Below are 52,166 nucleotides of genomic sequence, written 5' to 3'. Positions count from 1 at the left end.
CATCGCCTGTGAATATTAATATCGAGTTATCCAACTTGGCTGAATATCATTAAACATGGCGTCGCCCAAGCCCAATTGATGGGCGCCTACATCGACGCCGGCAAGCTGCGGTTTGTCCGGCATCGTGGTACAAGTTGCCGATGCCCCGCTGGCTCCAATTCGCCCTCGGCCTCGTCACGCTGATCGCGCTCGCCGCGGGGATCGTGCGCACGCTCGTACGTCACATGCCGGACGAGGTCGCATCCTGGCTTGGGCAGTGGGCCTACGAGGCGTTGATCCTGCTGCTGGTCATCAGCTTCGTGGCGATCATCGTGCGGGCTGCTCAGGGCTATCGCCCCCCTCGATCTGACAAGGTGCGATGATGCTCCGCCGGCTCGCGATTCTCCCGCTCTTGCTCGTCTCCGCGGTTGCACATGCTACAGGCCCAGGAGCCAAGGCAACGGGCACCTTCGAGCACAAAGAAGACGGCTACGAGCAGGGCGTCGAGGTAAAGGTAGCCGGCGCAGCCGGCTTCACGGCCGAGTTCTCAACGGGAATCAAGGGCTGCGGCGGTGGGGTGACCATGAAGGGGCGGCCGACTGGACCCGACACGATCGTCTTCAGCAAAACTGAAGGTGGTCAAACCTGCCGGATCACCGCTCGCTACACCTCGGGTTTCCGGTCGGTCGTATTGGAGGAGCAGGGCTGCATGATGTGGCACGGCGCCTCGTGTGAGTTCCAAGGGACCTTGAAGCGTACACAACCGTGACGTGCTAGGCATGCCGCCATGCCCCGCTGGCTCCAGATCCTGCTTAACGTGACGGTGTGCGTAGGCTTTGTGCTGGCTGTGTGGGCGATCGTCTGAGCCGATCCACAATGTGGCGGTCTGTAACAGTGCCGATAAGGCTAGTCAGACCGAAGATTGGCACTAGCACAACCAGAGAGCGTACTTGTTGCATAGCCGATATAACATTAAACTGTGCCGTCCATGACGACGTGACGGAGCATCGGTTCAATGGCGCTCGATCAATCTTTGTTGACAGCTCTTGCCTATCTAGGCGCCGCCGTATGTGGAGTGATATTGGGCGGAATATTGGGTTTTATCGTTGGAAATTTGTATATTGATCTGATGAAAATCAGCCCAATGGAGGGAACGGCTAGCTATATGGTCGTTTTTTTATTCATGCCAGGAGGCGCATTTTTGGGTATGGTGACTGCTCTGATCGGGTTGGCTGTTTGCCGTCACTATTATTGGTGATGTCAATTGATTGCTATTTTGGGCCAAAGCGCGCTCTGGCTGACCCGACACGCGCTGACAGGTGTTCCGCAGAACACCTGTGCTATGCTCGCCCCATGCCGACCCGCACCGACGTCATCCTCTGCTGGGCGCTCTTCACCGGAGCGATGGCCGCACTGTCGTGGGTGCTGCACGCCATCGTGCCGCCGATCATGACCGCGCTGCAGGGTGCGATCGGCGTCGGGACGCTCGGCATCCTGATGCTGGCCGGCTGGCTCGTTCTGGCCTTCTACGTCTACCCGCCCCTACTGCGGAGTTGGCTCGCGCGCCGGCGCCAGTCCCGCATTCGCCAGGGATAGCAGCCGGGTCGTGAACAGCTCGGCGTTCTTGCTGCCGGGCGGGGACTTCGCCAGAGCCCGCAGGTCCGGGAGCGCCTTCGGGTCGAACATCAGCCGCGCCACGGCTTCGCCGCTACGAGCCATCTGAGCCTTGGTCATCTCCTCGCTGACGCCGTGCTTGAGTCCGACCACGAGCCCGGCGAGACTGCCCTTCGGGCCACCGGCCATCATGCCGGCGCCAGCCCCGGTCACCGCGTTCGCCATGACCTGCCCGACGTGCGTCCGACCCGAGGCCATCTCTTTCTGGATCGCTTGGTTGAACGCGGTGTCCGACCCCTTCGCCGGCCGGTAGCCGGTCGCCTCCAGGGTCGTCAGGAGGCGGTCGAGGCCGCCCCAGCGAATTTCCCCCTCGGGCAGAGCACGGATCACCGCTTCGAGGTTGTGGCGCTGCTGGGCGTTTCCTCGGATCGCTGAGGCGAACCCAGCGCCACCGTAGGGCGAGGCAAGCCCCTTCGCATTCTGCGTCGCTTCGTTGAACACCGTCTCCAGATAGGTCCGGGCCAGGCTCTGGGCGGCCGGGGCATCGTTGCGGACCAGGGCCTGCATCGCGCTCGCCACCTCGCGGTGGCTGCCGGGACCGGGGTTCGGCTCGAACAGAGCTTGAATGGCCCCCTTCACGTCCGGACGCTGGGCGATCTGGCCTAGCGGCGAGGCCTCGATCCTGTCCATGCCCTCGCGGGCCATCGTGAGGCGTGAGAGGCGGTCGCGAACCTCGGGAAGCGCGTCGAGAACGTCGGCATGCTCACGCATTCCTGCACGCAGTGAGTTCGCGGTAAGGCCTCCCTCCGCACCAGACGCCTTGTCGATAATCCCCGTCTCGATATGCCGACCGAGGGCCTGGCGCGAGTTGGGCGCCGGCTGGGCCAGCATCTCTCGCGCGGCGGACGGTTGGCCGACGATGCCCGGCACCTGCTCGGCTGGCGTCGCCATGCGGCCGGTGAGATCGTCTCGCCGGACCACGCGGCCGAGCGGGTTATCGCCGGTGAAGGGCTCCAGCGGCGCCGAGTTGGCGGCGAAGTTCGCGTCGGCGGCTGCCACCTCCGGCACGCTCTTCAGCTGCGCGTCGAGCGCCGAGCGGGTGGCCTGGAGGTCCCGGACCTTCGTCGCGTCGCCGATGGCCTGCGCGGCGCGGATGCTGAAGTCGAGCCGCTCGCGAGCGTGCAGGAGGCCGGCGACGCTCATGTCGAGGTCACCGCCGGGCTCGCGCAGGTCGCGGCTGGCCGCCGACAGGGCGCCTCGCACATCACCCTTGGCGGTGCGACCCTGCTCCGATACGGCGGCCAGCGCTGGCCGCGGGTCGACCTGCCCGAACCGAACGTCGGGGATCTCCTCCGTCACGGTCGGCGTCTTCACGAGCGGCGCGGGCTGCTCGCGCATCGCGTTCACGGTGCGCTCGAACGCGTCGAGGGGCTCGGCGGTCTCGCCGCGCATCAGGGCGCCGAGGGTCCGCGACCGGACGTCGGGGTGCACGCTGGCCGGGTCGATACCGACCGTGCGCAGGTCACCATTCAGCCGGGTTTCCGCCTGCGAGAGGGCGGCGGCATACTCATCGCCGAGCTGCCCCGCGGTCGGGCCGCCCCCCATCGCCCGGCTGGAGCCGAGCGGGTATGAAGGCACGCCGCGCTGCTCGTTCTGGAGCTTGCGCAGCAGCTCGGACGAGATGTCCCGCGCCATGCCGCCGTCGGCGTCGGGTCGGAAGTACCCCTCCTCGATAAGCCGCTCGCGCCAGAAGTTGTCGATCGACTTCCCGCCCGGGCGCGCGACGTTGCCGAGGCCCGGGATGCCGAACCGGTGCAGGTCGGTGGCCAGCACGTCGCCCTCGAGCGGCAGGCCGCCGTTCTGGGCGATGAACCGCCCGAGGCTGACCGGGCCGGCCTCCTGAATGGCGCCGTCGGCGCGCCCCGGGGGCGGCCCGAGCGGGGCCGGCGCGCCATCCGCGAACTGCGGGCGGCTATACTGCTGCGGCGTCACGATGGGCTCGCCGGGACGCTCCACCGTGGTCGTGCGCTCGATACCGACCGTCTCCGGCGCGGCGCGGGCGGCGCGATAGTCGATATCCGCCTGCGCGGCTCGGCGCGCCTCAAGCGCATCGGCAACGCCGCGCATCTCGTCCTGGATAGTGCGGCCAGCCTGCTCCGGCGTGATCCTGGGGCCGGTCGCCGCGCGCGCCTGCGATAGCGCCGTTCCCTCCGGCGTCTGCATCACGCCCTGGCGCGCCGCGGTCTGAACATCGAACCCAAGCCCGGTCGGGCTCGTGGGCTCGGCGCCGATGCGGTCGAACAGGGCGCGGCCGGCGTTGTCGACCTGCGCCGGGCGCGCGGCGTAGAACTCGCCCGCGATCCGGCTGCCCTCGCCGCCCGAGTTGGCCGCCACGCGGGCGAGCTGCGACGCGCGCACAGCCTTGCCGCCGGTGGCCGCGTTCAGCGCCTCGTCCACCGACAAAGCGACCGGGCCGCCCGGGCTGTTCATCGCGCCATCGCGCAGCGACTGCGCCGCGGCCAGCTCGGATTCCGTGAGACCGTGGGTCGCCTCGCGCAGGAGGTGCTCGCCCGGATTGCCGCCCTTGATCGCGCGCACGACCTTGCCGACGCCGACACCGATCGCGGGACCAGCCGCACCGAGACCGCCGCCGATCGCGGCGCCCTGCTCAATCGCACCGAGGTCACCGCCGGAACGGACGGCAGCGTCCGCGCCACCGAGACCGGCTCCCGACAGCCCGGAGGCCGCCATGCGCACGGGCAGCGCAGCGCCCGAGATACCGAACGCCGCGGGTGCCGCTGCCATCAGGGGCAGGGCGCCGACACCACCACCACCGATCTCGCCGGCACCGGACGCGATCGGATGCTCGGCGGCCGTGCGCTCGCCGAAGCGCTCGACGTTCGCCAGCTCGTCCGAGAAGCGCGTGTCGTTCTTCAGCGCCCGGATGCCGGCAGCGGCGCGGTTCGCGCCCGCGAGCAGGTACGGGCCGACGACCGGCACCCCCTCGATCAGCCCGCGTCCGACCGCAGCCGACGCGTCGCCCGGCGCGGCTGCGGCCGGCGCATCGCTGAAGCCGCGGTGCAGCTTGAGCAGATCTGCGTCCGACATGCCGGCGAGATCTGCCTTCGGCGCGGCGCCGGCCGTCACCTGGGGCGCGGGCGCGCTCTGGTAGAGGCGCTGCAGCTCGTCGTCGGAGATCTTCGAGAGATCCATCAGCGCATCATCCCGCGGCGGCGCATCTCGGCCTCGACCGCGGCCCGATCAGGGGCGGCCGGGCGGTACTGGTAGATCTCGGGCTGCTCCACCTTGAAGAAGCCAGCCCGCTGCGCTGTCTCCGGCGTCGCGAACCGATCCACGCTCGCGTTGTGATGCGCGATCGTGTTCTTGGCGAGGATCTCCTGCGCCTCGATGCCGGCGCGAAGGGCGGCCTCGACGCTGGACCGGTCGCCCGACGAGATCGTCTTGCCGAGCTGGAGGTCCATGTTGGTCGTGTGGCCGGACTGGCTGATCGCCTTCGCGAGCTCGGCGCTCTTCTGCGTCGCGGACTGATCGAACAGCTGCGAGTTTTTCACGTAATCGTCGTTGATGCCGAGGATCTGGGCGGTGATCGCGCGGGCCTGCGTGCGCCAGTCCGCGCCAGCGCCGGTGATGATCCCCTTGTCGAGCGCTTCCTTCTGGCGATTGATCGCCGCGATGGTGCCGATCGCGCCCTCGGCCTTCGCCCGGCTCTCGGTGATCGCCTTCACGGCCGCCTGATCCAGCTCGGCGTTGGCCTTCTGCGGGAGCTGGTTCGTGCCCTGCGTCAGGGCGACGTGCGGCATGCCCTTCTCGTCGTACGCGCCGGGCGTGCCCGCCGGGGTGCCGGGCGGCGGCTCGATCACGCGGCCGTCGGCGCCGACCGTGCCCCACACCCGGGCGCCGCCCGTCGCCGGGGCGACCGGGGTCAACGCGGACGGGCCATCGGTCTCGCCGATCCGGGACTTGTTCACGCCGACGATGGACCCGTCTGGGCGAGTGATGACCTGCACGTCGTCCTTCGCGCCGGCCGCGGTGCCCTCGGCCTGCGCCTGCGCGCGAGCCTTCAGCGTTCCCAGGTCCTGCGGGCCGCCCGCCACCGGCACGAGGCCGGTCGACGTCCGGACGTAGCCCTCCGGCGCGCCGTAGTTCCCGGAGAGGAAGCTCTTCACGAAGTCGGGGTTGCCGGCGAGCGCAACGGCGTCCTCGGCCGACGTGCCGGGCAGCTTCGTCATGATGGCGCGGGCGGTCAGGTTCTGGACACCCTGCTCCTGCTGCGCCTTCCGTGCCTTCAGACCGAACTCAGCCTGCGCCAGCGCGGAGGCGGCCCGCTTCCCTTCGTTGTCCTGGTAGTTCTTGAGGCCGACCGCAGCGCCGCGGCCGAACCCCGGCGTCGACATCAGCCCCATGCCGAGCGACATCAGCAGATCATCGCCGCCGTTCGTACGCAGGCTGCGCAAGCCATCGCCGATCCGGTCGAGCAGCGACGGCTCCGCGGCGGGCATGGCCGCTGTCGGGGCCGCGGCGGCGGGAGCCGCCGTCGAACCGGTTGTCGCCGGAGCAGCGGGAGCCGGCAGACTGCCAAAAGTCAGCGGGCGCGCGGGCGTGGCGGCCGCCGGAGCCTCACCACCACTACGCGGCGCGGCCGGCGCGTCGACCGGCATGGTGGGCGCGCGCGAACCGACGAGGCTCGGCAGCTGCGAGCGCTCCGGCTCCGCGGCGACGGGCGACGAGACCTGCGGGGGTAGGGCGCCGAACATGCGCAGCGGCGCACGCGCGGGCGCCTCGGGCTCGACCGCCGGGGCGGCGGCGGTGACCTGCGGCTGCATGGTCGGCGCGGTCGGCGGCACGAAGCCGGTGAAGCCCGGCGGGATCGCAGCCGGCACGTCGTCTGCCGAGACGTCGACCTGCGGTCGCGCCTGCTGCATCAGGCGGGCGATGTCGGCCGGGGAGAGAGAGCCGAACGGCATGAGACCAGCGGACACGGCGCGCTCCTACTTCATGAACTTCGAGGCGGTACCGGCGATGGCCAGCCCACCACCGAGCAGCTGCTGGAGTACGCCCGGCTGCGGGATCTTCTGCACCGACGTTCCGCTCGAGGAGCCGCCGAGCCCCGCGATCGGATTGACGATGCCGGAGTAGAGGCCGAGCTGCTTCCAGGGCGACGCCTGCTGCTCGTCGAAGACCTGCTGGGCCGTGTCGAGCTGCTGCTGGCGGTCGGCGTCGAGGGCGGCACCGACACCGGCCAGGGTCAGGCCCGGGCGTTGGAGGTTGTCGATGTTCGTCCCAACCATGCCGAGACCCTGGAGCGCCGCAGCCCGGTCCGCCTGCGCGGCCGACAGCTTGAGGCTCGACTTGGACATCTCATTCTGGATGTTCTGATTGTCGACGCCGGCCAGGGCCGTCGCGCCGCCGAGCGCCGTCGTGTTGGTGTCGTTGTAGAGCCCGGCCCCTGACAGGGCGAGGCCGGCGTTCACCTGCTCGGCGTTGTTGATCGACCCGTAGAGGCCCTGCTGGAGGCTGGTCCGGGCGTTGCGCGAGCTGTCGATCGCCGTGGCCGCCTGCGCCTGCCGGGTGCGCTCGTTGTCATAGTCGGTGTAGCGGGCCTGCGTGCCGATCGCGCCGAGGGAGTCGGCGATCGTCGCGGCGTAGCGCCCCGAGCCGGTCCGGCCCGCCGCGCCCATCTGCTGGGCGATCTTCGAGGCCGCCTCGCCCTGGCTCCGGCCGATCACCGCGTCGAGGTACGGGTTCGCCCCGCCCAGGAACTTGCCGTCGGCGGCATCCTGCAGCGACTTCTCCGTCTGCGTCTGGCCTGACAGACCGTTGAGCAAGCCGGTGTAGCCGTCGGTCGAGAGGTTATAGTCGCCCCGGGTCAGCGCCCGCGCCGTCGAGTAGGCGAGGTTGTTCGGGTCGGCCATCTGGTCGGCCAGCGACGACACCCGCGACGTGTCGATCTTCCCGATGCTGTCCAGGCCGGAGAGCGCGGACTGGATGCCCGAGGTGGTGCCGCCGTTCTTGAGCAGGCCGGTCAGGTAGCTGTCGCCGGCCTTGGCCGCGCCCTGGCCCGCGCTGGCGCTGCCGGCGATGCTGTCGAGTGCGGCGAGCGAGGTGTCCCCGAGACCGGCATAGCGCTGGCCGCCGTAGACCTGCGAGCCGACGCCCGAGTTGTACGCCGCGGTCGCGCCGGAGAGCACGCCCTGAAGCGCGGGCTGCGCCGGCGCCCACGGGTCGTTGTTCTGCTGCTGGACCGTGGTCTGGGTCTTGGTACCGCCGCCCATGTCAGGCCCCGATGCGCTTCGTGAAGTGGTGGCCGAGCTCGCACGGCGCGGCGGCGTAGTCCGGCAGCACGCGGGCCCAGCCGCGGCGGCCGACGAACTCGACGGTGGTGCAGCCCAGCCGGGCCGCCCCGCGCTCGACGGCGGCGATGACGGCGCCCCAGGGGCCCGCCGCGCGGCCGCCGAGGGACAGGACCCAGCAGGACAGCCGGCCGCCGCGGTGCTGGCGGACCTGCGTCACGCCCGCCGCAACGAAGCGGTCGCCCTCGAAGATCCCGACGAGCTGCGCCTGCCCGGCCGCGCACGACGCGAGCAGGCCAGTCACGGTCAGGTCGCATCGGGGCAGGGCGCAGGCGGCCCCCAGGCACGCCTCGACGCGTTCGGCGAGGTCAGGCGCGAGCGGCATCGACAGGGGCTGTAGGCGCATCAGGCCCGGCGCATCTCGTAGCGGAAGGTGCGGTCGGTCGCCGGGTTCAGATCGTGCCCGACCGTGAAGCTGCCGCGGTCGGCAGAGACCAGCCACACCGTCGCCTTCGACGCGGATTCCGTGACCGGGACCCAGCGCGGCAGGGCGCCGAGGCTACAGTTCTCGCAGGGCACCTTCGTGCGCGAGACGCCGTTGGCCAGGGTGAAGGTGTCCGCCGAGATCGCGTTGGTGGCGCCGCGCGCGAGGTCGTCGATCGCGCGGCTGAAGAGCGACAAGTCCTTCTCGTTCCGGCCAGGGACGTTCACCGCGAGCCCTCCGCCGTCGCGTCCGGCTCGATCGCCGAGACGTAGGACCAGGTCGTGCCGGCCGGGATCCGCACCCGGGCGCGGTGGTAGCGGCCCGAGGCGCGGGTCGGCGCGATCCGCTCCACGGTCGGCGCGGTCTCCGGCAGCCAGCGCGGCGGCGCGGATGCGGCGAGGCTCTCGCGTACGCCGACGGCCACGCGCCAGTCGTCGGCATCCGTGTCCACGCGGGCACCGCGCAGGAAGGCCCGGTTCGGTCGCGCCAGCATGGCGTCGGGGGTCTGCACCACCGCTTCGAGGGCGGGCCCGTCGAGCACGGCGAGGCGGTTGTCGGTCGTCATCACCGCGAGCAGCGTCGCGCCGCCCTGGTACATCGGGTCGTCGAGCGAGGGCTGGGCCGGGTCGTCGATCGACCCCTCGATGCTGTCGATCGACACGTCGGGCGTCGCCGCCGACATGCCGAAGCGGAGCGGTGTGTTGAGGAACGACCAGCGGTCGAGCAGCCAGTCGTACAGCAGCGCCTCGCCCAGCAGGGACGGGTCCGCCGCGTCGGTGCCGGCGAGCCGGTAGGCGAACAGGATCCGCTCGCCGGTCGGGTCGCGGAACGCCACCGTCATGCCGACGCGCTCCGGGTCGACGCGGCCCTGGAAGAACCGGTTCACCCGCTCGGCGCCGATCGGCGTGGACGGGCCGCCGCCGATCACCAGGGCATAGAACCCGTCGCGGTCGAGGAAGAAGATGCGCGGCCCGACCTTGGCGATGCACCAGGGCGCCACCGCGCCGCGGTTCTCCTCGAGCACCGAGCAGTCGAACACGTTCCCGGAATCCGGGCTCAGCGTCATCCGCCGGATCGCCCGCTCCTGGAAGATCACGCCATACTCGCCACCCGCGAAGCCGGTGATGGCGCCGCCGTCGGGGAGTTGCTGCTCATCGCCGGTCTGGTCGAGCTGCCCGAGGGGCCACTGCTCGATGTTGCCGCTGTTCGACCAGCGCACCGTCTGCGGCGTGTCGGGCAGGCCGGCTAGCACGAGGAAGTCGCCGACGACGCCCATGTGCCGGGCCCGGGGCGGCTTGCCGCCGAGGTCCGCGAACGGCTGCGTGCCGGCCTGGAGCACGTCGATGGTGGCCTTCTGCACCGGGGTGCCGGCCGAGCAGGCGAGCAGCAGGGTGCCGTAGACGACGAAGGACCAGTAGTCCCCCGGCGGCACGCTGTAGGACGTGCTCGGGTTCGTCACCTCGTGCCACGCCTGGTCCGTCGTCTTGTAGACGAACAGCCCCTTCGACGTGCCGGCCACGTAGATCGGGAAGTTGTAGGTCGGCGAGAACACCGCGATGGCGCCGCGGCACTCCGCCGGCAGGGCGAGCGACAGCGGCACCGGCGCCAGCACCGGGCCGTACCCGTCCGAGCGCGGCACCACGTTCGTCGCGACCGCCGACACCGAGGCGTCGACCGAGGCCCTGTCGGGCGCGAACGGCGCCAGCTTGATCGGGTCCATGCTACTCGGGCCGCGCCACGGCCTGCGACGAGGCCTGGATCTCGGCCGGGCGGCCGGTGCGCTTGGCGACCTTAGCCGTGTCGGCCTTGATCCCGAGCGCGGCCAGGACCTGGAGCATCAGGCCGGTGTGCGCCTGGACCGCGGCCGGATCCTTCTGGAACAGGTAGGCCTCCGCCAGGACGGCGTAGAGGTAGGCGTCCGGCGCCTTGGCCAGGAGCCAGTTCTTCGGCGCGTCGGAGGTCAGCGGCGGGATCGCGGCGTAATAGGCCAGCGTCACCACGCCGGGCTTCTCCGGCACCATGCGCACCTTGCCGGCGCGGATCGTGAAGTACTGCGGGTCGCCGCCGGGCCGGTGCCGGAACCGCGCCTCGGGGCTGTCCGCCTCGGCGAAGGTCGGGCGCGCCGTGCGCCCGGAGCCGGCCCAGGACACCGCCAGCCACTCGATGAAGTCGGCCGGCAGGTCCATCGCGGCTACCGGCGCCGCGGCGCTGCCGCCGCTGGCTTCCACTTCCATCTCGCGCGCGCGCAGGATCGCGTTGAAGTGGCTCTCGGCCAGCGCGATGAAGCCGGGCACCGCGTCCGCGAGATCCGGGCGGGCGATGTAGTCCAGCACGGCGGCCTGGAGGCTCGCCAGATCGGTGATCGGTGCGGCCACGGCTGCCTCAGAGATAATAGGCCTGCACCTGGCCGGTGGAGGCGATGACGTTCGAGCGACCGCGCAGCGCGTTCAGCTCCTCGGCGATGATGTCGCCCTGCTCCTTCGCCATCGCTGGGCTGCGCAGGACGTTGCGGGCGAGGTGCCGCTTCGCCCAGGCCGCGATCAGGCTGGAGGCTTCGTCGGTCCAGGCGTTCGCCTCGTCGGGACCCGGCGCCGGCAGCCGGTAATGCGCCATGAGCCGCACCGTCCAGGCGTCGGACGGCATCGGCCACAGGCGGATGGACCGGTCGAAGTACGCGTAGGCGCAGGGCCGCGACTGGCTGGTGGGCTCGTCGCCCTTCTCGATCCACGCCTCATCGACACGCTGCAGGACGGTCGGGGTCTCGCCGTCGAGCATGACGACGCTGTCGATCGCCATCAGGTCTGGGATCGCTCCCGCATCGCCGGCCGAGTAGACGTCCGACCCGGCGATGGTCTGGAACGTGACATAGCCCTCGTTGAAGAAGAACCGGTCCGGCTGGAAGAACCGGATCGCCCGGTCAACGGCCGTCGCGATCTGCGGGCCGAGGTCCGCGCGCTCGATGTCGTCCGCGATCTCCGCGTACAGATCGGCGAGCGTCGGCCGCCCGTCCTGTGTCGGCATCGGGCACCGTCTCCGTCTTCGAGGGCGACGGCGGGGCGCTGGGCTCCGCCGCCAGGACCGCCGCGCCGAGGTGCAGCAGCATCCACGCCGACATCAGGCGTCGTTGTCCGGGGTGTAGTGGACCACGATCGTGGCCACGCCCGCGGCCGGGGCGCCGGCGATCGTGCCGTAGACCGTGGTGTCGGCAGCGAGGCGGCCCTTCAGGGTCGCGGTGTCGATGCGCTTCACACCGGCCGCTGTCGCGGCGGTGTCGGCCGCGGCGGCGAGATCGTTGCCGCCCACGGACGAACCGAGGGTGAGTGAGGAGCCGGCCGAGAAGGCGGTCTCGACGAGCACGAGCAGCGAGGTGATGAGCGCGCCGGCCGGCAGGGACGCCGGCATGACGAAGGCGCCGTTGGCGAAGTTCACGGTCTTGCGGATCGTGTGCGAGGTCTGCTCGCGCAGCTCGCGCGCGGGCGGCTGCACGGGGGCGACGTTGGTGGGCACGGTGGCCTCCAGGTTCGGATCAGGCAGGGAGGAGCGGCGGGCCGGAGCGTGAGGCCCCGGCCCGGGTCAGCCGTCGGGCTGGGTCAGCGATCAGGCGTCGACCGGCTTGGCGTAGGTCGGGATCACGATCGTGCCGAAGTCGTCGCCGTTGAAGGTCGTCTTCTTCATGCCCCAGATCGCCCAGGCCGAGACCTCGAGGTTCCGCTTGTGGTCGAGCAGCTCCTCGTTCCAGCGGTACCGGGTGTCGCCGCCGTCCTTGCCGTAGGCGATGGTCGCCGCCTGGGCGCCGAGCAGCACCGCGCGGCGGGTGTTCGGCACCGCGGACATGCCGTCGGGCGAGACGCCAGCCGTCACGTCCTGCGCCTCGCGGAGCACGACGCCGTTGTACTCGCCGAGCGCGCCCGAGAAGATCGGGCTCTTGCTCGACTGCATGCCGGCCATCGCGGCCTTCTGGATGTCGAGCCACTGGCCGGCGTTCGTGTTGGTGCGCAGAGACGTGATCTGCTCGGAGGCGAGGTACATCACGTAGAGCTTGCGCCCGCCGACCACGACCGGGCGGATCATGACCTTGCGGTTCTTGCCGCCGGTCTTGGCCAGCTCGACCGCCTTGTCGATCAGGTCCAGGGTGAAGAAGTCCGCGTTGGTCAGCGCGCCGTCGTCGGCCCGGCCGTTCGGGCGGAAGATGCGGCCCGCCGACGGCGCGGTGACGACGTTGTTGGCGGTGAACTTCTTGGCGCCGTTGAGCTGGTTGGCCGGGGTGAAGCCGCAGACGTGATTGAAGAAGCAGACCGTGCGGCGGGTCTGGAACCAGTCGGCGATGCCGGCGCGGGCGGTCTCGCGCAGGTTGAACGGCACGCGCTGCTGGTCGATCGTGTGCCCAGACTTCACGCCGACGACCTCGCCGAGCTCGTCGATGGTGACCTTGTCGGAGTTGACGCCGATCTGCTCGCCGTTGCCCTCGGCCACGTCGGACGAGGAGAAGCCCGGGCCGCGGAGCTGCATGCGCAGGCCGAAGGTGACCTGGTCGCCGTTGCCCTTCTTGGTCTCGGTCTTCTCCTGGATGATGGCGTCGTCGCCGGTGCCGACCAGGGGATCGATGTCGATGGACTTGTTGGCTTCGGCTGCGAGCTTCTTGCTCCACAGCTTGACGGCCATCGGGTCGTTCTGCCCGAACGCGGTGTAGGACATGGGGGTGCCTCTGAAGGCTGGATTCCGTGGGATGGGGTTCGTGCGGGCCGTGCGTCGGCGCGCGGACGGAAGCCGGGCCCCAGAATGACCGTCGGGGACGGGGTCGGACGGGCGCCGTGCGTGGCGCGGACGAAGGCACTGACGCGGCCGGGCGGATCCTGACGTGGATCAGACGAACGACCGGACACGCGAGAGCATCCCGCCTTGCAGCAGGGTGCGGCTCGGAGTCGGACGGAAACTGGGGAAGCGCAGAGACGGGGCAAGGCCCGCACGTCTCGCGACAGATAATCCTTTGAGCGGGTTCGCCCGTCGGGTCAATCGGAAAATCGAGCCGAGCTTGGTGTGGCCCTTACCTGTTCGACCGCTTCGATAAGGCAGACACAGCCCCGGCATAGCAAGCTGCCTTGCTGCAGTGGATATCCGGACACGATCAAACCCTGGAAGTCCTGTCATGTTGCTCAGGGCGCCGCCGGATCAATGTGCCAATATGCTCAAAAGCTGGCGAATATGCATATCCTCATTTCAGAGATATCGTTCGACTAAAAAGCGATCCGCCGAAGGCCGGTTTAATTCTCACATGCAACTAACTTCGCATCAGATTTCGCATTAATGATAATTTAAGCACTCAAGTGCACTTTTCGGTCGGATAAACAGGATTCCGGGTGCCGATATGCTGCGTAGTTCAAAAATACTAGTCAAGGCAATTATTCCGCTGCTTATCATGGCAGTGGTGGCTGCGGGGTTGGTGTCCTATGCCATAAGCGGCCTCAATCAACTCGCAGGCCAGACGCGCGAGATCGTCGACCTACAGGCTGTTCGCCTCGAACGCATCCTGGCGGTACAAGTCAACACCAACGATGCCGCCGTCCTGGCACGCAACCTCATCTTGGAAACCCGCGATGAAGAGATGGCCGGCTACAAAGCCCGCTATGACGCGGCCGTTAAGACCTCACTCGATGCTGTAAACACCCTGATCGAGATGGCCGATACGCCTGATCGGAAAGCCACCAATCAGACGCTGCAGGGTATACTAAAAGATTTCTATGCTGCCTTGGACAAGTCAAATGCTCTCGGTCTCAAGAACAACAATGACGCGGCTGCAAAGGTCCTCCTGACCGAAGCCTCTAGCGCGCGCACGAAGATGCGAGATTTTGTCCAACGTCGCGTCGAACGGCTGAATGCCGAGCTGCGCCAAGCCCGTGATGATGCGGAGCAGGCCGTGACCACAGCTAAGACCGTGCTGATTGGCGCCTCCGTGGCCGGCCTGATCGGCGCAATCGCGCTCTCGGCCCTGATCGTGATCTTCGGCATTACCCGCCCGCTGGGCAGCCTGGTGGGCGTTCTGCAGCGGATGGCCCGCGGCGAGGTCGACGCCGAGATCCGCGAGGCCGCCCGCGGCGACGAGATCGGCGCCGTCGGCAAGGCGGTCGAGGGCATCAAGGCCATGGTCGCCCGCAAGGCCGCCGAGGAGGCCGAGGTGAAGCGCCGCGCCGATGAGGCCGCGGCCGCCGAGCGCAAGCGCACCATGATCGAGCTCGCCGACGGCTTCGAGCGCGCCGTCGGCGGCATCGTCGGCATGGTCTCGTCCTCGGCCACCGAGCTCCAGGCCACCGCCCAGCAGATGACCGCCACCGCGCAGGAGACCGCCGCGCAATCGACCAGCGTGGCCGCGGCCGCGGAAGAGGCCTCGACCAACGTCAACACGGTCGCTGCCGCCGCCGAGGAACTCGGCTCGTCCGTGCAGGAGATCGGCCGGCAGGTGCAGGGATCGGCTGGGCTCGCTCAGGCCGCGGTCGGCGAGGCCGACCAGACCGCCCACCTCGTCCAGGCGCTCAGCCAGAACGCCGCGCGGATCGGCGACATGGTGGGGATGATCTCGGGGATCGCCGCCCAGACCAACCTCCTGGCGCTCAACGCCACGATCGAGGCCGCGCGCGCTGGCGCCGCTGGGCGGGGCTTCGCGGTGGTGGCGACTGAGGTAAAAGCGCTCGCCGACCAGACTGCCAAGACGACGGAAGAGATCAGCCGCCAGATCGGCGAGGTGCAGGGGGTGACCGCGCAGGCCGTGACGGCGATCGGCGGGATCACCGGGCGGATCCGGGAGATTGACGGCGTGGCGACCTCGATCGCGGCGGCGGTCGAGCAGCAGGGCGCGGCCACGCAGGAGATCGTGCGCAACGTGGCGCAGGCCTCGGCGGGCACCAACGAGGTGACGGGCAACATCGCCGGCGTGGCGCAGGCGTCAGAGGAGACAGGGGCTGCGGCCTCGCAGGTCCTGTCGGCGGCCTCGGAGCTGTCGCGGCAATCCGAGCATCTCGGCGCCGAGGTCAGCCGCTTCCTCGCAACCGTCCGCGCCGCTTGACATGGCTATGTTCGAAATCCTCCCCCTCCCGGTCAGGCCTCACGGCACGCACCAGTTCGACCGGCTGCACGCGGACTTAGCCGCCGCGCACGAAAGTGGCGCGGAGCTCGGCCCCCGAGCCCCCCACATCCAAGCAGGTGGCGACAGGCTGCTCGAACTGACGTGCGCCTTGGAACGCGCGATCGAGGAACTGGATCTCACGGTGATTAAGCTCGGTCTCCGGGATCCGGACATGCGTGAAGCCCTGCGAGACTTTGTCATCAAGACCGAGAGTCTCGCCAACACGGCACAGAGCTTTGCTCACACCGTGCACGGCCTCGCCGGCCTCGCGCAGCGGTTCCCAGCCACCCTCTGACTGCGTTCGCGACTTCGGGCCGGACGTAAGACCGGCCTCAGCATCAAGTGGAGGCCGGCTTGGGCAGGCTGTTGTTGATCTCTGACGACCGGCCCCGAACCGAACGCTTGGCCCGTTGCCTCGGCCCCGACCGCTGCTACGCCGTCCACGAGCTGTCTGACGAGGCCATGCTGTTCGGGCAGCCGGACCTGATCGTCAGCGACGTCGCCCATCTCACCTCCGAGGCAATGATGCGCCTGCGGCGGGTGCTGGAGCCGCTGCGTGCGACTGGCGCACCCTTCCTGTTCCTGACCCACGGCCAAGCCGCCCGCGCCGAGGCCCAAGCCCGACTCCTGACCCCGACCGACATTCTCCCGGCTCTGACCATCCTCGATCGGCTGCTGGCTCGAATCGACAGGCTTCAGGAGGTCGGAGGTTCCGCCGTCGCCGCCCGGATGGCGGAAGAGGCTCGGCAGTTCTTTGATCGGACCTTCTTCTCCGACCAGATCGTGACACCTGAGCTGGCAAGCACCGGCACCGGTCTGATCGCCCGCGCCGTGCAGCACTGTGGCATCCGCGAGTGGCTCCGGGCGGTCCAGCGCTTCGATGATGCCACGCACCGGCACTGTCTGATCGTCACTGGCTTGGCCGCCGCGTTCGCGACCAAGCTCGGCTTAGCCGAACTCGACAGCTACCGCCTGACCAAGGCTGCGCTGCTGCACGACGTCGGCAAGACCCGCATCTCGGTCGAGATCCTGAACAAACCCGGTCGGCTCACCGACGAGGAGATGGCGGTGATGCGCACTCACGCGGCGCTCGGCTATGACATGCTGGTCGGCAGCGGCTTCTCACCGGAGATGCTGCAGGTCGTGCGCTCGCACCACGAGATGCTCGACGGTTCCGGCTACCCGGACGGGCTGCGGGCACCTGAGATCCCGGACCTCGTCCGGCTGGTGACGATCTGCGACATCTACGGCGCGCTCATCGAACGCAGGCCCTATCGGGCACCGATGCCGGGCGGAGACGCCTACGAAATCGTGCAGTCTATGACTGGACGGCTCGACGCCGATTTGGTTGCCGCGTTCCACCCAGTCATGGTTGCGTTCGATCCGGGGGCAGCACCGAAAATCTGAGCGAGCGAACTGGCGAGTTACAGGTCGAGCGCCGCTCTGCTGGTGATTCCCCAGCATCAGATTTACACCAGATCTCGGCTTATCCTAGTCAGCCGCCCATGAGCGCGCGGACGCGGGCCGGGTTCGAGGCGAGCAGCTTCTCGAAGTCCGCCTCGGACATGCTGGACAGCGTCTCCAGCGTGATCTCGCCGGCGGGCTGGCCACCGGCGGCCGAGAGCGAGCGGCCCGGACCCGCCTGCCCGGCCGCGGCGCGCGCGGCCCGCTCGGCGGCGGTCTCCTGCGGGGCGGCGGCCGGGGCCGGGGCGGGCTCCGGCGCCTTCGGGGCGAACCCGCGGCTCTTCGCGAGCGCGGCGATCAGGGCGGCCGGGGACTGGCCGCGCTGGCGGGCCGTCTGGGCGAGGTTGAACTCCTCGTCGCGCACCGCCTCGATCGCGTCCTTCTGGGACATGCCGACGAGCTGCAGTTCGGCCACCCGACCGGCGAACAGGTGCTCGTAGGCGTCCGCGACCGACGCATCGGCCTGGATCGCGGTGCGGAGGTCCTGCTGGTAGAACCCGATCACCTCGTTCCGGGCGGCCTCGGCCTGGCGGGTCTCCTCGGCCTTCTTCTGGCTCTCGGTGAGCTGGGTCTGGCCGGTGCGCAGCGCCTCGACCTGCTGCTCCAGGTGCTTCACGTACCCGAAGATGTCCTCGTCCGGGTTCGGCACCTTCACCGGCTCGGGCGCGGCCGCCGGCTGAGCCGGGGCGGCGGGGCGCTGCATCGCCTCGGACAGGATGCGCAGGCGCTCGTCGCCGCGGGCGAACCGCTCGCGCAGCTCGTCGCGCTCCTTCTCGACCGCCTTCCGACGCTCGCGCTCCTCGTGGAGGGCGCCGTGCGGGACGAACTTGCCCTTCTCGTCGCGGGGCTGCGCTTCGGGGGCAGCCTCGGGCTCAGCGGTCTCGGGGTCGGCCGCGGGCGGCTCAGCAGCGGCCGGGGCGGGCTCGGCGGCCGGCGGGGTCAGACCATCGGAGGCGGGGGCTTCCTCGCCGCGCTCGTACGCCTCGAAGGCAGCCTGCTCCTCGGGCGTGAAGGCGTCTTCGCCGCCGCCGATGGCGAGGTCGGTATCGGTCATGTGGTCCTCGTGACGTGAAGGGTACGAAAGCCGGCGTGCGCCGCCGGCGGGCGAAAGGGATCAGGCGGCGGCTTCCGCGGCCTGTGCTGCGGCCTCGGGCGCGGTGAGCAGCTGCGCGAGCTGCACGGCCGCCGAGGCGTGATCCTGGTGAGTGAGCGCTTGCTCGCGCCCGGCCTTGGCGTTCTTCAGGTTCGCGCCGGCCGTCATGTCCTGGATCCGGGCGACCGCCGTCTGCACGGCGATCTGCTTCTGCTGCTCCTGCTCCGGCGTGTCGGCGGACTGGGCGAGCAGGTCGCGCATCTTGGCCACGAACGAGGCCGGGAACGGCGAGTAGGGCAGAATCTCGAGCAGGACCTGCGGCGTGATCATGTCCTTGATGATCGGCAGGACGCTGGTGAAGGTCTGCCAGACGATCTGCTGCTGGTTCGGGGAGGCCGGGGCATCGTCGATCACCACGTCGAAGTCGCCCATCGTCTGGTCGCGGATGAGCGGCACGACCTTGGCGCCCTCGTCGCCCACGATGCGGATCAGGCGGCCGTCCGAGAGGTACGTCTGGATGAAGAACAAGCGCACCCGGCCGATATGCTTCCGGGCCCGACGCAGGGAGTCGAACAGCGTCGCCAGGATCGTCATGGCCGCCTGCTTGCGCTGGTACTCCAGCACGCCGGCCTGGTCGTTCTGTTTCTGACCGAGCAGCTCCAGGTTCACACCGGACGTGTCGCGGATGGAGCCGATCGCGAACTCCATGAGCTGCCAGTGTCCCGAGGGCAGGACCGGGAGCGGCTTCTCCTTCATGCGGGCCGACATCAGGGCGCCGTCGTTCACCCAGGAGATCGCGCCGGGCTTGGCGATGCTGGCCTCGAAGGCACGCTGGTCCGGCACCGCGCCCTTCTCCATGATCCAGCCGCCCTTGGATTGGCGGTTGAGCATGTCGAGGGTCTGCGACAGCCACTTGTTGGCGAAGCGCTGCGGGTCGCGCATCGGCCGCACGATGCCGAACCACGTGCCCTTGTTGTGGTCGCGATCACCGGTCAAGCAGGCGTAGGAGAACTGGTCGCCGGCCGGGGCCGGGCCCTCCTCCAGCACCACGGCGCCGAGGAAGGCGCGGCGGGAGACCCGCTTCATCCGGTGGAACACCTGCACCGGCATGCCGAGCATCTCGGCGCGGCGGGCGAGGACGGCGGCCTGCTTCAGCTCCATCTCCTGCGGCTCGCCGGTCGTGGGCTCGATCACCACCGCGACGCGGGCGCGCTCCCACCATTGGCACTCGACGATCGTCACGCGCGAGGACGAGGCGTCGGCATCCTGGCCGGGGCGGTCGATGCGGCGCTCGCCGGGCTGGATCTCGCGGTGCTCGCCGTCGCCGTCACGATCCTCGGCCCAGGCGGCGTCGAGGAGCGCGGGGTCGACGTCAGGGAAGAGCGCCTCGGCCTCGGCCCGGTCCATCGTCTTCGCGCGGAACAGGCGCCGGGCGTCGGCGAGGTTCCGCTTCCTCGCGGCGGCGTCCCAGATCATCTCCAGCGCGTTGACCCGGTCCTCGACGTAGGCGCCGTCCGGGTTGGTCTCGTAGTCGAGACGCATCTCGACCCAGCCCATGCCGCAGATCGCGCAGTCCACAAACGCGTCCGATTCTTCGTCCTCCGCCTCGGCCTCGTCCGCGAGGTAGCGGGAGGCCTCGGTGAGGAGCTCGTTCTTGGCCGCGTCTCCGATCTCGCGTGGCAGGTACTGAATGTCCTGCCGGCTGTTCACCTCGGAGCCGGCCACCGCCTTGATGACGGGCAGGATCCGGTTGAACGTTACCGGCGGCCGGCCCTGCTGGCGCAGCACGGCCTCGTCCTCGGTGCTCCACTGGCGCCCGGCCACGAAGTCGAAGTCCTCGCGGGCATCCTCGCGCCACTTGGCGGAGGCCTCCCGGTCGGTGCGGTACCAGGCGCGCAGGCGGCGGAAGAGCGCCTCGCGATCCAGCCCAGCCTGATCCACCGCCTCGCCGTCGAGGGCGGGCGCGTCCGTGTCCGTCATGCCGCCCAACCTGATCCTGATGTCGATTCCTCCGCCTCGCGGCGGCGTCGGCGCGCGTAGACGTCGTTCGGACCATCCATCGGCGGATCGTCCTCACGGGGCTCGGCGATGCCGATGGCGAAGTACCGGAAGGCGTCGGCCGCGTGGCTCGCCCAGTCGTGCAGAGGGGCCCTGGAGAAGGCCTGCGTGTTCGGGTCGACGTCGAACCGGTAGTTCCGGAGCGCCTGCAGCCCGTCGGCGCAGGCCTCCTCGTCGAACCAGCACCGCGCGAAGATCTTGCGGGCAGCGTCGATGCCGGCGGCCACCGTCAGGCGGGGTGTGATCCGGACGCGATGCCCGGCCGCCCACATCTGCTGCTCGATCGTGCGCTCGGAGGCGAGCAGCTCGTTCCGAGCGTCATGCGGGAGCCAGTGCTCGCCGTAGACGTAGCCCTTGCCGCCCTGCTCGATCGGGAGCGCCCGCTCCTTCAGCACCTCAAGGTAGTGGCCGAGCGCGTGGCCACGGTTCTCGTAGAAGTCGATCAGCCGGAACTCGAACCCGACGATCTGGGCGAACCAGATGCTCGTCTTGTCAGCCCGGCCCAGGTCCCAGAACGTGTGAACCGGCTTCGTCGGGTCGTAGGGGACCTTCGTGAACCGCTTGGCTGTCGTCGCCGCCAGGATCTCGTTCGCGTAGATCGCGCCGTCGAGCACGGCCTTGCAGTTGCCGCCCCAGACCGTCTCGTAGGCGACCGGGTCCCGCGCCTTCAGGTCCAACGCCTCCTGCCGGAGCACGTCGGGGAACCAGGGGTTATCCTCCCAGCCGATCTTCACCACGCGGGCGCCGGTCGGCGGCCGCTTCACGAAGCGCTGGTAGGTCTCGTCCTCCTCTAGCTCCGTGTTGAAGCTGATCCAGATTTCCGAGCCTTCCTTGCGGATGGTCGGCACCAGCACGTCCCAGCTGGTCTTGGAGATGGTGCGGGCTTCTTCGCACCAGCAGATGTCGACGCCCTCGGTCGACTTCACCGAGGCGACGTTGTGCCGGAGCCCCTTGAAGATGAACTCGGTCCCGTTCCGGCCGAGGATCCGCTTCTCCTGGACCTCGTACAGGCCATCGAGCCCGAGGAGGTCGATCTGCTGCGCGAACAGCGCGTGCGCCGATTCCGCGATGCTGTTCTGGAACTCGCGGGCACAGAGCACCCGGAGCGGCCGCTGCGCCCCCATGATGAGGAGCGCCCGGCCGAAGCCCCAGGATTTCGCCCCGCCGCGGCCGCCATAGGCGACCTTGTAGCGGGCCGGCTCGAACAGGAAGGCGAGCTTCTCGGGGAACTCAACCTGCATCGGGCGGCTGCCCGGGCCGGATGAAGGTGACCGTCATGCCGGTCGGGATCGCGCCGCCCTCGCCATCGCCGTCGATGGGCTGGGTCGGCTTGCCATAGCCGCGATCCAGGATGGCGTTGGCGGCGGCGACGCGGGCGGCCTCGCTCTCACCCGCTGTCGCGATCTCGACGAGGACCTGCAGCGCGGTCTCAGTGTGCGCGCGGGCGAGGTCGCGCACCTTGGCTGACGCTTTCGGGCGACCGCCAGGGTTACCGGACTGGCCGGGCTGGAACTGGCTCATGGGCCTGTATCGTGCCTGATCTCAGGTCCGCCGCCGCAAGACGCGGCCTGCGCGGGGCGGTCGAACACCCACACCCAGGCCCAGCCCGCGACGAGCACCAGGAGGATGCCGGCGACGTGCCGGAGGCCGACGATCTCGCGCATCAGCGGAGGACCTTCACCGGGATGCCGAGCAGACGCTTCGCATCCGCGCGCGACAGCTTGGCGACCGAGCCGGCCGGCGCGCCGAGGTTCTCGGCACCAACGGACAGCTCGTGCTCGCCGCGATGGACGCGGGCAGGCGCTGGGCTGGCCGGGCGCGTGCCAAGCAGCCAGCGCAGGACGATGCGCTTCAGCAGCATGGCCGGGCGTTCCTCATCGCCATGGAGCGGCGGACCTCGAACTCGCCGGCCTTCGCCTCGTCGTACGGGGTCTCGGCCGAGAGCTGGACCAGCGCCGGGATCAGGCCCTGGCGGCGGAGGTGGTCGCCGTAGGCCTGGGCCGCCGGGTCGCGCTGGAGGCGCTGCGCGTGGCGAAGCGCCCGGTCCGCGTCGGCCGGGGTGAAGTCGGGGCGTGCGGTCAAAGGATGATCGCCTCGTGGGCGCCCGGCTGGAGCACGTGCTGCTCGGCGCCGGTCCAGGTGAACAGGTACTCGACCGCCCCGCGGTACTTCGGGTTGTCGAGGACGTAGCCGACCGTGTCGTGCCGCCACCTGCGGCCGGTCGGCGAAGGGATGCCGTCGCGGTTCAGCCCGTCGGCGATCGCCTGGAGGGTCGCCCGCGGGCGCTTGCCGCGGCCGCGCTCCCGGAAGATGCGCCGGACGACCGCCGCCTGCTCCGGGACGATGACCAGGCCGCCGGCCCGGTCGGTCGCGTAGCCGTAGGGGACCCGGCCTCCGGCGAAGCCGCCGCGACCGGCCTTGGCGAGCTTCCCGCCCGCGGTCCGGTCCCGGATCGTGAAGCGCTCCGATTCCGCCATGCCGGCGAGGATCGCGAACACGGTGCGCCCCATCGGCGTCGCCGTGTCGGTCGGCTCGGTGACGGACCGGATGCCGACCTCGTGCGTCTCGGCGAGATCGGCCACCGTGGTCACCGCGTACCGGATCTCGCGGGCCAGCCGGTCGAACCGGTAGACCAGCAGCACCGAGAACTTCCCGTCGGCCGCGAGCTGCAGGACCTCGCCGAAGCCGGCCCGGTCGGCGGGCCGGGTCGCGCCCGACACGCCCGCATCGGTGATGACGGCGACGAGCTCGTAGGCCTGGCTCTCGGCGAAGGCGCGGAGTGCTCGCTCCTGCGTCTCAAGCCCGAAACCGTGGGCGGCCTGCTCGTCGGTGGAGACCCGGAGGTAGGCCACCGCCCGGGTGGCCAGAACCGCCTTCGCGGCCTCTTGGGTTTTTATTCTGCCCCGGGCGCGAGCGGTTCGCCGCGACCCTGAAATCGCGGGTAAGTCACTCATTTTGCTGCGCTATTTACGCTGGCGGGGCGGTTCTTGCGGAAATCTCTTGGTAATTCCGCGTCGGGGTGTCGGATTGGCGCCCGGGGCCGGCGAAGACGCCGCACCCGAGATGCCAGCCGCGGGACGTTACCCTCGGATGAAGAACACCATGAACCTGATGAGCACCCTGGTGCTCGCCGCTGCGATCATCGTCCCGACAGCCGCCGGAGCGGAGCCGGTCGGCGCTTCGGTGATCGTCGTCCGGGACACGACCATGGTGGGGCAGACCAAGCCACCGAGCCGCGAAGCCAGCCCGACCTCGAAAGGGTCGATCAATCGCCGGACGAAGAACGATCAGGTCCAGGACAGCATCAGCAAGGGCATCTGCATCGGCTGCAACCCGCGGTAGCTTCAGGCCGCTCGCCGCCGCCTCGCGACGGTGAACGGCTTGCCCTTCGTGCTCTGTCCGGAGGCGCCGAACGTGCGCTTCTCGACAGTCCCGATCAGCGGCCGAAGCTGGCGGATCAGCGACTGGATGCGCCGGCAGTGGTGGTCCCGGGCTTCGAGGTCGACGTCCTGGCGCCCGGTCGCGCGGAGGCGGCAGAGCGCGAGGCTCTCCTCCTCGATCGCGGTGACGATAGCGTGGGCGCTCATCGGGAACCGATCATGGCATGGAACACCGCCCGCGTCTCACGGGGCAACGCCTAAGCTGTTGAGCGGGTTCGGTGAAGCTGGGCCCGGACATGCAAACGCCCGGCGGCTTTTCAGTCCCGGGCGTGCGTCTCGCGACGGTCGGGTTTTGCCGGGTTTCGCCCGACGGGTCAAGAAGCTACGAACGAGAGGAGGGCCCATCCTGTTCGCGGATTTGCCGCAAGATCTCCTCACGCGACTCTTTGACTTCAAGCCGGATTGCAGTGTGTGCGTTTGAGCATGCGAAGAAAATCAAGCATCGACCGTCCGACATATCAGTCAGTTGGGCAACATTGTTCGTATTGATTGTATTTCTAACCTCCCGAGCGCCATCGTAATCCCGCTAGCGGCTTGTTACGTCGATCCACGCCATCTGCGCACCTCCGTTCCGACCTGCCCATGCTGACCCATCGGTCGTCCGTTGTCACGGTGGTGGGCCAAATCCAGCATCGTAGCAATCGAACATGATAGGTGACGACGAGGATACATATTTCATCGCTCGACCATCCTCGCAGCCGTAGAGTAATTCAAGTGACAGAGATCGCCCATCCCGTGACGCCGTGAACATCCATTTGCCTTGCTCATTTTTCTTCAGGACCACTTTGAGCATGGCCATATATCGCTCTGTCCCAGGATGGATAACATCATCCACACCCCCCATTGCGGCTTGATGTCGAAGACCGCTTTGAAGTCGACGCGGCTGATCTGCCGCTGGCAACACGGCGCCATCGACCTTCTCGAACACGATATATGGGAATTTCGCTATAAAGTTAGACGTATTTAGTAGATAAATCCTCAAGCCAAATTCGCATTCTTTTTCGCTCTGCCAAATTCTATGCGTGAGCATTTTGACGTCTAACGTGGCTGAGCTGCTTCTTGAGAATGCATCCTCAATGTCATAGTGCTCCATCTCGAAGAAGCTGCTGCCGTGTCGTTTAAAATACCCCTTTTGCCCTTTGGCTTCTGACCTGTGAGGCCGCCGCTCAGAGCGCTCGACATGGACTAGGAGATAGCCTGATCCTGGTGCACTTGAGCATTCGATCGCGCCCAAAGACACGCCGTCCAGACGAGGTTGGACAAGCTGGCCAATCTCAGTCTGCGCATCGGCCAGGAAGCGTCGTATGTCAGCGATTGGTCGGGATGCTTGTGCGCAGTCGATGCGATCGGGGCCGGGGCGAGCATCCACGCCGATCACAAGAAGGCCGCCGGCCGAATTCGCGAAACCAGACAGAGCCTTCGCCAGCACTTGTCGGTCGTTAGTGCTGAATTCGCCGTTCCGGTCCACTTCTTTGCGTTTGAAGTCGAGTTGAAGCGACTCTTGGGTCTTTTCAGCGATCAGCCGATCAATCCCGACTTCACCTTCTTCCATCAGCCGATCGTACAAATCACGCATGGACGCCTCCCGACGTCCATGCTGGCACAGCAGTGTCAGGCTGTCTCGCTAACCTGACGCCGCGCCGCCACGATGTCCCGGACCCGTCCGCGCCCGGCGATGGCCCGCTGAACCTCCGGCTTGGCCTGCGGGGCATAGCGGGCCTCCTCGGCGCCCCAGTACTGGCCATGGCCCTCCGGAACGGCGCGGCCCTGCGCGTCGGTCTCCTCGCCGGTCTTCTGGCCCTGGAAGAACCGCTCCTGCACGTTCGCCACGCCCTCGGCTGCGAAGTCCTCGTCGAGGTTCTCCATCAAGATCCGGAAGTGCTCGGCGATGTAGGCCGTGCCGCGGTCGCCACCCTTGCCGCGGGCCTCGGCGAACTGCGCGAAGGTCTGCCGGCCGGTGAGCACCTCGTGGAGGAATCGCGCCCCCGGCACGCCGACGGCGCGGACGACCTTGTCCTTCAGCTTCGCCACCAGCCGGGCGTCGTCGATCGCGTAGATGACCGACAGCTCGTGCGCGATGGTCATGTCCTTCGAGCCGCGGACGCCGAAGCCCATGGAGCCGAGCCGGGCGCCTGAGGCGCGCTCGAAGATTGCCTGGACCTGGCGCCCGACCTCGTATTGCGAGACCGTCAGCCGCCCGTGCGAGCGCTCCATCTCCAGCACGTCGACCCGTCGGTTGACCGCGGCGAGGCTACGGCCGCCCGGGGTCCACGGATCGTCGACCGCCACGGCCGCCGTCTCAATCGGGCCACGCTTGCCCCGGACGGGCTTCGACAGGTCGGTGCGCGGGTCGAAGGCGCCGGCGTGGTCGTACCGGTCGCCGCGCGGATCCCGGCGCCGCTCCGGCCGAGCGAACCGCTCGTGCGTGTGGGTGGCCGGCGAGCCAGCGAGGGAGATGTCCTTGGACTTGATCACGTTGAGGTTCCCAATCGGCGCTGCTGCTGTTCTAGGCAGAGGAATGAAAGGCATCCGGTTTTGGACCTGCGCAAGCGCAAGGCAGCTCGAACTTTCCCGGTCGGCGTCCGATCATTTTTCTAGGCTCTTAACCGAAGCAGCATGGAAGAGCGCGCCAGATGCGGCAGCCTTGGTGCCACACACATCGACGCGACAATCTCATGGGTGTATCACCGATTGGCCTGGAGGCGATCGGCCTCCCCAATTTCAAAAACTTCATCTCGGCCGAGGGATGTATGTCTTCTAAATATTCAGACGATCAGCAAATCAATCAGGGAAATAATTTGACATCCTTGGTGGAAAAACGCGAGATTTTCAACGAGTATCAGTATCGTGTCAAAATGGAAATGCTCATAAAGCTTATTTCTATTTTGATCGGAGCTTTGACAGGTTTGTTGCTGGTAATATCTTCAATTTACTTGACGTACGTAAAGATTGCAGATGCAACCACGACAGGCCTCATGATCGGTTCTGGAGTGATATTACTTTTGTTCAATACTGCTTCGGCGATTGGTGTAAATGACAGGAAGGAAAAAAGCAGCGCGCGCTTCGACAAATTTGAGTGAAGTAGTTAAATAGCAGCCCTGCGCGACATTTTAAGATTATAATGGCGAGAAAAATGATCTTTCCATACATCGCCGCCGCGTTGCTCGGCGGCATAGTTGGCGCGAATACCCTAGTACAGCGATCGCCAGAGTCGCCGTTTTCAATATTTTTCATCTGGTTTTCATGGCTTTATATTGTATTGAACGCTCTAGCCTCCGCTGGCGCATTTGGTCTTGTGCATGAAACCAATCTGATAAATATATCTAATGGCAACTTATCCCTGCCGATACAGATTGCAGTTTCTGGGATTGGCGCTTTGGCCATTCTCCGCGGCGGGATTACAGTTCACATCGCAGGCAAATCGCTTCCCATCAACTTTTCGAATTTACTTCAGCCGCTACTCGATGCTGCAGATCGGGAGGTGCGCAGGATCAGGGACGGCCGCAAGCTTGTCCTTGCCAGCAGAATCATGTCGGGACTTAATTGCGATGAAGCGCTCAAAAATCTTCCGGGCTTGTGCGCCTCAGTTTCCAACAATATTCCGGCATCAGAGCTAAGGACCCTGCAGGCGAGATTGAAGTTGATTGAGAGCAGTATGGACAACGACAATGCGAAATTGTCGGCGCTGGGGTCACTATTGTTGGGGGCTTATGGAGAGGGCACTCTCTTAGCAGCTGCGGAGGTGCTCTCCACAACCAGATCGGGACCGGCTCTTCCGAAGCCGGCCCCCGCGCCGCCTCTAATTGGCCAAAAATAAAAACTCCGCCGCCCGCCAAGCCTTCATGGGCGTGAAAAATCATAAATTGCGATCCCTATTGGGAATAAACATCAGGCGGCCTTGCTTATAATATTAACGAGCGCGATTATTCCAGGCGTTAGATAACTTTTCACATGCACGCTTTCGCCGCCGATCGAAAGTGCGTCGCCAGATCCCAAACTCGCGGCAATGGTCGGTGATCGAACCGCCCGGCACGTCTTTCAACAGCCGGAGTCGTCGGTGGCGCTTGATCTGGCGCCGCGCCTTGGCCCGGGCCCAGGTTAGCAGGGCGATGCGCTCCTCGCTGTCGCGCCCCAGGATCTCGGCCGAGAACACGATCCAGTCGAAGGTCGCCCGCATCTCCTGCGGGTCGTTCGGCTGGAGCCGGTTCGGCCGGACGCTGAAGATGCCCGAGCTGGTGAAGGCCATGAACGCCGCCACCAGCCACCGCTCCACATCCGCGCACGTCATGGCCGGCGGGTCGGGCCCCTCAAGCCTCAGCGGGTTCGCCATCAGCACCGGGTACGCGTTCTCCTCACGCAGCCGAGCGGCTGAACAGGTCAGCCGCCGGCGGATCGTCCCGCGCGGGCGCGTCCGGCAACGGCGGCATGGCCACTCGCGCCTCGACGATGGCCCGACAATCCGGATCGGCGCACGACCACATGCCGTCGCTGCGATTCCGGAAGACGCCGAAGCCGAACGAGGCGCCGAACACACCGCAGGCCGCGCAGGAGCGCTCAACCGGGCGCTTGGCCGCCTGCTCCGCGGCCTCTTCGGCTGCCTTCCGAGCTGCCTCGCGCTGGCGCAGCTCGATCTCCCAGAGGTTCGGCCTCACGACGCACCTCCCGCCTGGCCCTGGCGCTGGTCGAGGCGGGCCATGAGCCGGCCGATGTCTGGACCGTGACCGGTCGCGCGGAGCCGGGCGAGGTCCTCGTCCAGCTTCGCCCGTTGCGCCCGGGCGATCTCCGCCGGCGTCTCGGCACGGTGACGATTCGAATCCGTCTGTCGCATGCGCTGAAGGTGAGCCTCGGCCACTTTCGCGACCTCCGCGCGCTGCCCCGCCGTCGGCACGTCATAGATCTCCGCCTCAAGCACGCGGCGAATGCGCAGGAGCTGCGTCTGGAGCGGGATCAGGCCCTCGCGCGCCTCGTCGGCAAACTCGGCGGGGGAGGGCCGCCAGCGCTTCATCCAGGGCCGCAACGTCTTGCCGTTCCGGAAGCGCTCGGCCGCCTCGTGAATCGCGGCCAAGGGGAGGTCCTTCAGCGCCGACACGTACTCCGCGACGAGCACCTCATTCTCGTCGTCGCCGCGACCGCGGCCCTGCTCGAATCCCAGGAGGACCCGGGTCACAACCGTGTCGACGTGGCGGGGATTCGAGGCCGCCGTCAGCTCGGCCCTAAGCCGCTCGGCGAGCGCGCAGAGCTGCTGCCGCTCGGTGGTCGAGACCGCCCTGTCCCGCCGCACGCAGTACCGCGTCGGAAGGACGGGATGCGTCTCCAGAGCGCCATGGAGTGCCGAGATCATCACCTCGGCCTGAGCCGGCATCAGGGTCGTTCGCGTCGATGGCAGGCGGTTCGACATCGTAGGCTCCCGTCAGGGATTCGGCGTGTTGGCGGATGAGGCGGGCGGCGAGGCCCGTAGGCGCTGGCTGGGCGGGGCGCCCGCGGTCCGGGCGCCGGCCGGTGGCTTCGCGGCGGGCCTGGAGGCGCCGCTCGATCCAGGTCGAGAAATCGGCCAGCTCGCGGCCGTCGGCGTCCTCGATCAGGCCGAGCACCACCACCGCCTCGTCGTGGGCGATGCCGAGCCAGTGGCCGATCAGCCCGCGAGCCGAGTGCTCGGACCGGCCGGTGTTGGCGCAGATCAGCGCGATGCCCCGGGTCATCAGCTCCCGGCGTAAGCTCCGCGGCTCGTCGCCATCGGCCACGCCAGCGCCGCCAGCCTGCCCGACGTCGTCGGCCGACCCGTCAGGGTCGGAACCGGGGGTTGGGGAGGGGTTAAGGGGTGGGGGTGGAGGTGCAGGAGGAGGGGGCGGACCATCCGGGGAGGGGCCGGGGGATAACGTGCTGTCCGCGGTGTCACGTGACTTCACGTGACGCGTTCGGCCCTGGCGGACCCGGTCGGAGGTCCGGCGCCTCTCGATCGCCTCGACGGCGACCTGAGCCCGGGCGAGTTCCATGGCGACGCGCTGGAGCAGCTCGGGGTCGAGGCCGGCGCGGGCCAGATCGGCGATGAGGGTGGGATCGCTCATCGGCCTACTCCGCCGCCATTGGCATCGGGCCGGGCGCGTGGTCGGCCTCGGTGTAGTCCTCCCAGGACATCCGGCTGAGCTGCGTCGGGCCGCGGTGGGAGAGGTCCCAGACGAACCACGCGTGGGCCATGTTCGAGGACGCCTTCGGGCCCTCCCAGCCGTTGCGGTGCATCATCGGCAGGCGCTTGCGGAAGCAATACACCCGGGCCAGCGTGCCGGTGTCGAGGATGGAGCCGCGCGAGATGCTCTCGTAGAACGAGAACCGCAGCAGCATCATCACGCGCGGGCAGAGCCGCACCGCCTTCTCCACGAAGGCGCGAGCGTCCTTGTAGGGCGGGTTCGTGACGATGCAGTCGATGCCCTCGGGCGCCTCCTCGACCTTCAGAAAGTCGACGTCCGAGACCTGTCCCTTCCAGCCATAGTCGACGAGGTCGGTGGCCAGCACGTCGTGACCGCCGGCGTACAGCTCGCGCACGATGGCGCCGGGCCCGCAGGCCGGCTCCCAGATCCGCCGCGGCATCCACTCGATCGCCATCAGCGCGCGCACAGCCACGGCCGGCGTCTCGTAGAGGTCGTTCCCGCGCTCCGAGAGCGCGTGCGCCTTGTTCTCGCGGTGGCTCACGCTGCAGCCCTCCGTCGGAAGGCCGGGACCATCCGCGCGAGCACCAGCATCACGCCGCGATCCAGGCGCGGCGCCAGCTCCGTCCCGTCCGGGTGGAACGAGCGTTCGCAGAGGCGCATGGATTCGGCTGCGTCGAGAGCGCCGCCATAGGTGCCGCGGAACAGCTCGCGGCCCGAGAAGATGAGCACCCATGTCATGCCGCCGCCCTCACGGCTTGCGGCTCCAGCGCCGTGACCTGGATCACCAGCTCGGGCGTCTCGCCGTAGAACTTGCGGACAAGGCCATCGACCACGGAGGCGTCGTCGGCCCAGACGACGTGGTTCAGCGCGTCGATGACCTTGGCGATGTTGTCCCAGTCGGGCTTGGTCGTGGGACGCAGGCGGCGCTCGATCGCGTCCAGCCGCTTCCGCTTCGACCAGCTCGCCGGAATCGGCATGGTGGCGAAAATCCGGACCTCCAGCGGCCCGGTGAGGAGGGCGCGCCCGCGCATGGCGGCGCCGGCCGCGAGGCTCAGGGCGCTCTCGTAGGCTTCGGTCTTCTGATCGGGATGGGAGTGGATCCGCGCTACTCCTTCCCGATGGACGAGCTGCGCGCGGTGCCGGCCCTTGCCGCGAGGGGCGCCGGGCAGGCGGATGATGACGGTATCGGACACCGCGCGCCTCCAGGCTCAAGCGTCCGCGGGTTCACGCGTGCGGCGCGACCGGGTCTCGCGGGCGGGCGGCTCCGGCAGGGGCGAACGATCGGCAGCTTCCTCGCCGTCCTCGTCGCCTTCCTCGGCCTCCGAGTCCTCGTCGATCGGAAGGTCGGGCTGGTCCTTGTCCGCGACCGCATCGGCGCGCTGGCCGAAGAAGACGCTCGGTTCGGCCAGGACGAGGACCGCCGGGTTGGCGCCGTGCTCGGCCAGCTTCGTGATGTCGTCGACCGAGCCGGATGCGCCGACCTCGAGCTTGAGGCCGTCCTTCACGGTCCACTTGCCAGTCGAGACCACCAGGTGGTCGAAGCCCTGATGCGCCACGACCTTGATGGCCTCGCGCACCGTCTTCCCGGCGACCTCGTCGCAGCGGCTGATCATCACCCGCTGCTCGTGCTCCGACATCTTGGTCCAGCACGGCATCTGCCGGCAGATGTTGTCGAGGATCCGGTCACGGATATCGCCGCGCAAGGTCTCGATGCCGAGCTCTACAGCGGCTCCGGCTTGCGCGACGGCGTCTGTTGTGGCTTCCATTGCTCTCTCCATGGATGGGCACCACGCCCATTCGGTTCAGACCGCCCGGCACCCGCTCCCACAGCAGGCCGGGCGGTTCTGTCTTCGGGGTCAGGCAGCGTCGGCCGGGACGACCATCCAGTCCTCGGAGAGCATGTCCGCCTGGGAGGCGAGCCAGCCGATCACGAGACTGCCGTCGGCGGCGCGCATGTCGATGTGCGGGAGGATGCGAACCTCCTCGACGCTTTCGGCCTCGACGTAGGCGAGGAGAGCGCCAGTCCGAGAGGCTGCGGTGGCCGGCACGATCGAGCCGGGCGTCTGCGCCAGCCACATGCCCTTGCCGTTCCATCCAGCCCGGCATACGCGCTCGCCTCGTTTCAGCGCACGGAGAGCGTCGCCGAAATCGAGACCCAAAGTGGCCGGGTCGACCACCGTCTGATCTTTCGAAGCGGTGTCGCCGTCTTTGCCCTTGCGACCCATGCCCATGGTCACTCCTCCTCGTTCGCGGCCCGCCACAGCGGCAGGTCCGTCAGAGCACCCGAACCCGGCAGGCCCGGCACACGCGGGCGAGCATCCGGAACGACCAGTGCCGATGCGGTCGGCCGTCCTGGACAGCGCGGAGCTGCGCCCGCAGCCGGCGCGCCTCCCGGTGTGCGCGGATGAGCCGCCCGATCTCCCCGAAGAGCCGCATGGAGATCCTCCCGGAGCAGAGCGTTGGTGGCTTCTGCGGCGTCGGCCGCGGCCTCGATGTTCGTGCAGAGCCGCTCGTAGGCGGCCCGGATGTTGTGCAGGACGTGCCCGTCGAGGCCGGTGTCCTGGCGCCCGATGAACTTGCGGACCCAGGAGCCCGAGGCCCCGATCCGGCGCCCGACCGCGTCGTAGGCGGCCATCTTCGAGCCCATGCTCGTCTGGGCGAGGCGGACGAGCGCCGACAGCTTCGGCAAGGTCTCGTCCCGAGCTTGAGATGCGGTCAGCATTGCTCGGTTCCGGTCAGTCTTTGTCCCCACTGGCCCATTCCTTCGCGACATCTTGAGGATGTCGCAGAGGAGCGCAGCGAATGCGGGAGGTTGACGGAGTACGCACGACACACAGCGCGCCCGCCGGCTTGGAGGCAGGGACGGGCGCGCAGGAGAAGGGACGACCCGGCCGAGGGTCCGAGATTGCGATGGTCTCGGCCGGGTCGCTCGCTGGCGGGAGGCGTGAGCCTGCGACCGCTGCGATGGGAGGAAGCTGTGCACAGCCGTGCGACAGCCAGTAAAGACGACGGCAGGGCGCGCGCGTTACAGTTATCGCGGACGAGAACGGCAGAACCGACGATGTGCACGGGCAGCGACATACTAGGCCGCCCTCCGGAAAAGGCGGCCGGCCACGCGAAAGACGCGCTTCAGCGTGCCGGCATCGTTCGCCGCGGGCCGAGGCTGCTCCGGCTGGCGAACGACAACCGCAAGGGGGAGGAGCAGCACGTCGCCACCGGCGGCGCGGTGCGCGAGGTAGGCCTGCAGGTCCGCGTCCGCCGCCTGGCGGTCGAGCTCCTGCGCCGCCTCGTGCATCCCGAGCGCCAGCAGCGCGATGTCCGCGCTCCGGCCCGTCGCCGCTTCCTCGGGACGGCGGCGCTGGATCTGCTCCACTTCAAGGAATAGCCCCAACGCGCCGAAGCGCAGGATCCGCGCGAGCTGCATCAGGCGATCGGCGGCGGTGAGGGCTTGCGGCATGGCAGTCGTCCGGAAGGAGACCGCCACCGAGGCCACGGCCTCGACGCTGGCGACGGCTGGGGCACGCGGCGAAAGGCGAGGGGCGGCGCTCACCGGAGCGCTCCGCCGCAGACGATCAGCCCGGCGCCGACGACGAGGCCGACGTGGCTCGCGCGGCGGACCAGCGCGTCAGACGGGCCACCCGAGATCAGGGCGCGCCCGGCGGTGCAGCTCAGGACGCACCACGAGCCGAGGAGGAGAGATGCGAGCCCCATCAGCGCCGGCCCTCCGCATCGGGGAGCAGCCGCGCGTCCTCGGTCGCCTCGTCGGCCGAGCAGAGGATGCCGTTCACGATCCGACCGTCCTCGGTCACGGCCCGGTACCGCACGGCAAATGGCTCGCCCCACGCGCAGGGCCGGCCCGTCAGCGGCGCCCGCGACAGCGCGATCCCGTGAAAGCCGAGTTCGGTCAGGGTCGCCCGGGCGGCGATCGGGTCAGCCTCGCAGGCCGCGAGCATCAGCGGCAGCAGGGCCACCAGCGCGGGCCGGAGCACCGCCTGGACGCCCGGCCCGCGCGGCCTACCATCGGAAATGCGAAGACCGATGGAGCTGTGAATGATGGCCGACGAGCGTGTCGACAGCCTCGAGAAGCGCGTCAGGCGCTTGGAGGAAGACACGATGGCAGCCCGGGCCGGGTCAGTCTCCGACGCGAAGGTCTGGGCCATCGCGATCGGAGTGCTGGCGATCGTGAGCCTCGGCGAAGCCGTCGCCATCATCGCGCTCTGGTGGTCGCGGTGAGGGCGCATCAGGCGGCCGCTCCCTCGACGGGAGCGGCGCCGCGCTCAACGGCACGAGCCTGTCCGGTGACGACGTGATCAATCGCCGTGACCTCACCGCCGGTGATGCGCTGGATCTCGGCAGCCACTTCGATGGAAGGCATCGCATCGCCGTTCTTCACTCGCGTGATGAACGACGGGTCGCGGCCCAGCTCCTTCGCCAGGGCGACCACCGTCTTGCCTTCGCGTTTAAGCCAGTCTGCGAGCGTCATGCCACAAAACATGCATCTCATACATAATGCATGTCAAGCACGTTTGTGCATGGGCGAGCGTGGCGTTCTAGGGCTCTATGGCGACACTAGGCGCATGCCACCGATCGCAAAGCCGAAGCGCGAGCGCCGCCCAAATTTCCTCCGCCAATGGCGCAAGCACCGCGGCCTCACGCTGGAGACCGTCGGCGCAGAGGTCGGCATGACCGGGCCCAATTTAGGCCGCGTCGAGAAGGGCGAAGTTCCCTATTCGCAGGACCTGCTCGAACTGCTCGCTGACATGTACGGCTGCGAGATCGCCGATCTTCTCGTCCGTGACCCCTCGGACCCGGAAGGCATTTGGTCGATATGGGAGCGAGCACAGCCGGCCCAGCGGAGCCAGATCGCCGCCGTGGCCAAGGCGCTGATCGGCGAAGAGGCTAGTAAGGCGTCGCAGCAGAGTACACCTGCTCCAAAACGGGCAAAGGCAGCACGCCGCAGCGTTTGAGTATGACTAGGCGGCCCTGCTCGCCCGTCCGCATGTCTCCCCTCCATTTGTAGGCTAGGACGCCGGCCACTCGTTTTTCTAACCCTTCCGCCCTCGATACCGCCGCCTCGGGTGAAGACTCTTGGATCGGGTCATCTCCGATCAGATCCCCTTCGCCATCCCGCCTGAACACTTGAACCATAAATCGCTCGACGACCGGCACCCACTCCTCCCAGGGCTGTGGTGACGCCTGCCTGAAATAGAACATACCAGGAACAAGTCGCGCAAATTCCGCGGGTTTCGAATTAGAGCCGACTCTTCAGTTGCTTGGCCTGTGGATAGCTGTGGAGGGCGGCCCTCGCGACGAAATATGCATCGCATGCATTTTTGGGATTGACTGCCGAATGTGTACGTGATGCACTATTTCCATCGCCGCTCACCGAGCCGATGGAGCCCCAGATGCTCACCGCCCTCGACCTCTACCTCTCGACCGCCCCGCTCCCCGAGCTGCTGACCTACGTCGGCCTGGCGATGCTGGCTGTCGGCCTCGGCTCGTTCGTGCCGGCGTTCATCGCCCAGCACGTGGCCGCCGTCCGGGGCGCTCGCTGACCATGGCGCGCCTTGACCTCCCCGCCGGCTACCGGATCACCGGATCCTCCGCCGGCTACGCCCTGCGCGGTCCCTACGGCCCCCTCGGCGACGACTTCGACTGCTGGGCCGAGGCCTGTTTCGCCGCCCAGGACCACGCCGATTCCCTCGCGCTGGAGGCCGCCGACGAGCTGGCCGCCATCGCGGACTTCGAGGCCCAGCAGCTCCTGGAGGCAGCATGAACGCGCAGCACCCCTTCCGTGCCCAGTTCGGCGCCCTGGCGGAGGCCGCCGAGCCGCTGCCCAGCGCTTCCGAGGCTCTCGGGCGCCTCGAATCCTCCCTCGCGATCCTGGACGCGATCAGCGAGTCCGCGCTCTCGGCGGTCCACCACCTGGAGCGGGCGACGATCGCCGGCGCCGGACAGCGCACCCACATGGGCCGCCTGGAGGACGTCGCCGCGAAGCTGGCCGCCGCAGCGCGCCGAGCCGAGGCCGCCCGCGCCCGCGTCGCCGACAAGCTGGCGGGTGCGCGATGAGCTGCGCCATCCGCTCTGCCCCAGACCATCAAGCCTTCATCGCCCTGGTCGACCGCCACGCCGCCGCGTTTGGCGTTCCGAGCTACAGCGAACTGGTCCGCGCCATCCACGCGCAGGACCAGCGCGCCGCCGAGCTCTACGCCGCCCTGCGCACCACCACCGAGCACGCGGCTGCCGCGCAGGTCCTGCTCCTGCACACCGGCCTCGACCAGCCGCGCGAGACCCTGGAGCGCACCCTCGAGGAGGCGCTGGAGCGCGCTACCGCCGGCAGCATGGCCGGGAACATCGCGCTCTTCACCGCCGAGACCCGCGTCGACCTCGACGGCCGCGACGACGTCACCGTGCTCGCCGACGCGCGCACGCGGCTCCGGGCCGCCGGGAGGCGCCTGTGACCCTCCCTCCCTTCACTCACATCGAGGCCGTGATGACCCGCTCCCTGCCCCCCTTCGAGATGCGCAAGCCACGCGCCGTCACGCCCGCCCAGCGCGCGACCTTCCTCGGCATCCGGGCGCCGGTCCGCGCCTGCGAGAGCACCCTGCGCGGCCTCGCCGACGCCGACGGGACGGTGTTCGCGCTGCTGCTGCCGGCCGGCTCCGCGAGCCTCGACCGCGAGCGCGCGGAGATGCTCGCCGCCGCCATCAATGCCGGGCTCGGCGTCGCCGGGCACGCCGTGCCGGTGGAGGCGTGACCGCCATGGCCCTGCTCGCCACCGACGCCCCCGCGCGCCCGTCTACCGTGCGCATCCACGCCGACCTCTTCCAGGGCACCGACGAGTGGATCTCGGCCCGCTGCGGAATGCTCACCGCCAGCGAGATGTCGCTGATCCTCACGCCGACCCTCAAGGCGGCCCGGAACGAGAAGGAGCGGGCGCACCTCTACGAGCTGCTCGCCCAGCGGATCACCAAGTTCGTCGAGCCCCGATACGTCAGCGACGACATGCTGCGCGGCCGGGACGACGAGGTCGAGGCGCTCACCCTCTACGCGCGGCACTACGCCGAGACCGAGACTGTCGGCTTCATCACCAACGATCGCTGGGGCTTCACGCTCGGCTACTCGCCCGACGCGCTGGTCGGCACCGACGGCCTCGTCGAGTGCAAGTCGCGCCGGCAGAAGTACCAGGTTCAGACCTTCCTCGAGCACGTGCCCGAGGGCGCGATCCCGGCCGATTACGTCCTCCAGATCCAGACCGGCCTCCTCGTCTCCGAGCGGCTCTGGTGTGACCTCGTCTCGTATTCCGGCGGCCTGCCGCTGGCGGTGATCCGCGCCTACCCGGACGACGAAATCCAGGCCGCAATCATCTCCGCCGCCGGCGACTTCGAGCAGCGCCTCCGGGACGCGATGGGCCGCTACCGCGACGCCGTCGACTCCGCCGAAGCCATCCCCACCCAGCGCATTGAACGGGAGATCATGGCGTGATCGACATCTCGCAGACGGTCGCGCCCAAGAGCGACCAGCTCAACGCCGACGACCTGATCGGCGGCCCGCGCACCATCACGGTGACGCGCGTGTCGAAGATGAAGGAGCCGGATCAGCCGATCGCGATCTACTTCGAGGGCGACGGCGGCAAGCCGTACAAGCCCGGCAAGTCGATGCGCCGCGTGCTGCTGCGGATCTGGGGCCAGGACGGCACCACATACGCCGGCCGGCGGATGACGCTCTACCGGGACGACGCCGTGCAGTTCGGCGGCGCGGCCGTCGGTGGCATCCGGATCAGCCACATGTCGGGGATCTCCTCGGCTGTGACGATGGCGCTCACGGTGACCCGGGCGAGCCGCAGGCCCTTCACGGTCAAGCCGTTGGTCGAGGAGCACAGGCCGGCGCCGGAGCAGCAGCGGCTCGCTCCGCCGACGGGCGACGACGGGTCGGAGAACCAGCGCCAGCCGTCCTCGCGTGACCGCCTGTACGCCGCCGCCCGGGCCGAGGCCGCGAAGGGTAGCGACGCCCTGCGCGCCTTCCGAGCGGACATCGACCCGCGGGCTGATCGCGCCCTCGACGGTATCGCCGACGAATTGGAGCGGATCGCAGCTGGCGCGGATGTCGCCGACGATGACGGATTCCCGGGCTTCCCGCCGCCGGCACAGGAGGCCGTTTAATGTCCTGGCCCAGCCTCTTCATCGGGATCGCCATCGGCCTCGGCCTGGCCGGCGCCGTCTGGGCGCTCGTGTCCTCGCACCGCGCCCTCAAGGCCGAGGACGCCGCGCGCACCGCCTCCGAGCGCGGGGAGGGTGACCGCTGATGGCCGCCCTTTGCTGCCCCCACTGTATCCGCACGCTCGCCAGCACCGAGGCGCTGTTCTCGCACGTGAAGGCGAAGCACGGGCTGAGAGCGGCCCGCGCCTGCGTGCCGGAGCATCCGGTCTTCGCCCGCGAGGCCCATCGCCGCGCCGCCGACCAGGCGCGCCCCAACCCCCAGCCCAGCATGGCCGACCTCGTGATCGAGGCTCAGCTCGCGCGCGCCATGGGCCAACCCGTCGATCGCGACATTGCGGAGATGTTCGATGTCTGAGCGTCGGCGCACTGTTTGTCTCGGGCGCGGTCGTATCGCTCTACTGGCTCGACTCATTGTTGAGCTTCCGCACCGCGCGGACCGCCGTCGGCAGATCGACCTGCGATCGGGCTTCGATCCGGCGCGAGATGCGACCGACGTCCATCACGGATCGCAGCTTCGCGGTCACGCCGATCAGAACCAACAGCCCGAACACCAGCGCGAAGACCGTCAGCGTGTGCCGGATTGCGTCGTCGTACTGCCGCCCGGCGTGAATGATCAGCCAGCCCACGCCGACGAACGCGGCGGCGGTGAACAGCGGGATCAGCGGATCGGACATCGCGCGGTCAACGGCCACAGCGTCGGCCGGGTTCGGCGGCTCAGCGTCGCTCCCGACCCGGCGAGCGGCGAAGGGGTGGCGGCATGAACGCGCCTCGTCTTCGCGTCCTCTCGCTCGGCGCCGGCGTCCAGTCCACGACGCTCGCGCTCATGGCGGCCCACGGCGAGATCGGCCCGATGCCGGACTGCGCCATCTTCGCCGACACGGGCGACGAGCCGGCCGCCGTCTATGAACACCTGCGCTGGCTCACCTCGGGCAACGTGCTGCCGTTCCCGGTGCACGTCGTCAGCGCCGGCAAGCTGAGCGAGCGCCTCCAGGCCGGAGATGACCTCGCGCGGATCCCTTGCCACGTCGGTGCCGGCGGCATGTCCGGGCGCCAATGCACCCGGAACTACAAGCTCCGCCCGATCCGGCGCGAAGTGCGCCGCCTGCTCGGCGTCGGCCCGCGCGGCTACATTGCGCGCGGTGCAGTTGAGATGTGGGTCGGCATCTCGACCGACGAGGCGATCCGGATGAAGCCGTCCGGCGCCGCATTCCTGACGAACCGGCACCCGCTGATCGAGCGCTTCATCTCGCGCGAGGACTGCAAGCGCTGGCTCGCCGCACACGGTTATCCGCTGCCGCCGAAGTCCCGCTGCATCTACTGCCCATTCCAGAGCAACGCGGGCTGGCGCGGTATCCAGGCTGCTCCTGCTGAGTGGTCATTCGTGGTCGACCTCGACCGATGGCTCCGCGAGCCCGCCCAGGTCGCCCGCTTCCGCGGCGAGCTGTTCCTGCACAAGAGCAGGCAGCCCTTGGAAACCGCTGACCTGTCTGAGCCGGACCTGCCGCTGTTCGGCGGCGAGTTCGCGCACGAGTGCGAGGGGATGTGCGGGGTATGAGAACTTATTGCCCTCGCCGGCCGACCAAAAATGATCGCGGGCTAGGAGAGCGCTGTGTTGTTCAGCTTCGCCGCATACTGGCGATTATTCTCCCGTGTTCTCAGTATGACCTGAGAAAGGGCTATATGACTCCGCAGAAGAGCCTTGCTTTGCGCGGCCCATCTTTTCGAAAATTGCGCACACAGACTTATTTGCAGCGCGGTGGGCGTAAGTATGTCGCCTGGATTTCTGCCGGATCTCATATTTCTTTTGAATTCCAGCGCGCTGTAATTTGCTTCTCTGAGGGCAGAAAGAACTGGATCTACGAGACCAGCGACTTCCGGGCCGCCGAAGTATCTCGATCCATAATCATTCATTTTTTCAATGATTTGTTCGATCTCCTCCCCCACGCTGATTATCTCATTGTGTATTTCGGCGAAAAGTTCCGCATGACCTTGTTCAAGCGCACCGAGCGAATGACCCGTTTCATCCATGCGAGTATAAACGGTTGCTACTCTGACTTGGAGTGGCAGGAAACTAGCAAGCTCTTGGGACCGACGGACGATAATGTCGTAAAGCTGGATCGACCGCGCCTTTTCCATTTCAGCTTTGCTAGCATTCATGCTTCGCAGCTGAAGTCCATAGATCACCGCGGTCACCACAGCTGCTATCACAGCGAGCATCGTTTGATAGCGGTTCAGCCAGAATTCGAAGCAAGTTGTCGCCTCGGCGCCAGACGTTGCCTTCGTCACGATAGCGAGCCCGCAGAGGCCAGCTTCAGAAGTGGCCCACGGTACGCCGACCAGAAGCGCGAACAGGAAGAGCAGGAAGGTGGAGAAGCGCCAATCCATGCGCTGATCTCTGGCCCGAAGCTACGCTGTTTCGCAAGCCGGTTCACAACCGCCACCCTCACCGCCGCGAAGTAGCAGCATGGCCGAGTCCAGCATCATCACGCGCGGGGGCGGCCTGAAGGAGAAGGGAGGCGGGAGTGCCGCGTAGCATTCGCGCTCCCGAGCGCGTCACGATCACCGAGGCCGCATCTATCCTCGGCATCTCGATCCGAACCGTGCAGCGCCTCGCCACCCGCCGCGAGTTGCCGTCCGCCGCGAAAGTTGGTCGGCTGTGGACGTTCAACGAAGCGGCGATCCGCGCCTGGCTTGTTGAACAGGAGAGCAAGCCACCATGCCCACAGATCGAAAGAAGGCCCCGGAGGGCTGCTACTGGCGAGGTAGCACCCTCTGGGCGCGCTTCACTGTCGCCGGGAAGGAATACCGGTTCAGCCTCAAGACAGGTGATCCAGTCGTTGCTCGAAGCCGCCAGGCCGCGGAGCACGCACGGATAACGGCCGCCGCCTCGTTCGGCGACGACCGTAAGCGTTGGGAAGACGCGTTGAAGGAGTGGGGCTCCTACATCGTCCACCATATCGGCAGCCGCACGTTCAATCGATACCTCGGCTCCCTCGCCACCCTTGATACCCACCTCGCGGGGATGTTCGTCGACGAGATCGACGACGACACCGTGGCCGCGATCATCAAGGCTCGGCGCGCCCAGAAGGTGACCACCGCCACCATCCGCCGGGACCTCACCGCGCTGTCGAGCGTGCTGGCGTTCGCGGTGGACGAGAAGTGGCGGCGTGGGAATCCGGCCCTGGAGGCGCAGCAGAGCCGGCGGATGAAGGAGCGGCGCGACCCGATCGTGCTGCCTGAGGATCGGGATATCGCCATCGCGGTTGACCGTGCGCCCGGGAACCTCAAGTTCCTGATCCGGGCGGCCTTGCTCACCGGCTGCCGCCAGGAGGAGCTCGTCACCTTGGAGCGCCGGCACGTCGACCTCGCGCGCGAGGCGATCTCCGTCCTGGGCAAGGGCAACAAGCGGCGCGTCGTCTCGCTGTCCGAGGCGGCCGTGGCGCTGTTCCGGGAGATCCCGGTCAGCCTCGTGACGCGGCGGGTGTTCTGGCATTCGGATGGCCAGCCATTCCGGAACGTCGCCACGCGCTTCAGTCTGTACGGGCGGCAGCTCGTCGAGGAGGCGGAGAAGAAGGGCACCGAGTTCCGGCGCTTCCGCTTCCACGACCTCCGGCACCGGTTCGCGGTCGACTATCTGCGGACCGGGCGCGGCGGCATCTACGAGCTGCAGCACGAACTCGGCCACACCAGCCTCAAGGTGACTGAGGGCTATCTCGCCTTCCTCACCGCCGAAGAGGCCCAGGCGGCGAAGGATGCCGCCGCACAAAAGACGGCACAGGTGTATCGGTTTTCACCGGCCGACAACGCCTAAGTACAACGTGGTGAAACGGAATTTGTCGGAGCGGGCGAGGCAGGTATTCGGTTTACAAAACCGCTGCACTACCGCTGTGCTACACCGGCAGGCGCCCTGAAACCATTGAGGAAATTGGCGGTTTCGGTGCGTCAGAGGCGCTTTTGACTACGTTTGGGGGCGCTTCGTCAAGGCACGGAACTCGGCCCATGCCGGGTCCTGCACGCGCGCCACCCTTCGAGCGGTGTGGAACTGCCGGCTGCCGAGCGGATCGGGAGGCGGCACAGGATCGAAGGGGCGGGGACCGCCGCCTGTCTCCGGTCTGCGCGAAGCGGCCGAAGTCACCGATCGGGAGATCGACGCCGCGGCGGACCCGGTCTGCGCGGATCTCGCGATCGAAGCCGATCCCCGCGCGACACGAGGCGCTCGCAGCCCAGCTGGCCGACGCTCGTCGCGACGACCCCATTGGCATGGGCGGCCGTGAGGCTGCGGTCGGCGCGGGCGCGATCGCTCGCATGGGACGCCGAGATCGCGCCCCGACGCGCCGCACCGCTCGCGCGTCGACCCGCGTGGCGTCCCGGACGAACCGTGCGGATCATCGTCTGCGCGGCGGTGCATGGCGGGGCGTCGTCCGGGCCGGGCCTGTCGACAGCGCGATCGAAACAGGAACCTAGTCCGGCCGCCGCGCCCGAGCTGCGGTCGGCACATCCGGGCCGGCGGCGCATCCCGGTGGGCCACGATCGACGGATCCGCGCCTTCCTTCCGGTCCAGCCGATCGCGACGGGTGCCGGCCGAAGGGGCGCCGCTCCGCCCACCATCCGCTCGGTACCGCTCCGATCTGCTCACGGGGTGCGGCCGCGCCGGATCACCCGGCGTGAGCCGGGCCGGCGGGGAGCCGTCCCTACGCCGCCAGCAGCGCGGTCCACGCTCCGGCGGAGTCCAGCCGCTTGGCGCACACGAGCAGGCCGTCGGCCGAGCGGCGCACTTCGACGCTATGATCCGCGCGCGGCGCGAGCCGCATGTCCACACCCAGGTCGAAGCCGTATCGCCCGTGGCCCATGCCTGCCGCGGCGAGGTCCGACCGGCGCTCGGCCGCCACCGCGAACGCCACGACGACGCCGTCCACCAGCACGTCCAGGCATACCGGGATGTCGGGATGTGCCTCGTCGCGCACCCAGCCGCCGACGTGCAACCGACCATCGGCCGCGGCGCCGCATCGGTCCAGCCACGCGCGCACCGGGCCCAGCGCGGCGGTGCCGTCCGACGCGACGGCGCGGAGGGCCAACCGCCCGCGCAGCGCGGCCAAGTCGGGGCCGAGTTCGGCGCGCGGAGCATAGGGCACGGGCCGCGTGCCGACGTCGGAGGCCTGCGCGCCGTCGAAGCCCCGGCGCACGCCGGGCGCGGCCAGAAAGCTCTCCGCCGGCGTGTTCTCCGCGCGCAGGAGATCGTGCGCGTCCAACTCGACGTGCCAGTAGGTGAGATCCGCCACGGGCTCGCCACGGGTGATGCTCGAGCCGTTGACCAGATGTCCCGCGGCCACGAACAGCCCGTCCAGCCACAGGCAGTGATCTGGAGAGACCCGCAGGTCGCGGGCGGGGACGCCATCGGCCAGCGCGCCGGCCCGGATGCGGACGGGGCGCTCGGCCCGCGGCGCGGTCGATCCCGGGTATGTGCGGGCGCCGATCCAGCGGATCGGACGCGGTGTGCCGGCGGCCGTGATGGCGAGATCGCCCGGCACGAGATGCTCCACCGGCACGTCCGAGATGACCCGATCGCGCAGGATTCGTATGCGCGTGCCCGTCACGTAGCAGGGCGCAGGGTTCGACGGCTGGGACGGGTTCGCGGGGCTCGCGGGATTCGTGGGCTGGGCCGGGTTGATCGGGTTCGTGGCCGTCGCGGCGCGCACGATCGTGCCGCCCTGGCCGTCCGACGCCGCCGCGAAGCTGGTCGCGCGCGGGGCCGACAGGACGAAGTTCTCGCTCACCTGCCCGCCACCGGAGCGGGTGCCGGTCACGGTGATCGAGCTGTTCGCGCTGTTGTAGCTGACGCTGGCGTTGGTCAGGCCGGCGAGCGCGATCTCGTTGCCCGAGCCGAAATTGGAGATCGTGTTGGCGAAGGTTCCGCCGCTGGTTGGCTGGGCGGTCAGGTCGAGCCCGAGGCGCGCGGTCGCCGTGCCCGACATGGAGCCGAAGGTGATCGTCCCCGTGCCGGCAGAGGTCGGCGCGCCGAGCTGCAACGTGCTGGATGCCGTGCCCCCGGCCACGCCGATGGTCGTGCCGCCGGAATAGGTGCTGGCCCCCGTCAGCGTCTGCGTGCCGGCGGTGACGGCCACACCGCCGGTGCCGGCAATCGCACCGCCGTACGCGGTCGATCCGTCGGTGATCGTCAGGCTTCGCGCGCCCAGCGTCGTGCCGCCGGTACCCGACAGGGTGGTGACCGAAGCGCCCGCGGTCGTGCCCGCGATGTCGAGGGTGCCGGCGTTGGCTACGGGTCCGAGATTGTTGGGCGCGTTGCCGAGGATGCGCAGCGTCGTGGCGCCGCCGACGATCCCGAGGCCGCCGTTCAGCGTGCCCGTGCCGGGGGTCAGGTCGTTGGTGCCTCCGGTGACGTTGATCGCGGCGGCCCGGACGGTCGTGCTCCCGCCATTGAAGCCGCCCGAGATGGTGCCGGTGTTGGTGATGGCGAGGTTCGCGCCGGATATGCCGGCTCCGCCCTGGCCCGCGGCGCCCGCCGTCCCGCCATTCGCGGCACCTCCCAGTCCACCGTTCCCGCCCGTGATCTGGCCGGTGTTGGTGCCCGTGCTCCCGTAGAGGAGAAGACCGATGCCGCCGTTCCCGCCAGCGCCGCCGGACGCGCCGGGACCGCCGGCGGCACCGCCGTCGCCGCCGTTCCCGCCGGTGATCTGAGCGCTCGCGATGAAGGATCCGGGGCCGGGCTCGACGAACCCGTAACCGCCGCTGCCGCCACCGCCGCCGCCGCCCGTCCCGTTGCCGGCGCCGCCCGTTCCCCCGTCGCCGCCGGTCCGGGAGAACGTGAAACCGACGCCGTTCCCGGTGTTGGAGAAGTACTGGCCGTGGCTGCCGCCGCCGCCGCCGCCGCCGCCATCGCCGACATTCGGGCCCGCGAGGCCGGCCCCGCCATTCGCGCCGACAAAGCTGGATCCGGGGTTCGTCGAGTAAGCGCCGCCGGTCCCCGACGTGTTGGCGATCGTTCCGCCGGCCGCCGCGCCACCGTTGCCCCCGGCGCCTCCGACCGAGCCCGCGGCACCGCCCGCGCCGCCCCCGCTCCCCTGAGCCGAGGAGCCGCCGTTTCCACCGGCCGCGCCGGTGCCGTTCGCTACATCGTCCGCGCCGGGCTGACCCCCTGCGCCGTTGACCGGATCCGCGCCGCTCCCGCCCTGACCGCCCGACATCGCCGCGTTCCCACCTTCCGAGTCGACCCGTCATCCGCGCTCGCGCGCGGGCGGGTGCTTGCCGTCAGCGTGACGCCTGTACGCTCCCGGAGTCGAGAGAGCATCGTCGCCAAATGGGCCATCGCGGTGTTCGCGATACCGCTTTTTCCTGAGACGTGCTCTGTTCGCGGCAGGCACATCGGACGAGTCCGGCATGGAGACTGGTTTGATCGACGTCCATGCTCGTGTGCTGATCGTGAGAGTAGTCAACAGGCCGGCGCGTCGGGGCGGATGCCGCGGCGACGCCTCCGGCTGGACGGGGGGCGGAGCGGGCGTGCTCGCCCGAACCCGTCCCGCACAGCCGCCTGGGCATGGCCGCTTGCTGTCCGTCCTGCCTCTCGGGCCGCGCCGCGCCGGGATCCGCGCGCCGGGGGCCTCAATGGCCCGAGCGGCGGATCAGGCTCTTGAGGCGCTGGTCGGCGGTGTCGAGGCGGTCGGCGATCCCGCGCCGGATGCACTTGCCGACGGAATCCCCGGCGTAGAACCCGACCGTCTGGTCCTGGTTGCGGCAGGACTGGACCGGCGGCCACGCCACCACCGCTGCCACGACCAGCAGCACGACCAGGCAGTCGACGACGAGCCAGCCCTTCCAGCCGAGGCGGAGGCCGCGCCGCCGCTCGGGCGCCCGGCTCCGGCGCGGGGTGCGGTGCGCGCCGTCCGGCCCGACCCGCGCCATGCGGGCGCGGAACTGGGCCTCCTCGAGGGCGTCGGAGGCGCGGGCGGTCGAGGCCGGCAGAAGCGGACGGGTGGACATGGCGGCCTCGCGGAGGTCGGTTCGGAGCGGAGCGGAGGGGCGCGAGCGGGCGTTGAGCGGGCGCTCAGTTGATGAGCCGCTTCAGGAGCGCGAGGTTGTCCTGGATCGACAGGACGTTGCCGAGCATCTCGGTGCGCGCGCAGGCGCCGGCTCCGACGAGCCCGAGCCAGCCCGCCGCCGGGCGCGCGCTGCAATCCGCGAAGCTGCCGTACAGGAACAGCCCGGCCGGCACCGCGAGCAGGGCGAGCTTCGTCAGCGAGAAGAACCGCCCGAAGGCGCCCCTGCGCGGGCGCCGCGCGTCCCGGTCGTCGTCCCAGTCCCTGTCGTCCGGCTCCCAGCCGTAGCGGTCCGCCTGATAGGCCGCCGCGTCGATGTCCCGGTCCCGGCGATGCATGGCGTTCCGTGCTCGGTCTGATCAGTCGGACCGAAGGTGCCACGCTTTCGTGAAGCTCAACCTAAGAGCAATGTTTAAGTTCTTCCGAACAGGTCCCGCCCGGCTCAGGCGGCGAGCGCCCGCCTCACGGTGGCGCGCAGATCCGCCAAGGAGAAGGGCTTGGTCAGCACGTCGGTGACGATGGCGTCGAGCCCGCGCGCGCGCTCGCGCTGATCGGCGAAGCCGGTCATCAGCAGGATGGTCAGGTCGGGGAAGTCGCGCTTGGCGGCGAGGGCCAGGGCGATGCCGTCCATGAGCGGCATGCGGATGTCGGTGAGCATCAGGTCGAAGCCGCCGTCGGCCTCGTTGAGGCGGTCGAGCCCGTCGCTGCCGTCGTTGGCCGTGACGACCGCGTGCCCGTCGATCTCGAGCCCCCGCTTGAGGAAGCCCCGGACGGTCTCTTCGTCATCCACCAGGAGGATGCGCGCCATGTGGTCCCGTAACCGTCCCCGAAATCCGCGCGCGCCGCGTCGCGACGCCGCGCGCGCCCAAACGCCGACAGACACAGACGAATTCCCCGTCTGTCAAGTCGTCGCAGGCTGAATTGTCCCGCGCGCCGCGGCGCGCGGCGAAAATGCCGCGCCGCGGGAGCGGTCAGGCGTCGAACAAGTCCGGGGCGCCGTCCCCGTAATCGACCACGCCCACGAAGGGCAATTGGCGGAAGGCGTGGGCGGCGTCCATCCCGTAGCCGACGACGAACACGTCGGGACAGGTGAAGCCGATGAAATCCGCGTCGATCGTCACGGCGCGCTTGCCGGGCTTCTCCAGCAGCACCGCGGTGAGGACGCGCCGGGCGCCGCGGGCCATCAGCAGGTCCTTGGCGAAGACGACGGTCCGGCCCGATTCCAGGATGTCATCCACGAGCAGCACGTCTCGCCCGCGCACCTCGCTCTGCACGTCGCGCAGGATCTCGACCTGCCCGCTGGAGACGGTCCCGGTGCGATAGCTCGACAGGTGCACGAACTCGACCTGCGGGGCGAGGCCGACCCGGTGCAGCGACCGGAGCAGGTCGGCCGCGAACATGAAGCTGCCCTTGAGCACCGCCACGACGAGGAGGTTCTCGGGCCGCGCGGCGAGGATCTCCCGGGCGAGCTCGTCGTTGCGCTTGGCGATGGCCGCCTCGTCGAACAGGGTCCGGACGCGCCGTTCAGGGATGCTCATCTCTCGTGTCCCGAAGACCGTTGGCGCGGCGGGGTCCGCCGCCGCGCTCGGAGACGGTCTTAGCGTCCCGGGCGCGCGCGGGGAACTCCGGATCCGACACGATGGTCCCGCGCCGTCACGGGGCGCGGCCGGGGGCAGCCGTCGACGCCGCTCAGGCTTCGGCCGCCTGCCGGAACGGACGGAGCAGGCGGGTGAGCCCGCGCCGGCGCGACGGCCGGCCTGGACGCGGCGCGGCGGTCAGGTCCACCCCGGCACCGTCCGCGTCGTCCGGATCGACGTGTCGGACCTGCTCCAGGACGTCCGTCACGATGCGCGGGATGGGGCGCGCGTGCTCCTCCAGGAGCAGTGAGGCGGTCCAGAGGCGGCTCGCATTCGCGAGGGGCAGCTTCCCCTGCGTCAGACGCTCCATCAGCATCCGGTCGGCGAGCGAGGCCGCGAGGGTGCTCACGACCTCGAGCTGATCCTGCTGTGTTGTGCTCTTCATGGCAGTCTTCACGCTAACGAAAATAGTCTTCTCCCGGCCAAGACGGTATGCGGGCAAATTTGGCAATTCTATAACGTGCGCCAGCACGGGGGCAGTCGTCCGTGTACAGGCCGGCGCCGGCACGAGGACCGGTCTCGACGGCTCCGAGGCGCGTTCCGGTTCGGGCGTGCCGGATCCGGTCCCGTTCCGGCGCGGTGCCCGCGCAAGCAAAAGGGGCTGGCGATCCGCCAACCCCTCGCGCTGTCGAGCTGAATGGATGGTACCACCGCCCCGGCTCGAACGGGGGACCCCCAGATCCACAATCTGGTGCTCTAACCAACTGAGCTACGGCGGCACTGGCGCGGGGTGTATCGTGGGCCGCGGCAGTTTTCAAGGCGATGTGTGCACGGGATTCGGACTTCGTGGATCGCACCGTCCGCGCCCCCCGCGCGCGAGCCGGCCGCGGCCCCGCGGCCCCGCGCGTTTGCAACGGGATCGGCCCCGGCTGTAACTGCGACGGCGGGGTCGACGCGTCGGCCGCGCCGATCGGGCGGACCGGAAGCGAAGGGGCGGACCGTGAGCGCGCGACAGCCATCGGGCGCCGGCGGCGGGGGCAGGGTGCCCGGCGACGGATCGGCCGACGTTCCGGCCCGGTCGGCCGCCCGATCGGGCGGCCGGGCGCGGGCCCGCCGGCGCTGGGCCGGGATCGGGCTCGTCCAGGCCCCCGGACGTCTCCGCAGCCTCGTCCGCCGGAGCGAGGGCGGCCTCGTCGCCCTCGCGACCCTGGTAGGCTGCGTCGCCGGCGTCGCGGTCTCCGCCATGACCTGGATCACCCAGACCCTGCGCGAGCTGCTATACCGGCTGCCCGCGGGCGCGCGCCTGAGCGCCGTCGACGCCGTGTCGCCGGTGCTCCTGCTCGTGGGCCCGTGCCTGGGGGGCGCCGTCCTCGGCCTGCTGATCGTCGCCGCCAACTACGTCCGCGGCCCGCGCAAGCGCCCGGCCATCGACCCGATCGAGGCCAACGCCCTGCACGGCGGACGCATGTCCCTGCGCGACAGCCTCTACCTCGCCCTCCAGAACGTCATCTCGAACGGGTCCGGCGCCTCGGTGGGTCTCGAAGCCGGCTACACGCAGATCGCTTCCGGCCTGGCGTCGCGGCTGGGCATCGCCTTCGAGGTGCGGCGCAGCGACCTACGCACCCTGGTGGGCTGCGGCGCGGCCGGGGCGATCGCGGCCGGCTTCGGCGCGCCCCTCGCCGGCGCGTTCTACGCCTTCGAATTGATCATCGGCACCTACTCGATCGCCACGCTGACGCCCGTGGTCGTCGCGGCGCTGTGCGGCAACCTGATCTCGCGCGCCCTGATCGAGGCCCAGCCGCTCGTCGATCTCGGCGACATGCAGGCGGTCACGACCTCGCACGTCACCAGCCTGGAGATCCTGCCGAGCCTCGCCCTCGGGCTGTTCTGCGCCGCGCTGGGGATCCTGATCATGCGCGGGGTCACGCTGGTCGAGCGCCTCGTCCAGGCCTCCGGCGTCCCGCGGGTGGCGGCGCCCGCCTTCGGGGGGCTGTGCGTCGGCGCGCTGGCGCTGCTCGCGACGCCGCAGGTGCTCTCGGGCGGCCACGGCGCCCTGCACATGCACTTCGCCGCCGAAGGGCAGGGGCACGGCATCGCGGTCCTGGCCGGGCTGTTCGCCGCCAAGGCCACGGCCTCGGCGATCTCGATCGGCTCGGGCTTCCGCGGCGGCCTGTTCTTCGCCTCCCTGTTCCTCGGGGCCATCGCCGGCAAGCTGTTCGCCGCCCTCGCCCCCGTGCTGGTGCCGCCGCTGGCGGATTTCGGCCTGACGCCGCTCGCCTACGCGGTGATCGGCATGAGCGCGCTGGCGGTGGCGATCATCGGCGGCCCGCTCACCATGACGTTCCTGGCGCTGGAGGTCACCGGCAGCCTGCCGATCACCGGCGTCGTGCTGGCGGCGGTGATCGCGTCCTCCCTGACCGTGCGGAAGACCTTCGGCTACTCCTTCGCCACCTGGCGCTTCCACCTGCGCGGCGAGAGCATCCGCAGCCCCCACGACGTCGGCTGGATCCGCTCGCTCACCGTCGGCCGCCTGATGCGCCGCAATCCCGGCACCGTGGCGCTGGACACGCCGCTGCCCACCTTCCTGCGCGCCCATCCCCTCGGCTCGCCCTCCCGGGTGATCGCCGTGGACGGGGCCGGGCGCTACGCCGGCATCCTGAACGTGCCCGAGACGCACGCGGCCGCCCGGGATTCCGGCGCCGACGCGCAGCCGGTCCTCGCCGACCTGCTCCTGCACGCGGACGATTTCCTCACGCCGGGCATGAACGCCAAGGACGCCGCCGCCGCCTTCGACCGGACCGAGAGCGAGGCGCTCGCGGTCGTCGAGAGCGCCGAGAGCCGGAAGGTGCTGGGCCTGCTCACCGAGAGCCACACGCTCAAGCGCTACAGCGAGGAACTCGACCGCCAGCGCCGGGCGATGGCGGGCGAAACCGACTGATTGTCAGGCCGGGGTGTTGACCCGATCCCGGCGCGGACCAATCACCTGGCGCCGAGGGTACCGCAGAGGCCCGCTCTCGACACGCGTGGAGGATCCATGGCCGCCCCAGAGACCAGCCAGCAGCGCCGCTACCGCATCGCGGTGATCCCCGGCGACGGCATCGGCAAGGAGGTGGTGCCGGAGGGCGTGCGCGTGCTGGAGCGGGCCGCCAAGCGGCACGGCTTCAGCCTCCAGCTCGACTGGTTCGATTTCGCCAGCTGCGACTACTACGAGCAGCACGGCCGGATGATGCCGGAGGACTGGAAGGCGCGGATCGAGACCCACGACGCGATCTACTTCGGCGCCGTCGGGATGCCCGAGCGCGTGCCCGACCACGTCTCCCTCTGGGGCTCGCTGATCCTGTTCCGGCGGGAATTCGACCAGTACGCGAACCTCCGCCCGGTCCGGCTGATGCCGGGGGTGAAGTGCCCGCTCGCCGACCGCAAGCCCGGCGATATCGACTTCTGGGTGGTCCGGGAGAACACCGAGGGCGAGTACTCGAACGCGGGCGGCCGGATGTTCGCCGGCACCGAGCGGGAATTCGCCCTGCAGGAGACGATCATGACCCGCCACGGGACGGACCGGATCCTCAAGTTCGCCTTCGAGCTGGCCCAGAAGCGCCCGAAGAAGCACCTGACCTCGGCCACGAAGTCGAACGGCATCTCGATCACCATGCCGTACTGGGATGAGCGGGTGAAGGCGGTGGCCGAGGCCTATCCGGACGTCCGGTGGGACCAGTACCACATCGATATCCTGACCGCGCATTTCGTCCTGAACCCGGACCGGTTCGACGTGGTGGTCGCCTCCAACCTGTTCGGCGACATCCTGTCGGATCTGGGCCCGGCCTGCACCGGCACGATCGGCATCGCGCCGTCCGGCAACATCAACCCGGAGCGGGTGCATCCGTCCGTATTCGAGCCGGTCCACGGCTCGGCGCCGGACATCGCCGGGCAGGGGATCGCCAACCCGATCGGCCAGATCTGGTCGGGGGCGATGATGCTGGAGCATCTCGGCGAGCACGCGGCGGCGGCCGAGATCGTCGGCGGGATCGAGCGGGTGTTGTCCGAGCGGACGCTGCGCACCCGCGATCTCGGCGGCAACGCCGACACGCAGGCCTGCGGCAAGGCCGTCGAGCAGGCGCTGGGATAGGAGCGGTTTCGCCGCACCCAGAGGGATTTCCGGGGACCGCGCGACCTCGGGAAGGCTCCTTCGAGGCTCGGGCCACGCTCCGGCACCTCGGGATGAGACGGGGTGCCGCCTCCGTCTCGAGGCTTCGGTCAGCGTGCCGGCTCCGTCATCACGAGCGAAGCGAAGTGACCCAGCGGTGGCGCGACGCCGGTGAGCGCCGCGCTGCCCTGGGTTGCTTCGCTCCGCTCGCAGGGACGGCGGTCCGAACGCATTGACAGCGCACGGAACGAGCGCGGCAGACCGCGTGCCCCGGGGTGTCAGCGCGGGCGGCGGCGCACGCTCACGACGTTGCTGGCCGGCTCGGCCTTGCCGGAGGCCGCCGGCAGCGTGTCGAGGGCTGTCTTGACGATGGTCTTGGCGTCGAGGCCGGCCTCGGCGTACATCTTCTCGGGGCTGTCGTGGTCCTGGTAGGCGTCCGGCAGCGTCATCGTCCGCACCCGCACGCCGC

General features: G+C 69.0%; 68 protein-coding genes, 1 tRNA gene and 1 pseudogene. 26 read left to right on the top strand and 44 right to left on the bottom strand.

From position 1 onward, the window contains the following. The first annotated feature begins 140 nt into the window (after positions 1 to 140). The 4 genes from ACLBXO_RS22385 to ACLBXO_RS22370 all read left to right on the top strand — a co-directional run bounded on the left by ACLBXO_RS22385 (position 141) and on the right by ACLBXO_RS22370 (position 1,575). Positions 141 to 362: a hypothetical protein gene (locus tag ACLBXO_RS22385; protein WP_447686725.1), complete on the top strand. Its 222-nt coding sequence runs from the start codon at positions 141 to 143 to the stop codon at positions 360 to 362. Then, positions 359 to 748 carry a hypothetical protein gene (locus ACLBXO_RS22380; protein WP_447686724.1) on the top strand — a complete coding sequence of 130 codons (390 nt, stop codon included), beginning with the start codon at positions 359 to 361 and terminating at the stop codon, positions 746 to 748. The genes ACLBXO_RS22385 and ACLBXO_RS22380 overlap by 4 nt, the downstream gene beginning before the upstream one ends. Before the next feature lie 246 nt (positions 749 to 994). Next, positions 995 to 1,237 (top strand): hypothetical protein, encoded by a 243-nt coding sequence (locus tag ACLBXO_RS22375; protein WP_447686723.1) that lies wholly within the window; start codon positions 995 to 997, stop codon positions 1,235 to 1,237. 95 nt (positions 1,238 to 1,332) lie between these two features. Then, a complete protein-coding gene (locus tag ACLBXO_RS22370; protein ID WP_447686722.1) occupies positions 1,333 to 1,575 on the top strand; it encodes a hypothetical protein in 243 nt (80 codons plus the stop codon). On the opposite strand, the gene ACLBXO_RS22365 is transcribed toward ACLBXO_RS22370, so the two are convergent. From ACLBXO_RS22365 to ACLBXO_RS22320, 10 genes are all read right to left on the bottom strand, one after another. Next, positions 1,522 to 4,740 (bottom strand): hypothetical protein, encoded by a 3,219-nt coding sequence (locus ACLBXO_RS22365; RefSeq protein WP_447686721.1) that lies wholly within the window; start codon positions 4,738 to 4,740, stop codon positions 1,522 to 1,524. The two genes, ACLBXO_RS22370 and ACLBXO_RS22365, sit on opposite strands and share 54 nt — an antisense overlap. Before the next feature lie 65 nt (positions 4,741 to 4,805). After that, positions 4,806 to 6,593: a hypothetical protein gene (locus ACLBXO_RS22360; RefSeq protein WP_447686720.1), complete on the bottom strand. Its 1,788-nt coding sequence runs from the start codon at positions 6,591 to 6,593 to the stop codon at positions 4,806 to 4,808. Between the two features lie 9 nt (positions 6,594 to 6,602). Beyond that, a complete protein-coding gene (locus ACLBXO_RS22355) occupies positions 6,603 to 7,886 on the bottom strand; it encodes a hypothetical protein (RefSeq protein WP_447686719.1) in 1,284 nt (427 codons plus the stop codon). A gap of 1 nt (position 7,887) precedes the next feature. Continuing rightward, on the bottom strand, positions 7,888 to 8,310 hold the full coding sequence (locus tag ACLBXO_RS22350; RefSeq protein ID WP_447686718.1) for a hypothetical protein: 423 nt from the start codon (positions 8,308 to 8,310) through the stop codon (positions 7,888 to 7,890). Further along, entirely contained in the window at positions 8,310 to 8,585 is a 276-nt protein-coding gene (locus ACLBXO_RS22345) for a hypothetical protein (protein ID WP_447686717.1), read from the bottom strand. Before ACLBXO_RS22345 ends, ACLBXO_RS22350 begins: the two co-directional genes overlap by 1 nt. Positions 8,586 to 8,611: 26 nt before the next feature. Next, positions 8,612 to 10,108: a hypothetical protein gene (locus ACLBXO_RS22340; protein ID WP_447686716.1), complete on the bottom strand. Its 1,497-nt coding sequence runs from the start codon at positions 10,106 to 10,108 to the stop codon at positions 8,612 to 8,614. A gap of 1 nt (position 10,109) precedes the next feature. Continuing rightward, positions 10,110 to 10,763: a phage adaptor protein gene (locus tag ACLBXO_RS22335; RefSeq protein WP_447686715.1), complete on the bottom strand. Its 654-nt coding sequence runs from the start codon at positions 10,761 to 10,763 to the stop codon at positions 10,110 to 10,112. Positions 10,764 to 10,770: 7 nt separating this feature from the next. Beyond that, a complete protein-coding gene (locus ACLBXO_RS22330) occupies positions 10,771 to 11,409 on the bottom strand; it encodes a phage adaptor protein (RefSeq protein WP_447686714.1) in 639 nt (212 codons plus the stop codon). A 93-nt stretch (positions 11,410 to 11,502) separates the two neighbouring features. Next, positions 11,503 to 11,895 carry a hypothetical protein gene (locus ACLBXO_RS22325; RefSeq protein ID WP_447686713.1) on the bottom strand — a complete coding sequence of 131 codons (393 nt, stop codon included), beginning with the start codon at positions 11,893 to 11,895 and terminating at the stop codon, positions 11,503 to 11,505. Between the two features lie 90 nt (positions 11,896 to 11,985). Next, positions 11,986 to 13,083, bottom strand: a complete 1,098-nt coding sequence (locus ACLBXO_RS22320) for a N4-gp56 family major capsid protein (RefSeq protein WP_447686712.1) — start codon at positions 13,081 to 13,083, stop codon at positions 11,986 to 11,988. 670 nt (positions 13,084 to 13,753) lie between these two features. Between ACLBXO_RS22320 and ACLBXO_RS22315 the strand changes: the two genes are divergently transcribed. The 3 genes from ACLBXO_RS22315 to ACLBXO_RS22305 are packed head-to-tail and all read left to right on the top strand — an operon-like array spanning position 13,754 to position 16,912. After that, the gene (locus ACLBXO_RS22315; protein ID WP_447686711.1) at positions 13,754 to 15,445 is read left to right on the top strand and encodes a methyl-accepting chemotaxis protein; all 1,692 of its coding nucleotides are present in this window, start codon (positions 13,754 to 13,756) and stop codon (positions 15,443 to 15,445) included. Positions 15,446 to 15,452: 7 nt separating this feature from the next. After that, the gene (locus tag ACLBXO_RS22310) at positions 15,453 to 15,800 is read left to right on the top strand and encodes a hypothetical protein (RefSeq protein ID WP_447686710.1); all 348 of its coding nucleotides are present in this window, start codon (positions 15,453 to 15,455) and stop codon (positions 15,798 to 15,800) included. 59 nt (positions 15,801 to 15,859) lie between these two features. Further along, a complete protein-coding gene (locus ACLBXO_RS22305; protein WP_447686709.1) occupies positions 15,860 to 16,912 on the top strand; it encodes an HD-GYP domain-containing protein in 1,053 nt (350 codons plus the stop codon). 88 nt (positions 16,913 to 17,000) lie between these two features. Here the strand turns inward: ACLBXO_RS22305 and ACLBXO_RS22300 are convergent, their stop codons facing one another. The 7 genes from ACLBXO_RS22300 to ACLBXO_RS22270 all read right to left on the bottom strand — a co-directional run bounded on the left by ACLBXO_RS22300 (position 17,001) and on the right by ACLBXO_RS22270 (position 22,972). After that, positions 17,001 to 18,023, bottom strand: coding sequence for a hypothetical protein (locus tag ACLBXO_RS22300; protein ID WP_447686708.1), 1,023 nt, complete (start codon positions 18,021 to 18,023; stop codon positions 17,001 to 17,003). A gap of 60 nt (positions 18,024 to 18,083) precedes the next feature. After that, positions 18,084 to 20,042 (bottom strand): portal protein, encoded by a 1,959-nt coding sequence (locus tag ACLBXO_RS22295; RefSeq protein ID WP_447686707.1) that lies wholly within the window; start codon positions 20,040 to 20,042, stop codon positions 18,084 to 18,086. Beyond that, positions 20,039 to 21,361 (bottom strand): PBSX family phage terminase large subunit, encoded by a 1,323-nt coding sequence (locus ACLBXO_RS22290; protein ID WP_447686706.1) that lies wholly within the window; start codon positions 21,359 to 21,361, stop codon positions 20,039 to 20,041. Before ACLBXO_RS22290 ends, ACLBXO_RS22295 begins: the two co-directional genes overlap by 4 nt. Then, entirely contained in the window at positions 21,351 to 21,641 is a 291-nt protein-coding gene (locus ACLBXO_RS22285; RefSeq protein WP_056525076.1) for a DUF5681 domain-containing protein, read from the bottom strand. The genes ACLBXO_RS22290 and ACLBXO_RS22285 overlap by 11 nt, the downstream gene beginning before the upstream one ends. A 142-nt stretch (positions 21,642 to 21,783) precedes the next feature. Continuing rightward, positions 21,784 to 21,981 (bottom strand): hypothetical protein, encoded by a 198-nt coding sequence (locus tag ACLBXO_RS22280; RefSeq protein ID WP_447686705.1) that lies wholly within the window; start codon positions 21,979 to 21,981, stop codon positions 21,784 to 21,786. Then, positions 21,972 to 22,202: a hypothetical protein gene (locus tag ACLBXO_RS22275; protein ID WP_447686704.1), complete on the bottom strand. Its 231-nt coding sequence runs from the start codon at positions 22,200 to 22,202 to the stop codon at positions 21,972 to 21,974. Before ACLBXO_RS22275 ends, ACLBXO_RS22280 begins: the two co-directional genes overlap by 10 nt. Continuing rightward, positions 22,199 to 22,972 (bottom strand): recombinase family protein, encoded by a 774-nt coding sequence (locus tag ACLBXO_RS22270; protein ID WP_447686703.1) that lies wholly within the window; start codon positions 22,970 to 22,972, stop codon positions 22,199 to 22,201. Before ACLBXO_RS22270 ends, ACLBXO_RS22275 begins: the two co-directional genes overlap by 4 nt. Before the next feature lie 238 nt (positions 22,973 to 23,210). Between ACLBXO_RS22270 and ACLBXO_RS22265 the strand changes: the two genes are divergently transcribed. Next, on the top strand, positions 23,211 to 23,462 hold the full coding sequence (locus ACLBXO_RS22265; protein WP_447686702.1) for a hypothetical protein: 252 nt from the start codon (positions 23,211 to 23,213) through the stop codon (positions 23,460 to 23,462). 2 nt (positions 23,463 to 23,464) lie between these two features. Here the strand turns inward: ACLBXO_RS22265 and ACLBXO_RS22260 are convergent, their stop codons facing one another. From ACLBXO_RS22260 to ACLBXO_RS22250, 3 genes are all read right to left on the bottom strand, one after another. Next, a complete protein-coding gene (locus ACLBXO_RS22260) occupies positions 23,465 to 23,707 on the bottom strand; it encodes a hypothetical protein (protein WP_447686701.1) in 243 nt (80 codons plus the stop codon). 460 nt (positions 23,708 to 24,167) lie between these two features. After that, positions 24,168 to 25,136: an AlbA family DNA-binding domain-containing protein gene (locus ACLBXO_RS22255; RefSeq protein ID WP_447686700.1), complete on the bottom strand. Its 969-nt coding sequence runs from the start codon at positions 25,134 to 25,136 to the stop codon at positions 24,168 to 24,170. A 35-nt stretch (positions 25,137 to 25,171) separates the two neighbouring features. After that, positions 25,172 to 26,035: a hypothetical protein gene (locus tag ACLBXO_RS22250; RefSeq protein ID WP_447686699.1), complete on the bottom strand. Its 864-nt coding sequence runs from the start codon at positions 26,033 to 26,035 to the stop codon at positions 25,172 to 25,174. 158 nt (positions 26,036 to 26,193) lie between these two features. Between ACLBXO_RS22250 and ACLBXO_RS22245 the strand changes: the two genes are divergently transcribed. Together ACLBXO_RS22245 and ACLBXO_RS22240 are read left to right on the top strand one after the other, a co-directional pair. Next, entirely contained in the window at positions 26,194 to 26,640 is a 447-nt protein-coding gene (locus ACLBXO_RS22245) for a hypothetical protein (RefSeq protein WP_447686698.1), read from the top strand. Between the two features lie 53 nt (positions 26,641 to 26,693). Further along, positions 26,694 to 27,377, top strand: coding sequence for a hypothetical protein (locus ACLBXO_RS22240; RefSeq protein WP_447686697.1), 684 nt, complete (start codon positions 26,694 to 26,696; stop codon positions 27,375 to 27,377). Between the two features lie 93 nt (positions 27,378 to 27,470). Here ACLBXO_RS22240 and ACLBXO_RS22235 read toward each other — a convergent pair whose 3' ends face one another. The 13 genes from ACLBXO_RS22235 to ACLBXO_RS22175 form a co-directional block, all read right to left on the bottom strand. Continuing rightward, complete coding sequence (locus ACLBXO_RS22235) at positions 27,471 to 27,890, bottom strand: hypothetical protein (RefSeq protein WP_447686753.1); 420 nt, start codon at positions 27,888 to 27,890, stop codon at positions 27,471 to 27,473. A gap of 22 nt (positions 27,891 to 27,912) precedes the next feature. Next, positions 27,913 to 28,212 (bottom strand): hypothetical protein, encoded by a 300-nt coding sequence (locus ACLBXO_RS22230; protein ID WP_447686696.1) that lies wholly within the window; start codon positions 28,210 to 28,212, stop codon positions 27,913 to 27,915. Next, positions 28,209 to 28,727, bottom strand: coding sequence for a hypothetical protein (locus tag ACLBXO_RS22225; protein ID WP_447686695.1), 519 nt, complete (start codon positions 28,725 to 28,727; stop codon positions 28,209 to 28,211). Before ACLBXO_RS22225 ends, ACLBXO_RS22230 begins: the two co-directional genes overlap by 4 nt. 46 nt (positions 28,728 to 28,773) lie before the next feature. Beyond that, entirely contained in the window at positions 28,774 to 29,625 is an 852-nt protein-coding gene (locus ACLBXO_RS22220; RefSeq protein WP_447686694.1) for a hypothetical protein, read from the bottom strand. Between the two features lie 4 nt (positions 29,626 to 29,629). After that, positions 29,630 to 30,247 (bottom strand): class I SAM-dependent methyltransferase, encoded by a 618-nt coding sequence (locus ACLBXO_RS22215; RefSeq protein ID WP_447686693.1) that lies wholly within the window; start codon positions 30,245 to 30,247, stop codon positions 29,630 to 29,632. After that, on the bottom strand, positions 30,244 to 30,444 hold the full coding sequence (locus tag ACLBXO_RS22210; protein ID WP_447686692.1) for a hypothetical protein: 201 nt from the start codon (positions 30,442 to 30,444) through the stop codon (positions 30,244 to 30,246). Before ACLBXO_RS22210 ends, ACLBXO_RS22215 begins: the two co-directional genes overlap by 4 nt. Next, complete coding sequence (locus tag ACLBXO_RS22205) at positions 30,441 to 30,899, bottom strand: RusA family crossover junction endodeoxyribonuclease (RefSeq protein WP_447686691.1); 459 nt, start codon at positions 30,897 to 30,899, stop codon at positions 30,441 to 30,443. Before ACLBXO_RS22205 ends, ACLBXO_RS22210 begins: the two co-directional genes overlap by 4 nt. Positions 30,900 to 30,914: 15 nt before the next feature. After that, a complete protein-coding gene (locus ACLBXO_RS22200) occupies positions 30,915 to 31,472 on the bottom strand; it encodes a hypothetical protein (RefSeq protein WP_447686690.1) in 558 nt (185 codons plus the stop codon). A gap of 90 nt (positions 31,473 to 31,562) precedes the next feature. Continuing rightward, on the bottom strand, positions 31,563 to 31,937 hold the full coding sequence (locus ACLBXO_RS22195; RefSeq protein WP_447686689.1) for a DUF2829 domain-containing protein: 375 nt from the start codon (positions 31,935 to 31,937) through the stop codon (positions 31,563 to 31,565). Positions 31,938 to 31,939: 2 nt separating this feature from the next. Continuing rightward, complete coding sequence (locus ACLBXO_RS22190) at positions 31,940 to 32,428, bottom strand: hypothetical protein (protein ID WP_447686688.1); 489 nt, start codon at positions 32,426 to 32,428, stop codon at positions 31,940 to 31,942. 360 nt (positions 32,429 to 32,788) lie between these two features. Next, positions 32,789 to 33,163 carry a hypothetical protein gene (locus tag ACLBXO_RS22185; protein WP_447686687.1) on the bottom strand — a complete coding sequence of 125 codons (375 nt, stop codon included), beginning with the start codon at positions 33,161 to 33,163 and terminating at the stop codon, positions 32,789 to 32,791. Between the two features lie 89 nt (positions 33,164 to 33,252). Continuing rightward, positions 33,253 to 33,417: a hypothetical protein gene (locus tag ACLBXO_RS22180; RefSeq protein ID WP_165851025.1), complete on the bottom strand. Its 165-nt coding sequence runs from the start codon at positions 33,415 to 33,417 to the stop codon at positions 33,253 to 33,255. After that, complete coding sequence (locus ACLBXO_RS22175) at positions 33,417 to 33,695, bottom strand: hypothetical protein (RefSeq protein ID WP_447686686.1); 279 nt, start codon at positions 33,693 to 33,695, stop codon at positions 33,417 to 33,419. Before ACLBXO_RS22175 ends, ACLBXO_RS22180 begins: the two co-directional genes overlap by 1 nt. Positions 33,696 to 33,756: 61 nt before the next feature. Here ACLBXO_RS22175 and ACLBXO_RS22170 point away from each other — a divergent pair, with 61 nt between their 5' ends. After that, a complete protein-coding gene (locus ACLBXO_RS22170) occupies positions 33,757 to 33,939 on the top strand; it encodes a hypothetical protein (RefSeq protein WP_447686685.1) in 183 nt (60 codons plus the stop codon). A gap of 7 nt (positions 33,940 to 33,946) precedes the next feature. Here the strand turns inward: ACLBXO_RS22170 and ACLBXO_RS22165 are convergent, their stop codons facing one another. After that, positions 33,947 to 34,189 carry a helix-turn-helix domain-containing protein gene (locus ACLBXO_RS22165; RefSeq protein ID WP_447686684.1) on the bottom strand — a complete coding sequence of 81 codons (243 nt, stop codon included), beginning with the start codon at positions 34,187 to 34,189 and terminating at the stop codon, positions 33,947 to 33,949. A gap of 94 nt (positions 34,190 to 34,283) precedes the next feature. Here ACLBXO_RS22165 and ACLBXO_RS22160 point away from each other — a divergent pair, with 94 nt between their 5' ends. The 10 genes from ACLBXO_RS22160 to ACLBXO_RS22115 all read left to right on the top strand — a co-directional run bounded on the left by ACLBXO_RS22160 (position 34,284) and on the right by ACLBXO_RS22115 (position 38,280). Beyond that, a complete protein-coding gene (locus ACLBXO_RS22160) occupies positions 34,284 to 34,673 on the top strand; it encodes a helix-turn-helix domain-containing protein (RefSeq protein ID WP_447686683.1) in 390 nt (129 codons plus the stop codon). A gap of 438 nt (positions 34,674 to 35,111) precedes the next feature. Next, positions 35,112 to 35,261 (top strand): hypothetical protein, encoded by a 150-nt coding sequence (locus ACLBXO_RS22155; protein WP_447686682.1) that lies wholly within the window; start codon positions 35,112 to 35,114, stop codon positions 35,259 to 35,261. A gap of 2 nt (positions 35,262 to 35,263) precedes the next feature. After that, positions 35,264 to 35,482 (top strand): hypothetical protein, encoded by a 219-nt coding sequence (locus tag ACLBXO_RS22150; protein ID WP_331292366.1) that lies wholly within the window; start codon positions 35,264 to 35,266, stop codon positions 35,480 to 35,482. Further along, a complete protein-coding gene (locus tag ACLBXO_RS22145; protein WP_447686681.1) occupies positions 35,479 to 35,775 on the top strand; it encodes a hypothetical protein in 297 nt (98 codons plus the stop codon). Before ACLBXO_RS22150 ends, ACLBXO_RS22145 begins: the two co-directional genes overlap by 4 nt. Further along, positions 35,772 to 36,167: a hypothetical protein gene (locus ACLBXO_RS22140; protein WP_447686680.1), complete on the top strand. Its 396-nt coding sequence runs from the start codon at positions 35,772 to 35,774 to the stop codon at positions 36,165 to 36,167. The genes ACLBXO_RS22145 and ACLBXO_RS22140 overlap by 4 nt, the downstream gene beginning before the upstream one ends. Then, complete coding sequence (locus tag ACLBXO_RS22135) at positions 36,164 to 36,463, top strand: hypothetical protein (RefSeq protein ID WP_447686679.1); 300 nt, start codon at positions 36,164 to 36,166, stop codon at positions 36,461 to 36,463. Before ACLBXO_RS22140 ends, ACLBXO_RS22135 begins: the two co-directional genes overlap by 4 nt. Positions 36,464 to 36,468: 5 nt before the next feature. After that, a complete protein-coding gene (locus ACLBXO_RS22130) occupies positions 36,469 to 37,191 on the top strand; it encodes a YqaJ viral recombinase family protein (protein ID WP_447686678.1) in 723 nt (240 codons plus the stop codon). Continuing rightward, a complete protein-coding gene (locus ACLBXO_RS22125; protein ID WP_447686677.1) occupies positions 37,188 to 37,868 on the top strand; it encodes a hypothetical protein in 681 nt (226 codons plus the stop codon). Before ACLBXO_RS22130 ends, ACLBXO_RS22125 begins: the two co-directional genes overlap by 4 nt. Next, positions 37,868 to 38,011 carry a hypothetical protein gene (locus ACLBXO_RS22120; protein WP_447686676.1) on the top strand — a complete coding sequence of 48 codons (144 nt, stop codon included), beginning with the start codon at positions 37,868 to 37,870 and terminating at the stop codon, positions 38,009 to 38,011. The genes ACLBXO_RS22125 and ACLBXO_RS22120 overlap by 1 nt, the downstream gene beginning before the upstream one ends. Beyond that, positions 38,011 to 38,280 carry a hypothetical protein gene (locus tag ACLBXO_RS22115; RefSeq protein ID WP_447686675.1) on the top strand — a complete coding sequence of 90 codons (270 nt, stop codon included), beginning with the start codon at positions 38,011 to 38,013 and terminating at the stop codon, positions 38,278 to 38,280. Before ACLBXO_RS22120 ends, ACLBXO_RS22115 begins: the two co-directional genes overlap by 1 nt. A 40-nt stretch (positions 38,281 to 38,320) precedes the next feature. Here ACLBXO_RS22115 and ACLBXO_RS22110 read toward each other — a convergent pair whose 3' ends face one another. Then, a complete protein-coding gene (locus ACLBXO_RS22110; RefSeq protein WP_447686674.1) occupies positions 38,321 to 38,599 on the bottom strand; it encodes a hypothetical protein in 279 nt (92 codons plus the stop codon). An 83-nt stretch (positions 38,600 to 38,682) separates the two neighbouring features. Between ACLBXO_RS22110 and ACLBXO_RS22105 the strand changes: the two genes are divergently transcribed. Further along, positions 38,683 to 39,480 (top strand): hypothetical protein, encoded by a 798-nt coding sequence (locus tag ACLBXO_RS22105; RefSeq protein WP_447686673.1) that lies wholly within the window; start codon positions 38,683 to 38,685, stop codon positions 39,478 to 39,480. Between the two features lie 41 nt (positions 39,481 to 39,521). On the opposite strand, the gene ACLBXO_RS22100 is transcribed toward ACLBXO_RS22105, so the two are convergent. Then, positions 39,522 to 40,310, bottom strand: a complete 789-nt coding sequence (locus tag ACLBXO_RS22100) for a hypothetical protein (RefSeq protein ID WP_447686672.1) — start codon at positions 40,308 to 40,310, stop codon at positions 39,522 to 39,524. 137 nt (positions 40,311 to 40,447) lie between these two features. On the opposite strand from ACLBXO_RS22100, the pseudogene ACLBXO_RS22095 reads away from it, so the two are divergent. Together ACLBXO_RS22095 and ACLBXO_RS22090 are read left to right on the top strand one after the other, a co-directional pair. Further along, positions 40,448 to 40,606, top strand: a pseudogene (locus tag ACLBXO_RS22095) (helix-turn-helix domain-containing protein); the annotation flags it as partial. 35 nt (positions 40,607 to 40,641) lie between these two features. Continuing rightward, on the top strand, positions 40,642 to 41,736 hold the full coding sequence (locus ACLBXO_RS22090) for a tyrosine-type recombinase/integrase (protein WP_447686671.1): 1,095 nt from the start codon (positions 40,642 to 40,644) through the stop codon (positions 41,734 to 41,736). Positions 41,737 to 42,616: 880 nt separating this feature from the next. Here ACLBXO_RS22090 and ACLBXO_RS22085 read toward each other — a convergent pair. From ACLBXO_RS22085 to ACLBXO_RS22055, 7 genes are all read right to left on the bottom strand, one after another. After that, entirely contained in the window at positions 42,617 to 45,127 is a 2,511-nt protein-coding gene (locus ACLBXO_RS22085; RefSeq protein WP_447686670.1) for a Hint domain-containing protein, read from the bottom strand. Positions 45,128 to 45,542: 415 nt separating this feature from the next. Then, the gene (locus tag ACLBXO_RS22080; RefSeq protein WP_447686669.1) at positions 45,543 to 45,920 is read right to left on the bottom strand and encodes a hypothetical protein; all 378 of its coding nucleotides are present in this window, start codon (positions 45,918 to 45,920) and stop codon (positions 45,543 to 45,545) included. A gap of 64 nt (positions 45,921 to 45,984) precedes the next feature. After that, a complete protein-coding gene (locus tag ACLBXO_RS22075; protein ID WP_331312604.1) occupies positions 45,985 to 46,314 on the bottom strand; it encodes a hypothetical protein in 330 nt (109 codons plus the stop codon). 104 nt (positions 46,315 to 46,418) lie between these two features. Next, positions 46,419 to 46,784, bottom strand: a complete 366-nt coding sequence (locus ACLBXO_RS22070) for a response regulator (protein ID WP_007567202.1) — start codon at positions 46,782 to 46,784, stop codon at positions 46,419 to 46,421. 163 nt (positions 46,785 to 46,947) lie between these two features. Beyond that, on the bottom strand, positions 46,948 to 47,514 hold the full coding sequence (gene hpt / locus ACLBXO_RS22065; protein ID WP_331312603.1) for a hypoxanthine phosphoribosyltransferase: 567 nt from the start codon (positions 47,512 to 47,514) through the stop codon (positions 46,948 to 46,950). Between the two features lie 151 nt (positions 47,515 to 47,665). Continuing rightward, complete coding sequence (locus tag ACLBXO_RS22060; RefSeq protein WP_331312602.1) at positions 47,666 to 47,998, bottom strand: hypothetical protein; 333 nt, start codon at positions 47,996 to 47,998, stop codon at positions 47,666 to 47,668. A gap of 257 nt (positions 47,999 to 48,255) precedes the next feature. Continuing rightward, positions 48,256 to 48,332 (bottom strand) — tRNA-His (locus tag ACLBXO_RS22055). Between the two features lie 221 nt (positions 48,333 to 48,553). On the opposite strand from ACLBXO_RS22055, the gene ACLBXO_RS22050 reads away from it, so the two are divergent. Further along, positions 48,554 to 50,491 carry a chloride channel protein gene (locus ACLBXO_RS22050; RefSeq protein ID WP_447686668.1) on the top strand — a complete coding sequence of 646 codons (1,938 nt, stop codon included), beginning with the start codon at positions 48,554 to 48,556 and terminating at the stop codon, positions 50,489 to 50,491. Positions 50,492 to 50,587: 96 nt separating this feature from the next. Further along, positions 50,588 to 51,679, top strand: a complete 1,092-nt coding sequence (locus ACLBXO_RS22045; RefSeq protein WP_331312600.1) for a tartrate dehydrogenase — start codon at positions 50,588 to 50,590, stop codon at positions 51,677 to 51,679. Positions 51,680 to 51,975: 296 nt separating this feature from the next. On the opposite strand, the gene ACLBXO_RS22040 is transcribed toward ACLBXO_RS22045, so the two are convergent. Further along, the coding region (locus ACLBXO_RS22040; RefSeq protein ID WP_447686667.1) for a hypothetical protein at positions 51,976 to 52,166 on the bottom strand (191 nt) is incomplete at its 5' end.

This window comes from Methylobacterium sp. C33D (genome assembly GCF_053345825.1).
The sequence above is the reverse complement of the archived record's forward strand: the minus strand, read 5'-3'. Positions and strand labels throughout refer to the sequence as shown.

Excerpts from the sequence above, each read along its gene's own strand:
- ACLBXO_RS22385 (WP_447686725.1), top strand. The coding sequence starts at position 141 with ATGCCCCGCTGGCTCCAATTCGCCCTCGGCCTCGTCACGCTGATCGCG.
- ACLBXO_RS22380 (WP_447686724.1), top strand. The coding sequence starts at position 359 with ATGATGCTCCGCCGGCTCGCGATTCTCCCGCTCTTGCTCGTCTCCGCG.
- ACLBXO_RS22375 (WP_447686723.1), top strand. The coding sequence starts at position 995 with ATGGCGCTCGATCAATCTTTGTTGACAGCTCTTGCCTATCTAGGCGCC.
- ACLBXO_RS22370 (WP_447686722.1), top strand. The coding sequence starts at position 1,333 with ATGCCGACCCGCACCGACGTCATCCTCTGCTGGGCGCTCTTCACCGGA.
- ACLBXO_RS22355 (WP_447686719.1), bottom strand. The coding sequence starts at position 7,886 with ATGGGCGGCGGTACCAAGACCCAGACCACGGTCCAGCAGCAGAACAAC.
- ACLBXO_RS22350 (WP_447686718.1), bottom strand. The coding sequence starts at position 8,310 with ATGCGCCTACAGCCCCTGTCGATGCCGCTCGCGCCTGACCTCGCCGAA.
- ACLBXO_RS22340 (WP_447686716.1), bottom strand. The coding sequence starts at position 10,108 with ATGGACCCGATCAAGCTGGCGCCGTTCGCGCCCGACAGGGCCTCGGTC.
- ACLBXO_RS22330 (WP_447686714.1), bottom strand. The coding sequence starts at position 11,409 with ATGCCGACACAGGACGGGCGGCCGACGCTCGCCGATCTGTACGCGGAG.
- ACLBXO_RS22320 (WP_447686712.1), bottom strand. The coding sequence starts at position 13,083 with ATGTCCTACACCGCGTTCGGGCAGAACGACCCGATGGCCGTCAAGCTG.
- ACLBXO_RS22315 (WP_447686711.1), top strand. The coding sequence starts at position 13,754 with ATGCTGCGTAGTTCAAAAATACTAGTCAAGGCAATTATTCCGCTGCTT.
- ACLBXO_RS22310 (WP_447686710.1), top strand. The coding sequence starts at position 15,453 with ATGTTCGAAATCCTCCCCCTCCCGGTCAGGCCTCACGGCACGCACCAG.
- ACLBXO_RS22300 (WP_447686708.1), bottom strand. The coding sequence starts at position 18,023 with ATGACCGATACCGACCTCGCCATCGGCGGCGGCGAAGACGCCTTCACG.
- ACLBXO_RS22295 (WP_447686707.1), bottom strand. The coding sequence starts at position 20,042 with ATGACGGACACGGACGCGCCCGCCCTCGACGGCGAGGCGGTGGATCAG.
- ACLBXO_RS22290 (WP_447686706.1), bottom strand. The coding sequence starts at position 21,361 with ATGCAGGTTGAGTTCCCCGAGAAGCTCGCCTTCCTGTTCGAGCCGGCC.
- ACLBXO_RS22285 (WP_056525076.1), bottom strand. The coding sequence starts at position 21,641 with ATGAGCCAGTTCCAGCCCGGCCAGTCCGGTAACCCTGGCGGTCGCCCG.
- ACLBXO_RS22280 (WP_447686705.1), bottom strand. The coding sequence starts at position 21,981 with ATGCTGCTGAAGCGCATCGTCCTGCGCTGGCTGCTTGGCACGCGCCCG.
- ACLBXO_RS22265 (WP_447686702.1), top strand. The coding sequence starts at position 23,211 with ATGAAGAACACCATGAACCTGATGAGCACCCTGGTGCTCGCCGCTGCG.
- ACLBXO_RS22260 (WP_447686701.1), bottom strand. The coding sequence starts at position 23,707 with ATGAGCGCCCACGCTATCGTCACCGCGATCGAGGAGGAGAGCCTCGCG.
- ACLBXO_RS22255 (WP_447686700.1), bottom strand. The coding sequence starts at position 25,136 with ATGCGTGATTTGTACGATCGGCTGATGGAAGAAGGTGAAGTCGGGATT.
- ACLBXO_RS22245 (WP_447686698.1), top strand. The coding sequence starts at position 26,194 with ATGCGGCAGCCTTGGTGCCACACACATCGACGCGACAATCTCATGGGT.
- ACLBXO_RS22240 (WP_447686697.1), top strand. The coding sequence starts at position 26,694 with ATGATCTTTCCATACATCGCCGCCGCGTTGCTCGGCGGCATAGTTGGC.
- ACLBXO_RS22235 (WP_447686753.1), bottom strand. The coding sequence starts at position 27,890 with ATGGCGAACCCGCTGAGGCTTGAGGGGCCCGACCCGCCGGCCATGACG.
- ACLBXO_RS22220 (WP_447686694.1), bottom strand. The coding sequence starts at position 29,625 with ATGAGCGATCCCACCCTCATCGCCGATCTGGCCCGCGCCGGCCTCGAC.
- ACLBXO_RS22210 (WP_447686692.1), bottom strand. The coding sequence starts at position 30,444 with ATGACATGGGTGCTCATCTTCTCGGGCCGCGAGCTGTTCCGCGGCACC.
- ACLBXO_RS22200 (WP_447686690.1), bottom strand. The coding sequence starts at position 31,472 with ATGGAAGCCACAACAGACGCCGTCGCGCAAGCCGGAGCCGCTGTAGAG.
- ACLBXO_RS22195 (WP_447686689.1), bottom strand. The coding sequence starts at position 31,937 with ATGGGCATGGGTCGCAAGGGCAAAGACGGCGACACCGCTTCGAAAGAT.
- ACLBXO_RS22190 (WP_447686688.1), bottom strand. The coding sequence starts at position 32,428 with ATGCTGACCGCATCTCAAGCTCGGGACGAGACCTTGCCGAAGCTGTCG.
- ACLBXO_RS22185 (WP_447686687.1), bottom strand. The coding sequence starts at position 33,163 with ATGCCGCAAGCCCTCACCGCCGCCGATCGCCTGATGCAGCTCGCGCGG.
- ACLBXO_RS22180 (WP_165851025.1), bottom strand. The coding sequence starts at position 33,417 with ATGGGGCTCGCATCTCTCCTCCTCGGCTCGTGGTGCGTCCTGAGCTGC.
- ACLBXO_RS22170 (WP_447686685.1), top strand. The coding sequence starts at position 33,757 with ATGATGGCCGACGAGCGTGTCGACAGCCTCGAGAAGCGCGTCAGGCGC.
- ACLBXO_RS22165 (WP_447686684.1), bottom strand. The coding sequence starts at position 34,189 with ATGACGCTCGCAGACTGGCTTAAACGCGAAGGCAAGACGGTGGTCGCC.
- ACLBXO_RS22160 (WP_447686683.1), top strand. The coding sequence starts at position 34,284 with ATGCCACCGATCGCAAAGCCGAAGCGCGAGCGCCGCCCAAATTTCCTC.
- ACLBXO_RS22155 (WP_447686682.1), top strand. The coding sequence starts at position 35,112 with ATGCTCACCGCCCTCGACCTCTACCTCTCGACCGCCCCGCTCCCCGAG.
- ACLBXO_RS22150 (WP_331292366.1), top strand. The coding sequence starts at position 35,264 with ATGGCGCGCCTTGACCTCCCCGCCGGCTACCGGATCACCGGATCCTCC.
- ACLBXO_RS22145 (WP_447686681.1), top strand. The coding sequence starts at position 35,479 with ATGAACGCGCAGCACCCCTTCCGTGCCCAGTTCGGCGCCCTGGCGGAG.
- ACLBXO_RS22140 (WP_447686680.1), top strand. The coding sequence starts at position 35,772 with ATGAGCTGCGCCATCCGCTCTGCCCCAGACCATCAAGCCTTCATCGCC.
- ACLBXO_RS22130 (WP_447686678.1), top strand. The coding sequence starts at position 36,469 with ATGGCCCTGCTCGCCACCGACGCCCCCGCGCGCCCGTCTACCGTGCGC.
- ACLBXO_RS22120 (WP_447686676.1), top strand. The coding sequence starts at position 37,868 with ATGTCCTGGCCCAGCCTCTTCATCGGGATCGCCATCGGCCTCGGCCTG.
- ACLBXO_RS22115 (WP_447686675.1), top strand. The coding sequence starts at position 38,011 with ATGGCCGCCCTTTGCTGCCCCCACTGTATCCGCACGCTCGCCAGCACC.
- ACLBXO_RS22110 (WP_447686674.1), bottom strand. The coding sequence starts at position 38,599 with ATGTCCGATCCGCTGATCCCGCTGTTCACCGCCGCCGCGTTCGTCGGC.
- ACLBXO_RS22105 (WP_447686673.1), top strand. The coding sequence starts at position 38,683 with ATGAACGCGCCTCGTCTTCGCGTCCTCTCGCTCGGCGCCGGCGTCCAG.
- ACLBXO_RS22100 (WP_447686672.1), bottom strand. The coding sequence starts at position 40,310 with ATGGATTGGCGCTTCTCCACCTTCCTGCTCTTCCTGTTCGCGCTTCTG.
- ACLBXO_RS22090 (WP_447686671.1), top strand. The coding sequence starts at position 40,642 with ATGCCCACAGATCGAAAGAAGGCCCCGGAGGGCTGCTACTGGCGAGGT.
- ACLBXO_RS22085 (WP_447686670.1), bottom strand. The coding sequence starts at position 45,127 with ATGTCGGGCGGTCAGGGCGGGAGCGGCGCGGATCCGGTCAACGGCGCA.
- ACLBXO_RS22080 (WP_447686669.1), bottom strand. The coding sequence starts at position 45,920 with ATGTCCACCCGTCCGCTTCTGCCGGCCTCGACCGCCCGCGCCTCCGAC.
- ACLBXO_RS22075 (WP_331312604.1), bottom strand. The coding sequence starts at position 46,314 with ATGCATCGCCGGGACCGGGACATCGACGCGGCGGCCTATCAGGCGGAC.
- ACLBXO_RS22070 (WP_007567202.1), bottom strand. The coding sequence starts at position 46,784 with ATGGCGCGCATCCTCCTGGTGGATGACGAAGAGACCGTCCGGGGCTTC.
- hpt (WP_331312603.1), bottom strand. The coding sequence starts at position 47,514 with ATGAGCATCCCTGAACGGCGCGTCCGGACCCTGTTCGACGAGGCGGCC.
- ACLBXO_RS22060 (WP_331312602.1), bottom strand. The coding sequence starts at position 47,998 with ATGAAGAGCACAACACAGCAGGATCAGCTCGAGGTCGTGAGCACCCTC.
- ACLBXO_RS22045 (WP_331312600.1), top strand. The coding sequence starts at position 50,588 with ATGGCCGCCCCAGAGACCAGCCAGCAGCGCCGCTACCGCATCGCGGTG.